The 56,576-nt window shown below is 64.9% G+C and carries 54 protein-coding genes and 1 tRNA gene (2 of these 55 cut by a window edge); 25 read left to right on the forward strand and 30 right to left on the reverse strand.

Annotated features, from left to right (window positions below; all coding sequences use genetic code 11):
• The 6 genes in view from IP68_RS14215 to IP68_RS14240 are tightly spaced (at most 22 nt apart) and all read right to left on the reverse strand, a layout consistent with a single transcriptional unit that may run on beyond the window.
• On the reverse strand, positions 1 to 144 hold the beginning of the coding sequence (locus IP68_RS14215) for a FliI/YscN family ATPase (RefSeq protein WP_054135653.1). It extends 1,188 nt beyond the left edge of the window; 144 of the gene's 1,332 nt are visible here — the first part of the coding sequence; its start codon is at positions 142 to 144; its stop codon lies off the left edge, out of view.
• On the reverse strand, positions 141 to 821 hold the full coding sequence (locus tag IP68_RS14220; RefSeq protein WP_156318161.1) for a hypothetical protein: 681 nt from the start codon (positions 819 to 821) through the stop codon (positions 141 to 143). Before IP68_RS14220 ends, IP68_RS14215 begins: the two co-directional genes overlap by 4 nt.
• A complete protein-coding gene (fliG, locus tag IP68_RS14225) occupies positions 814 to 1,860 on the reverse strand; it encodes a flagellar motor switch protein FliG (RefSeq protein ID WP_082382378.1) in 1,047 nt (348 codons plus the stop codon). The genes IP68_RS14220 and fliG overlap by 8 nt, the downstream gene beginning before the upstream one ends.
• Positions 1,853 to 3,631, reverse strand: coding sequence for a flagellar basal-body MS-ring/collar protein FliF (gene fliF, locus IP68_RS14230; RefSeq protein WP_054135655.1), 1,779 nt, complete (start codon positions 3,629 to 3,631; stop codon positions 1,853 to 1,855). The genes fliG and fliF overlap by 8 nt, the downstream gene beginning before the upstream one ends.
• Positions 3,632 to 3,634: 3 nt before the next feature.
• On the reverse strand, positions 3,635 to 3,976 hold the full coding sequence (gene fliE / locus IP68_RS14235) for a flagellar hook-basal body complex protein FliE (protein ID WP_054135656.1): 342 nt from the start codon (positions 3,974 to 3,976) through the stop codon (positions 3,635 to 3,637).
• 22 nt (positions 3,977 to 3,998) lie between these two features.
• Positions 3,999 to 5,297 (reverse strand): sigma-54-dependent Fis family transcriptional regulator, encoded by a 1,299-nt coding sequence (locus tag IP68_RS14240; RefSeq protein ID WP_054135657.1) that lies wholly within the window; start codon positions 5,295 to 5,297, stop codon positions 3,999 to 4,001.
• Positions 5,298 to 5,667: 370 nt separating this feature from the next.
• Here IP68_RS14240 and IP68_RS14245 point away from each other — a divergent pair, with 370 nt between their 5' ends.
• Entirely contained in the window at positions 5,668 to 6,483 is an 816-nt protein-coding gene (locus IP68_RS14245) for a flagellin (protein WP_054135658.1), read from the forward strand.
• 301 nt (positions 6,484 to 6,784) lie between these two features.
• Here the strand turns inward: IP68_RS14245 and IP68_RS14250 are convergent, their stop codons facing one another.
• The 8 genes from IP68_RS14250 to IP68_RS14285 all read right to left on the reverse strand — a co-directional run bounded on the left by IP68_RS14250 (position 6,785) and on the right by IP68_RS14285 (position 13,313).
• A complete protein-coding gene (locus IP68_RS14250) occupies positions 6,785 to 7,510 on the reverse strand; it encodes a sigma-70 family RNA polymerase sigma factor (RefSeq protein ID WP_054135659.1) in 726 nt (241 codons plus the stop codon).
• Between the two features lie 46 nt (positions 7,511 to 7,556).
• The gene (flhA, locus tag IP68_RS14255; protein ID WP_054135660.1) at positions 7,557 to 9,680 is read right to left on the reverse strand and encodes a flagellar biosynthesis protein FlhA; all 2,124 of its coding nucleotides are present in this window, start codon (positions 9,678 to 9,680) and stop codon (positions 7,557 to 7,559) included.
• 5 nt (positions 9,681 to 9,685) lie between these two features.
• Positions 9,686 to 10,483 (reverse strand): flagellar biosynthesis protein FlgJ, encoded by a 798-nt coding sequence (locus tag IP68_RS14260; RefSeq protein ID WP_054135661.1) that lies wholly within the window; start codon positions 10,481 to 10,483, stop codon positions 9,686 to 9,688.
• 308 nt (positions 10,484 to 10,791) lie between these two features.
• Positions 10,792 to 11,100, reverse strand: a complete 309-nt coding sequence (locus tag IP68_RS14265) for a hypothetical protein (RefSeq protein ID WP_054135662.1) — start codon at positions 11,098 to 11,100, stop codon at positions 10,792 to 10,794.
• On the reverse strand, positions 11,100 to 11,387 hold the full coding sequence (gene flgM, locus IP68_RS14270) for a flagellar biosynthesis anti-sigma factor FlgM (protein ID WP_054135663.1): 288 nt from the start codon (positions 11,385 to 11,387) through the stop codon (positions 11,100 to 11,102). Before flgM ends, IP68_RS14265 begins: the two co-directional genes overlap by 1 nt.
• A 115-nt stretch (positions 11,388 to 11,502) precedes the next feature.
• A complete protein-coding gene (locus IP68_RS14275) occupies positions 11,503 to 12,060 on the reverse strand; it encodes a hypothetical protein (protein ID WP_054135664.1) in 558 nt (185 codons plus the stop codon).
• Between the two features lie 57 nt (positions 12,061 to 12,117).
• A complete protein-coding gene (locus IP68_RS14280; protein WP_054135665.1) occupies positions 12,118 to 12,615 on the reverse strand; it encodes a hypothetical protein in 498 nt (165 codons plus the stop codon).
• Positions 12,612 to 13,313: a MotA/TolQ/ExbB proton channel family protein gene (locus IP68_RS14285; RefSeq protein ID WP_054135666.1), complete on the reverse strand. Its 702-nt coding sequence runs from the start codon at positions 13,311 to 13,313 to the stop codon at positions 12,612 to 12,614. Before IP68_RS14285 ends, IP68_RS14280 begins: the two co-directional genes overlap by 4 nt.
• Positions 13,314 to 13,581: 268 nt before the next feature.
• Between IP68_RS14285 and IP68_RS14290 the strand changes: the two genes are divergently transcribed.
• The 13 genes from IP68_RS14290 (at position 13,582) to IP68_RS14350 (ending at position 23,972) form a co-directional block, all read left to right on the forward strand.
• Positions 13,582 to 13,908 (forward strand): flagellar basal body protein, encoded by a 327-nt coding sequence (locus IP68_RS14290; protein ID WP_231684021.1) that lies wholly within the window; start codon positions 13,582 to 13,584, stop codon positions 13,906 to 13,908.
• Positions 13,909 to 13,911: 3 nt separating this feature from the next.
• Positions 13,912 to 14,316, forward strand: a complete 405-nt coding sequence (gene flgC, locus IP68_RS14295; protein ID WP_054135668.1) for a flagellar basal body rod protein FlgC — start codon at positions 13,912 to 13,914, stop codon at positions 14,314 to 14,316.
• On the forward strand, positions 14,313 to 14,966 hold the full coding sequence (locus tag IP68_RS14300; RefSeq protein ID WP_054135669.1) for a flagellar hook assembly protein FlgD: 654 nt from the start codon (positions 14,313 to 14,315) through the stop codon (positions 14,964 to 14,966). The genes flgC and IP68_RS14300 overlap by 4 nt, the downstream gene beginning before the upstream one ends.
• Before the next feature lie 54 nt (positions 14,967 to 15,020).
• Complete coding sequence (locus IP68_RS14305) at positions 15,021 to 15,851, forward strand: flagellar hook-basal body complex protein (RefSeq protein WP_054135670.1); 831 nt, start codon at positions 15,021 to 15,023, stop codon at positions 15,849 to 15,851.
• A gap of 48 nt (positions 15,852 to 15,899) precedes the next feature.
• Complete coding sequence (locus tag IP68_RS14310; protein ID WP_054135671.1) at positions 15,900 to 16,643, forward strand: flagellar basal body rod protein FlgF; 744 nt, start codon at positions 15,900 to 15,902, stop codon at positions 16,641 to 16,643.
• A gap of 21 nt (positions 16,644 to 16,664) precedes the next feature.
• A complete protein-coding gene (gene flgG, locus IP68_RS14315) occupies positions 16,665 to 17,456 on the forward strand; it encodes a flagellar basal-body rod protein FlgG (protein ID WP_054135672.1) in 792 nt (263 codons plus the stop codon).
• Between the two features lie 153 nt (positions 17,457 to 17,609).
• On the forward strand, positions 17,610 to 18,302 hold the full coding sequence (locus IP68_RS14320) for a flagellar basal body L-ring protein FlgH (protein ID WP_054135673.1): 693 nt from the start codon (positions 17,610 to 17,612) through the stop codon (positions 18,300 to 18,302).
• Positions 18,303 to 18,313: 11 nt separating this feature from the next.
• Positions 18,314 to 19,432 (forward strand): flagellar basal body P-ring protein FlgI, encoded by a 1,119-nt coding sequence (locus IP68_RS14325; protein WP_054135674.1) that lies wholly within the window; start codon positions 18,314 to 18,316, stop codon positions 19,430 to 19,432.
• A gap of 5 nt (positions 19,433 to 19,437) precedes the next feature.
• A complete protein-coding gene (locus IP68_RS14330) occupies positions 19,438 to 19,794 on the forward strand; it encodes a rod-binding protein (protein ID WP_117353348.1) in 357 nt (118 codons plus the stop codon).
• Complete coding sequence (gene flgK, locus IP68_RS14335; protein ID WP_054135675.1) at positions 19,791 to 21,122, forward strand: flagellar hook-associated protein FlgK; 1,332 nt, start codon at positions 19,791 to 19,793, stop codon at positions 21,120 to 21,122. Before IP68_RS14330 ends, flgK begins: the two co-directional genes overlap by 4 nt.
• A 17-nt stretch (positions 21,123 to 21,139) precedes the next feature.
• Positions 21,140 to 21,991: a flagellin gene (locus IP68_RS14340; RefSeq protein ID WP_054135676.1), complete on the forward strand. Its 852-nt coding sequence runs from the start codon at positions 21,140 to 21,142 to the stop codon at positions 21,989 to 21,991.
• 136 nt (positions 21,992 to 22,127) lie between these two features.
• The gene (gene motA, locus IP68_RS14345) at positions 22,128 to 22,991 is read left to right on the forward strand and encodes a flagellar motor stator protein MotA (RefSeq protein ID WP_054135677.1); all 864 of its coding nucleotides are present in this window, start codon (positions 22,128 to 22,130) and stop codon (positions 22,989 to 22,991) included.
• Between the two features lie 3 nt (positions 22,992 to 22,994).
• Positions 22,995 to 23,972 carry a flagellar motor protein MotB gene (locus IP68_RS14350; protein WP_054135678.1) on the forward strand — a complete coding sequence of 326 codons (978 nt, stop codon included), beginning with the start codon at positions 22,995 to 22,997 and terminating at the stop codon, positions 23,970 to 23,972.
• A 13-nt stretch (positions 23,973 to 23,985) separates the two neighbouring features.
• Here the strand turns inward: IP68_RS14350 and IP68_RS14355 are convergent, their stop codons facing one another.
• Positions 23,986 to 24,819 carry a DUF815 domain-containing protein gene (locus tag IP68_RS14355; protein ID WP_054135679.1) on the reverse strand — a complete coding sequence of 278 codons (834 nt, stop codon included), beginning with the start codon at positions 24,817 to 24,819 and terminating at the stop codon, positions 23,986 to 23,988.
• 128 nt (positions 24,820 to 24,947) lie between these two features.
• A complete protein-coding gene (locus tag IP68_RS14360) occupies positions 24,948 to 26,684 on the reverse strand; it encodes an acyl-CoA dehydrogenase (RefSeq protein ID WP_054135680.1) in 1,737 nt (578 codons plus the stop codon).
• A gap of 48 nt (positions 26,685 to 26,732) precedes the next feature.
• Here IP68_RS14360 and IP68_RS14365 point away from each other — a divergent pair, with 48 nt between their 5' ends.
• The 5 genes from IP68_RS14365 (at position 26,733) to IP68_RS14385 (ending at position 34,337) form a co-directional block, all read left to right on the forward strand.
• Positions 26,733 to 27,698, forward strand: coding sequence for an L-threonylcarbamoyladenylate synthase (locus IP68_RS14365; RefSeq protein ID WP_054135681.1), 966 nt, complete (start codon positions 26,733 to 26,735; stop codon positions 27,696 to 27,698).
• An 80-nt stretch (positions 27,699 to 27,778) separates the two neighbouring features.
• Positions 27,779 to 30,412: an aminopeptidase N gene (pepN, locus tag IP68_RS14370; protein ID WP_054135682.1), complete on the forward strand. Its 2,634-nt coding sequence runs from the start codon at positions 27,779 to 27,781 to the stop codon at positions 30,410 to 30,412.
• 200 nt (positions 30,413 to 30,612) lie between these two features.
• On the forward strand, positions 30,613 to 31,386 hold the full coding sequence (pgeF, locus tag IP68_RS14375; RefSeq protein WP_054135683.1) for a peptidoglycan editing factor PgeF: 774 nt from the start codon (positions 30,613 to 30,615) through the stop codon (positions 31,384 to 31,386).
• Positions 31,387 to 31,537: 151 nt separating this feature from the next.
• Positions 31,538 to 32,941: a DASS family sodium-coupled anion symporter gene (locus IP68_RS14380; protein ID WP_054135684.1), complete on the forward strand. Its 1,404-nt coding sequence runs from the start codon at positions 31,538 to 31,540 to the stop codon at positions 32,939 to 32,941.
• 70 nt (positions 32,942 to 33,011) lie between these two features.
• Positions 33,012 to 34,337: a cystathionine gamma-synthase family protein gene (locus tag IP68_RS14385; protein WP_054135685.1), complete on the forward strand. Its 1,326-nt coding sequence runs from the start codon at positions 33,012 to 33,014 to the stop codon at positions 34,335 to 34,337.
• Between the two features lie 56 nt (positions 34,338 to 34,393).
• Here IP68_RS14385 and IP68_RS14390 read toward each other — a convergent pair whose 3' ends face one another.
• From IP68_RS14390 to IP68_RS14445, 12 genes are all read right to left on the reverse strand, one after another.
• On the reverse strand, positions 34,394 to 35,575 hold the full coding sequence (locus IP68_RS14390) for a glycosyltransferase family 1 protein (RefSeq protein ID WP_054135686.1): 1,182 nt from the start codon (positions 35,573 to 35,575) through the stop codon (positions 34,394 to 34,396).
• Positions 35,576 to 35,631: 56 nt separating this feature from the next.
• On the reverse strand, positions 35,632 to 36,561 hold the full coding sequence (locus IP68_RS14395) for a hemolysin family protein (RefSeq protein WP_054135687.1): 930 nt from the start codon (positions 36,559 to 36,561) through the stop codon (positions 35,632 to 35,634).
• Positions 36,562 to 36,624: 63 nt separating this feature from the next.
• Complete coding sequence (gene ybeY / locus IP68_RS14400; protein WP_054135688.1) at positions 36,625 to 37,119, reverse strand: rRNA maturation RNase YbeY; 495 nt, start codon at positions 37,117 to 37,119, stop codon at positions 36,625 to 36,627.
• A gap of 76 nt (positions 37,120 to 37,195) precedes the next feature.
• Complete coding sequence (locus tag IP68_RS14405; RefSeq protein ID WP_231684023.1) at positions 37,196 to 38,305, reverse strand: PhoH family protein; 1,110 nt, start codon at positions 38,303 to 38,305, stop codon at positions 37,196 to 37,198.
• Entirely contained in the window at positions 38,305 to 39,690 is a 1,386-nt protein-coding gene (gene miaB, locus IP68_RS14410) for a tRNA (N6-isopentenyl adenosine(37)-C2)-methylthiotransferase MiaB (protein WP_054135689.1), read from the reverse strand. The genes IP68_RS14405 and miaB overlap by 1 nt, the downstream gene beginning before the upstream one ends.
• 11 nt (positions 39,691 to 39,701) lie before the next feature.
• Positions 39,702 to 40,541 carry a 1-acyl-sn-glycerol-3-phosphate acyltransferase gene (locus IP68_RS14415; protein ID WP_054135690.1) on the reverse strand — a complete coding sequence of 280 codons (840 nt, stop codon included), beginning with the start codon at positions 40,539 to 40,541 and terminating at the stop codon, positions 39,702 to 39,704.
• Positions 40,542 to 40,547: 6 nt separating this feature from the next.
• Positions 40,548 to 40,970: a Fur family transcriptional regulator gene (locus IP68_RS14420; protein WP_054135691.1), complete on the reverse strand. Its 423-nt coding sequence runs from the start codon at positions 40,968 to 40,970 to the stop codon at positions 40,548 to 40,550.
• Between the two features lie 157 nt (positions 40,971 to 41,127).
• Entirely contained in the window at positions 41,128 to 41,556 is a 429-nt protein-coding gene (locus IP68_RS14425; protein ID WP_054135692.1) for a MucR family transcriptional regulator, read from the reverse strand.
• A gap of 170 nt (positions 41,557 to 41,726) precedes the next feature.
• Positions 41,727 to 42,248: a GNAT family N-acetyltransferase gene (locus IP68_RS14430; RefSeq protein WP_231684025.1), complete on the reverse strand. Its 522-nt coding sequence runs from the start codon at positions 42,246 to 42,248 to the stop codon at positions 41,727 to 41,729.
• A 5-nt stretch (positions 42,249 to 42,253) separates the two neighbouring features.
• Positions 42,254 to 42,916: a tRNA (adenosine(37)-N6)-threonylcarbamoyltransferase complex dimerization subunit type 1 TsaB gene (tsaB, locus tag IP68_RS14435; protein WP_054135693.1), complete on the reverse strand. Its 663-nt coding sequence runs from the start codon at positions 42,914 to 42,916 to the stop codon at positions 42,254 to 42,256.
• Between the two features lie 12 nt (positions 42,917 to 42,928).
• Positions 42,929 to 43,528 carry a malonic semialdehyde reductase gene (locus IP68_RS14440; protein ID WP_054135694.1) on the reverse strand — a complete coding sequence of 200 codons (600 nt, stop codon included), beginning with the start codon at positions 43,526 to 43,528 and terminating at the stop codon, positions 42,929 to 42,931.
• Positions 43,529 to 43,582: 54 nt separating this feature from the next.
• On the reverse strand, positions 43,583 to 44,158 hold the full coding sequence (locus IP68_RS14445; protein ID WP_054135695.1) for a NifU family protein: 576 nt from the start codon (positions 44,156 to 44,158) through the stop codon (positions 43,583 to 43,585).
• Between the two features lie 149 nt (positions 44,159 to 44,307).
• Here IP68_RS14445 and IP68_RS14450 point away from each other — a divergent pair, with 149 nt between their 5' ends.
• Positions 44,308 to 47,238, forward strand: a complete 2,931-nt coding sequence (locus IP68_RS14450; protein ID WP_054135696.1) for a pitrilysin family protein — start codon at positions 44,308 to 44,310, stop codon at positions 47,236 to 47,238.
• Positions 47,239 to 47,339: 101 nt separating this feature from the next.
• On the opposite strand, the gene IP68_RS14455 is transcribed toward IP68_RS14450, so the two are convergent.
• Positions 47,340 to 47,531, reverse strand: coding sequence for a hypothetical protein (locus tag IP68_RS14455; RefSeq protein ID WP_054135697.1), 192 nt, complete (start codon positions 47,529 to 47,531; stop codon positions 47,340 to 47,342).
• Positions 47,532 to 47,677: 146 nt separating this feature from the next.
• On the opposite strand from IP68_RS14455, the gene IP68_RS14460 reads away from it, so the two are divergent.
• The 5 genes from IP68_RS14460 (at position 47,678) to IP68_RS14480 (ending at position 55,550) form a co-directional block, all read left to right on the forward strand.
• A tRNA-Leu gene (locus IP68_RS14460) sits at positions 47,678 to 47,762 on the forward strand.
• 67 nt (positions 47,763 to 47,829) lie between these two features.
• Entirely contained in the window at positions 47,830 to 49,428 is a 1,599-nt protein-coding gene (gene tig, locus IP68_RS14465; RefSeq protein ID WP_054135698.1) for a trigger factor, read from the forward strand.
• A gap of 292 nt (positions 49,429 to 49,720) precedes the next feature.
• On the forward strand, positions 49,721 to 50,347 hold the full coding sequence (gene clpP, locus IP68_RS14470) for an ATP-dependent Clp endopeptidase proteolytic subunit ClpP (protein WP_054135699.1): 627 nt from the start codon (positions 49,721 to 49,723) through the stop codon (positions 50,345 to 50,347).
• A 165-nt stretch (positions 50,348 to 50,512) separates the two neighbouring features.
• Positions 50,513 to 51,787, forward strand: a complete 1,275-nt coding sequence (clpX, locus tag IP68_RS14475) for an ATP-dependent Clp protease ATP-binding subunit ClpX (RefSeq protein WP_017671687.1) — start codon at positions 50,513 to 50,515, stop codon at positions 51,785 to 51,787.
• A gap of 460 nt (positions 51,788 to 52,247) precedes the next feature.
• A complete protein-coding gene (locus IP68_RS14480; RefSeq protein ID WP_054135700.1) occupies positions 52,248 to 55,550 on the forward strand; it encodes a TonB-dependent receptor in 3,303 nt (1,100 codons plus the stop codon).
• Between the two features lie 153 nt (positions 55,551 to 55,703).
• Here the strand turns inward: IP68_RS14480 and thrS are convergent, their stop codons facing one another.
• A protein-coding gene (gene thrS, locus IP68_RS14485) for a threonine--tRNA ligase (protein WP_054135701.1) crosses the window boundary here: on the reverse strand, positions 55,704 to 56,576 show its 3' end. Its footprint extends 1,125 nt past the window's final position; only the last 873 of its 1,998 coding nucleotides appear in the window; the start codon falls outside the window, past its right edge — the gene reads right to left on this strand; the stop codon is at positions 55,704 to 55,706.

Raw genomic sequence — 56,576 nt, forward strand, 5'->3', positions numbered from 1 at the left:
ATAGCCGATCGGATAATCGAAGCCGGTTACTTCCAGCATCCCGCCTTCATGCGCGACCAGCCGGCCGACGCGGCGCGGGCCCGCGCCAAGCGCGGCGACCTTGTCGGTGAACTGGCGAACCGCCTCTTCCTGTGCAGCGATCATTGGTCCCCCTCCAGATCGTCGATCAGCCCTTGCAGAGCGTCGAGCATCGGCTGGGTTCCTTGCTCAATCCATCCATCAGCATGGTTAAGTGAAACTGTCCCGCGCCGGATCGTCGGATCGGGTGTCAGCACCAGGCCGCATTCGGCATCGCCCAGCAGTTTCATGTCCTCGGGGTGCAGGTGGAGCGCGCTGCCGCGCATGTCGCGGGTAACTAAGGTGGCGAGCGACTGGCAGTGCTTTTCCAGCACCGCTGCATCAGGCTCGGCAAAACCGCTCGAACGTTCAAGCATCTGCTTCATCGCGTGCAGCAGCATCGCGCACAGCCCCTGCGAGAGCTGGGGACGCAGCGCGGTGATCGCGGAGGACAGCGCCTGGGTGGCCGCATCGCTCGCCTGCTGTTCGGCTATCGCCTGGGCGATGCCATCGGCAACCCCCTGGTCATAGGCCTGCACCAGCAGCTCCTCGGGCGAAGGCCCCTGGTCGATCTCGGGTTCGTCGGCGAGGTCGTCTTCCTCGTCGAAATCGATCACCGGCGGCTGCGCATCAGCGCTGGCAAAGCCCGCCATCGCAGCAAAGATCGCGGAGGGACGGAACACCGCAGGCGGCGCCTGCATGTCCCACACCGGCAGAAACTCCGCGCTGCCATCGGGACCGATGGTCATCGGACGATCAGACATATTCGTCGCCGCCTCCGCCGATCACGATTTCGCCCGCATCGGCCATGCGCTTGGCGGCCTGGACGATCGCCTTCTGCGCCTCGACCACTTCGGACAGCGGCATCGGGCCACGATCGGCGATATCGTCGGCGATCGACTGTGCGGCACGGCTGGACATGCAGCCGAACATCTTGTCGCGCAATTTGTCTTCGGCGCCCTTGAGTGCGGGAACCAGGATTTCGGCGTCGATCGACCGCACCAGCGCTCCCAGATCCTTGGGATCGAGCCGGATGAGATCGGCAAAGACGAACATCTCGTCCTCGATCTTGCGCGCGATCTCCTTGTCGCGCTTGGTGACCGCACGGATGATCCGCGCGCTTTCGCGCTTGTTGATGATGTTCATGATCGCTGCTGCGTCCGACGTGCCGCCCGACGAGCTCGATCCGCCGCTGCGCTGGCCGGCACCCTGGCTGGCGAGCAGCGCATCGATGGTCTCGAGCGCCTCGGCGCTGACCGGACCCAGCGTCGCCAGACGGAAGACCACGTCTTCCTGCACGTCTGTGGGCAGCAGCTGCAGCACATTGGCGGCAACCTCTGGCTTGAGATACGACAGCACGACGGCGGCGATCTGCGGGTGCTCATGCTCGACCAGCAGCGCGATCTCGACCGCGTCCATCCATTTGAGCGCCTCGAGGCCGTTGCCGGACTTCTTGGGCGCGACGCGGGTGATCATGGTTTCGGCGCGGCGATCGCCCAAGGCGCGCTTGAGCATGCCCTCGATCTGCTCGTCGGCCTTGTAGCCCAAAGTCGTGCGGTTGCGCGCCTTGTCGATGAACAGGTCGAGCACCTCGTTGATCTCCTCGGCACCGACATCGGCGACCAAATACATGATCTCGCTGAGCTGGCGCACCTCGTCGGGCTCCAGCCGGGTCAGGATCTCGGCTGCCTGCTCTTCGGCGAACAGCAGCATCAGGATCGCGGCGGCATGATCCGAGGGGATCGGGCGACGGCCTGCGGGCGCGACGCCATCTTCGACCACGGCATCCAGGGCATCAGGCATCGACCGGCTCCTTGGCGGCATCGGCATTGCCCTTCAGCAGATCACGGACCACCAAGGTGGCGTGATCGGGGTTCTGCCTCACGAAATTCTGGATCAGCAGCGCACGCTCCTGATAGCTCGACGCGGCGTTGATCATGTCCAGCGTCACCGGCTCGTTGTCGTTGACGGTGCGTCCTGCGGCGCGCGGATCGGTTCCGTCACGGGCCAGCGCCTGGGCGAGCAGCCCGCTGGGGCCCTCCCCTGCGGCGGCAGCGGCGGCTTCCTTGTCCTCTGCCTTCTGCTTGGTGTAGCGCTTGAGCAGCGGGCGACCGATGCCGAAGATCAGCGCGAGCGCGACCAGCAGCGCCGAGACGTTGCGCACCAGCATGTTGAACCAGCTGGTTTCGTAGAACGGCTCTTCCACCGCGGTTACCGGCTCGAAGTTGCGCGACGAGATGGCGACCTGGTCACCGCGCGCGACATCAAAGCCGATCGCACCCTTGACCAGTGCCTCGATCGCGGCGATTTCGGCGGCGCTGCGCTCCTTGCCACCGGCCAGGTTCTTGACCGCGACGGCGACCGAGATGCGCGTGACCTTGCCCGAAGGCTCGCGGGTCACGGCAACCTGACGGCCGAGTTCGAAGTTGCGGTTGACCTGTTCGTTGCGGGTCGTGGTCTGGCCGGGGGCTGCACCCTCGGCGCCTGCCAGCTCCGCACCCGGTTCGGTGGCGACAGTCGGATCGGCGGGCGGCTGGTTGGCCAGCGCACCGGGCACACCGCCTGCGGGGGCAGGCTGGGCTTCGGTCGACGTGACCGTCTGTTCGCTGCGCACCCGTGCTTCATCGGCGGGGAAGGTTTCGGTCGTCGCCTGACGCTCGGCAAAGTTCACCTCGGTCGAGACTTCGGCAACGAAGTTGCCTGCACCCAGCATCGGGGTCAGCAGCGCGGTCAGCTGACGGCGATAGCGTTCCTCGATGGTTTCCTTGACCTCGATCTGGCGTTCGGCCTCGTCCATCGAGCTGCTCTTGGAGTTGCTCGAAAGCAGGCGACCGTTCTGGTCGACCAGCGAGATGTTCTCTGCCGACAGCCCGGGGACCGAGCTTGCCACCAGATGGATGATCGCCTGGACCTGCGATTCGGGCAGGCGGCCGGCATCGGCGAGCTGGAGCACCACCGATGCGGCCGGCTCGTTGCGATCACGGATGAAGATGCTCGGCGGCTCGACGGCGAGATGGACCCGCGCCGATACGACCGAGTCCATCGCTTCGATGCTGCGGGCAAGATCGAGTTCGCGCGCGGCGCGGAGCTTCTCGTTCTCCACCGCGCGGCTGGCACCCATCGGCATGGACGAGATAAGATCGTCGCCGCTGGGCGAGCTTTTGGGCAGGCCCTGCGCTGCGAGCGCAATCTTCGCCTTATGATAATCATCTTCGGACACCATGATCGTGCCCGAGCTTTCCTCGAAGCTGTAGGGAATGGTCGAGCTGTCGAGCGCGGAGATGACTGCAGCCTTGTCGCTGTCGGGCAGGCCGCGGAACAGATCGCGCTGCGGCGGCTCGCGAAGCGCCGCCCAGGCCAGGATCGCCAGCATGACGATGCCCAGAAAGCCGATCAGCGGCATTGCCTTGGCGACTGCCGGCTGGCTCACGAAGTTGCGGACCTGCGCCGGGATGGCTGTGCCACCCAGAATGCGCCCGGACGCGCCCGAACCTCCGGTACCGGCGACCAGCGCAGGCGTGGGGTTGTACGCGCCACCGTCGGATGGATTGGGGCTGATGGTAATCTCTGACATGGATTATACCGGCATGTTCATGATGTCCTGATACGCGGACAGCAATTTGTTACGGACCTGAAGGGTCGCTTCGAAACCGATCGACGCCTTCTGCTTGGCCATCATCACCGCGGCAATGTCGGTGGTCTGACCCATTTCGTACGATGTCGCCGCGTTCGATGACGCGTGCTGCACCTGGTTGACCTGATCGAGCGCGGTCTTGAGCGTCCCGGCAAAGCCGTCGGGCTTGGTCTCGGTCGCCTCGGTGCCCAGCATCGGGGATTTCTTGGACAGCTGCTGCAGCGCGCTGTTCTGCTGGAGGATCGCATTGCGCGCCGCCATAATGGTGCTGCTGATGTTGCTCATGGCCTAGCTCCTCTCGCCCCGGTCACGCGGCAGCTGCCAGCTCGCGCATATTGGCGAGACGGTAGCGCAGGGTGCGTTCGGAGATGCCCAGCATGCGGGCGGTTTCGCGGCGGTTGCCGCCGTTTTCGTCCAGAGCCTGCTGGATCGCATCATGTTCGACAGCGCGCGACAGGCTGTGCAGATCGCCGGCGCGCATCAGCTTGACCGTGCCTGCGGCGGGCACCGGATCGGCGCGCGGGCCGAAGGCTGCGGGCGCAGGTGCAGCGGCAGGCGCGGTGAACAGGCGCATCGGGGCAAGCCCCAGATCTTCGGCTTCGATCGCATCGCCATCGCGCAGCACCAGAGCGCGCTGCAGCACATTGCCCAGCTCGCGGGCGTTGCCCGGCCAGCTGTGCGCCTGCAGCGTTTCCAGCGCTTCGGCGCTCAGCCAGGCGAAATCGCTGGCATCGTTCTGCATGCGGATGAGCATGGCGGCGGCAATGGCGCGGACATCCTGACGGCGATCGGCAAGGCGGGGGAGTGCGATCGGCATCACGTTGAGGCGCCAGTAAAGGTCTTCGCGGAATTCGCCCGCGGCCACCAGCTCGGCGGCATCGCGGTTGGCGGCGGTGACGATGCGGACATCGACCTTGACCGAACGGGTCTCGCCGACGGGCAGGACTTCACCTTCCTGCAGCGCGCGCAGCAGCTTGGCCTGCAGCGCCAGCGGGAGCTCGGTGATCTCGTCGAGGAACAAGGTGCCGCCATCGGCAGCGCGGAACAGGCCCTCGCCATCGGCCGATGCGCCGGTAAACGCACCCTTCTTGTGGCCGAACAGGATGGCTTCCACCATGGTTTCAGGCAGCGCGGCGCAGTTGACCGCGATGAACGGGCCCTTGGCGCGGGGGCTCTGGTCATGCACCAGACGGGCCATGCCTTCCTTGCCAGTGCCGGTTTCACCCTGGATCAGCACCGCAGCCTCGCTGCGGGCGATGCGCGCGGCATAGCCCATCAGCTTGGCCATTGCAGGCTCGCCCACGGCGGGACCGCGTCCGGCGCGCAGAAGTTCGGCGATCAGCGCGAGGCCGAGCGGCATGTCGTCAAAGCCGAAGGCGATGCGGGCGGGAAGACCGTTGGCGGCGCGCACCAGCTGCGGTGCGCCGTCCGTGAGATCGACAAGAATGTCACGATGGCTGGCCGAGGCGATTTCCTGCGCCATCAGAACCTTGACCGCACCGGCGGTCGTGGCGACCGCAACCGGGTTGATCCAGGCTGATTTGAGCCAGCTTTCGAGCATGGGCAGGTTCGTACGAACGGCCTCGCTCAGTGTGCATTCGATCATATTTCAGTCCCCCGACTTAATGGATCGCGGAGACTGCCGTTAAAGAGAGGCCCCGCAGAGACTATTCTAGCAAGGCCTGTGCCAATTGCGGGGAATGGCCGGAAAGCGCGGCTCTGGGGCGCCTGTATATAAGGCATCACCCGCCCGCGTCATTTTATTGACGCGAGCAGTCAAGGAACCGGTGACGGATTTTTGACACCTGCACGGGGAAGGTGTCGGCGGATTGACGCCCCTTGCCTTCCCTTTCGCACCGGCCCGAACGGACGCGTCGATTTTTTTTCTTAATGCCCCCTGCCCTGCACCGTTAACGCTTTCGAGGCCGCTTTGGTGGGACCGAGCCGCCCCGTTCAAGAACTGAAAGGAACAACAGATGACTGTTATCGGAACCAACGTCGCGGCAATGCGTGCATCCTATGCCTCGACCACTGCACAGAACAGCCTGTCCAAGGCAATCGACCGCCTGTCGACCGGCAAGCGCATCAACTCGGCAGCCGACGACGCCGCCGGCAACGCCATCGCCACCCGCATGACCTCGCAGATCCGCGGCCTCAACCAGGCTGTCCGTAATGCGAACGACGGCATCTCGCTGGCGCAGACCGCAGAAGGCGGCATGAACGAAATCGTCAACATGCTGCAGCGTATGCGTGAACTGTCGGTTCAGTCGGCTTCGGGCACGCTGCAGGACACCGACCGTGTCAACCTGCAGGCTGAAGTTGCCGAACTGATCCTCCAGATCGACGACGTCGCATCGCGCACCGACTTCAACGGCGTTGCCCTGCTCGACGGCACCAACGCAACCGTCGACGTCCAGACCGGATCGTCCTCGGGTGAAACCGTCGCCATCACGCTGACCGACGTCACTGCCGCTACCCTGGCCGTCGACGCGATCGACATCGGCACCGCTGCCGGTGGTGACGGCGCCCTGACCGTGCTCGACACCGCGCTCGACACGATCACGACCGCTCAGGCAACTCTGGGTGCCGCGCAGAACCGTCTGCAGGCAACCGTCTCCAGCCTGGTGAACCGCGTCACCAACCTGTCGGAATCGCGTTCGCGCATTCAGGACGCCAACTTCTCGGAAGAATCGACCCAGCTCGCCAAGGCGCAGATCCTGAGCCAGGCATCGACCGCGATGCTCGCCCAGGCGAACCAGAGCCAGCAGGGCGTTCTGAGCCTGATCCGTTAATCGGTCGGGAACAACAGACGACTTCAACCGTATAGGCTCCGCAACGGCCATTTTACGACAACTCACTGGCCTGAGCCTTTCGAATTCCGATCAACCCCCTTCCCCGTCCAACGGGAAGGGGGTTTTTCGTTGTTGGGGGTTGGGGCTTTAGACCCTCTCCCCTTGAGGGGAGAGGGTTGGGAGAGGGGAATGCGCTGGACGTTCAGCCCCTCTCAGCTGCGACTACGCAGCAAGCTGCCAAGTCTCGCTTCTCTCCCCCGGGCCGCAGGCGAGCGAAGCTCAACGGGAGAGAGCTATATCATTACCGCGTGCTTGCCAGCCGCTTGCGCAGCTTTTCCAGCGCGGCCTTCTTGATCTGGCAGACGCGCGCGGCGGTGATGCCGAGGATCAGGCCGATCTCGTCGAGGTTCATTTCCTCGATATAGTGCAGCTGCAGGATCAGCTTCTCGCGATCCTTGAGCGTTTCGATGCTGGCATTGAGCAATTGCTTGAGGTTGTCCGCCTCCATCCGGGTTTCGGCCGAATCCTCGTGATCGGCAAACCACATCGAATGTTCGGAATAGACCTCGTCCATCGATTCAAAGCGCACGTCCTGCGCGGCATCGGAGCGCATGCGGTATTCCGCCGCATCCATGCCCAGCGCCGCGGCCACTTCCGCCTCGGTCGGGTTGCGGCCCAGCTGGCGGACCAATTGCTCCTGCGCCCGGCGCAATTTCTTGCGGAAATCCATCGCCGATCGGCACATGTTGCTCGACGAGCGCAGATGATCGATCAGTGCGCCGCGAATGCGCATGCTGGCATAGGTCGCAAAGCCGTGGCCGCGATCCTCGTAATGGTTCGCCGCCTCGACCAGAGCGACCATGCCGATCTGGATCAGGTCCTCGATCTCGATCACGCCCGGCGCCATGCCGCGGACGTGCCAGGCCAGCTTGCGGACCAGGGGCAGATGCGCCTCGATCAGCTTGCCCGGCGCAATCGCGGCGGGTTTGCGGCCATAAGTGATCGTCTCGATGGGTATGTGCTGCATATTATGTGTCCAGCTTCATGAGAATGTCGGGCTGCGGCTCTGGCTTTCAGCCGCGCGAGAAGGAATGTTCGGCCTGGGGCGCGCGGTATTGCGTCTGCCCGCCAACCGTTGCGACCACCTCGACCGGCTTGTCGTCGGGCAGCTCGCGGAACGAGAGCACCGGCGTATCGGGGAAACGCGGGCGCAGCAGATCGGCGAGCGGCTTGCGCGCCAGCGGCGAGGTGACCAGCGCGTAGTTGCGCTGCTCCAGCATCAGCGGGCGCGCGGCCTGCTCGATCGCTCCCAGGATGCGCTGGGCAAGTCCAGGCTCGATCGGGAAGGCAGCATCGCCTGCGACGCGCAGCGACTGGGCGAGCAGCGTTTCGAGCTCGGCATCCAGCGTCACCACGGGCAAAGGCAGGTTCACAGGCACCAGCGACTGGATGATGATCGAGCCGATCCGCTGGCGGACGCCCTCGACGATCTGTGGAACGGTGGTGCCTTCGCCCGCCGCCTCGACCATTGCCGAACAGATCCGGCGGAAGTCGCGCAGCGGCACGCCCTCGCGCAGCAGCTCGCGGCACACGGCGGAGATGGTGAACAGCGAGAGCGGCTGCGGGGTGAGCCCGTCGACCAGCTCGGGCGAGCTTTCCTTGAGCGTTTCGAGCAGCTTCTTGGTCTCGTCCATGCCGAACAATTGCGCGGCGTTGAGGCGGACCATCTGGTTGAGATGCGTCGCCATCACGGTAGCGGCATCGACCACGGTATAGCCGGCGACGATCGCCTCGGCACGCATGTCGGAAGAAATCCACACCGCATCCATGCCGAAGGTGGGGTCCTTGCACGGACGGCCTTCGATCGGGGTGTCGATATCGCCGCTGTCGAGCGCGAGCAGATCGTCGGGCCAGATCTCGTCCTCGGCAACGATGGTACCGCCGATGGTGATGCGATAATGGTTGGCGGGCAGGCTCATGTCGTCCTTGATCCGCACCAGCGGGATGACGAAGCCGAGTTCCTTGGAGATCTGCTTGCGGATGCCGGTTACGCGGCGCATCAGCGGCGCATCGCGGCGTTCGTCGACCAGAGGCACCAGGCCATAGCCGACATCGATCCCCAGCATCGCGCCATCCGAGACGTCCTGCCAGTCGATGGCATTGGGATTTTCGGGCGCAGCGGGGGCAGCGTCCTCGATCACCGGCGGCTTGGGCCGCGACAGCTTCCACGCGATGAACCCGGCAACCGCAGCGGCCGGCAGGATGATCAGATGCGGCATCCCGGGCAGCAGGCCCATGATGCCCAGGATCGCGGCCACCGGCACCCAGGCCTTGGCGATGCCGAACTGGCCCGAGATCTGGCCGGGAAGATCGAACGGCGAATTGACGCGGGTGACGATCGAAGCGGCGGCGATCGACAGCAGCAGCGCGGGCACCTGCGCCACCAGCGCATCGCCGATGGCGAGCATGGTGTAGTTGGATGCGGCCTCGCTGATCGACAGGCCATGGCTGACCATGCCCAGGATGATGCCGCCGACGATGTTGACCACCAGGATCAGCACGCCTGCAACCGCATCGCCCTTCACGAACTTGGACGCACCATCCATCGAACCGTAGAAATCGGCTTCGGTGGCGACCTCGACCCGGCGGGCCTTGGCTTCCTCGGGCGTCATCAGTCCGGCGTTGAGATCGGCGTCGATCGCCATCTGCTTGCCGGGCATCGCATCCAGGGTGAAACGCGCCGAGACTTCGGACACGCGGCCTGCGCCCTTGGTGATCACGACGAGGTTGATGATCATCAGGATCGCGAACACGAAGATGCCGACGATATAGTCGCCGCCGATCAGCAGGCTGCCGAACGCCTCGATGACATGGCCCGCCGCCGCGCCGCCTTCATGCCCGTTGACCAGCACGACGCGGGTCGAGGCGACGTTGAGGCCGAGGCGCAGCAAGGTCGCGAACAGCAGCACCGTGGGGAAGCTGGAAAAGTCGAGCGGCTTGGTGACGTTCAGCGCCACCATCAGCACCGCAAGGCTGATCATGATGTTGAAGATGAACCCGATGTCGAGCACCAGGGCAGGCACCGGCAAAATCAGGAACACCACCAGCAGCAGGGTCGTGAGCGGCAGGATCGCGCCGCGCGACATGGCAAGGATGCCACCGAGTTTGCTGACGGAAGTGTTGGGCGCAGGTGTCATGAAATTCAGGCTCCCATCGCGGCGAGCAGCATGTAAGCCAGCCGCGCATTGTCATTGCCGCCAAGGCTGGCGGTCATTTCGGGTCGGGCAGCGCGCGCATTGGCGAGCCGGACGTAATCTGCAGGTTGCACCTGCGGCAGGTCATTGCCTTCGCGCGGCAAGCGGCTGCCGCCGCCATTTGCCGCTCCGCCCAATTTGTCGGCAAAGCGGCCGCGGATCTCGGCAAAGCTGCGCGGGTTGCCCGAGCGGTCGTAGAAGATGTTGCGGTTGGCCTGGGCTGCGCGGCCGAACTGGGGCGCGGCTGCTGCATCGGGGTTGGCATCATGCGCGGCGAGGAACTGGCGGGCGCCTTCGGGGCCCAGGAAATGCGCGAGATACAGATCGACCGGCGCGGCCTGACGGCCCAGGCTGCCTTCTAGATACTGGCGGTTGTCGGAGGCAAATTCCCCCGCCATCAGCGCGGCAACCTCGGGATTCTTGCGCAGGGCAAGGATCGCCTGGCGGGTTTCGGGGTCGGCCACGCGGTAACGGCCCTTGCCGTCGCGCTGGATGGCGTTTGCCGCCCAGTCCAGCCCGTGCTTGGCGCCATGCTTGTCGACGACGCCCAGCCAGCTCTGGTCGATGAACTGATACAGGCCGGTGGCGGACGAGGTCGAGGCCTTGGCGTCCGGATTCATGCCGCTTTCGATGCGTGCCTGACCCATCAGATAGGTGAAATCCACGCCGGTGCGGCGCGCAGACGTGGCGATCGCGCGGGTTACGCGATCTCCATTGCTGCCGACACTGCCAAGATACGAGGACAAAACGAGTCTCCAGAGGTTCTGGAGATGTATCAGCAAGACCTGTGCCAATTTGTGGGGTGTGAGGGGCAGTCGGGCCAGGGGGGAGATCGCAGAACAACTGTCTCCCCTACCGCTTGCGGGAGGGGCAGGTCCGGCTTGCCGGACCGGGGTGGGTTGGGAGCACGGCCCTCGGAAGGATTCACATATTCTCAGCCCCACCCCGGCCTGCGGCCACCCCTCCCGCAAGCGGTAGGGGAGAGGGAAACAACACGAAAAAGCCCTCCATCCGGTACCGGATGAAGGGCCAAAAGCAGCGTTATATCAGAAAGTTACGCTCGGCGAACCGGCGCGCTGTAGGTGCTGTAGGCTTCCTCGCCCTGGATCTCCGCGACGCGGCGTTCGACATGGTCGCGCAGGAAGCGCAGCCGCTGGGCGGCGGCGGTGTTGAACTTCAGCAGGCTGTCGAGCTGGCTGCGGGTGCTGGTGTCTGCGCGCAGCACGCCCTGATTGCGCAGCGCGTCGGTGATGCCGCCCAGATCGCGGGTGTGCGCGATCATCGCGGCGGTATCGCCTGCATCCAGGGCTGCGATCAGCGCGCTTTGCGTGTCGGCGAAGCGCTCAAGCAGATCGCCCTGCATCAGTTGGCGACTACGCCGAGGTCGAGTTCGATCATCTTGGCCGCAAGCTTTTCGGCATCGATGACATAGCTGCCATTGGCGAGCGCATCGCGGATCGCGGCAACGCGGCCCTCATCGATCGGCGCGGACGATGCCGCGACCTGCGCGAAGCTGGTGGTGGTGGGCGCGTTGCGCACGGTGTTGTCCGTGGGCGCAGCAACGGCTGCGGCCTCTACGGACTTCTCGGTCGCACCGCTCTTGCGGGTCGCGCCGAGCGCCGGACTGCCATAGGCTGTAATGCGGGACATGGAATAAAGACCTCGTTCTAGCATGACTTACGTCCTTTAACGGCCTTGGCCTGAATTGCTTAAGGCGAATTTTTGACAAAAGGTTAACGCGGTCTGGCCCGCATTGGTGAACGGTTTAGTTACCAAGAATGGTGGCGCGGCCCGGTTCGATGATCCGCACGAAGATCGGCTTGCCCCTGGGCTCGTCGCGCACGGGGATGACTTCGCCCACGCGGCCGTCCTTGTCGGCGATCATCACCCGCGACAGCGAGAAGCTGGGGCGCTCGACGGTGAGCAGGATCGGCTCGCCGCGCTTGATGCCTTCCTGGCCCAGTCCTGCGGCCCCACGCTGCAGCGGCGCGCGCGAGGCGCTCGCCTGAGCAGGTTCGGCGGCAAGATCGAGCGGAACGCGGATGCGCCAGCCCAGCGTCGGGCAGCGTACTGCAGCAGCGCCCATGTCGGGGCCGGTGATCTCCAGCGCCACCGGGCAGGCCTTGAGCTTGAGGCGGCGGTCGACCAGCGCGCGTGCGCCGCCCGGCTGTCCGACCTCTGCGCCCATGGTGGCGGCGACGAGAATGTCGATCTCGCCCAGATTCTGCATCCCCGGTGTCTGGGGCTGCGCCGTGGCCGACGCGGATATGGCGAGGGCCGGGATCAGGGCCAGCGCGGCCATTGCGGATTTGGGAGCGAACATAAGCGGTCCTTTGATGACTGTCGGAACAATCACAGCAAGGTCCGTGCCAGAATTCCGCTATTGCCGGGGCGCAGTTGCGCGCAGCGTGAGCGTGACATCGCGCTCGCTGTCGGCAGAGCCGGTGCCGGGGCGGGCCAGATCGGGGACCATCGCGCTGTCGGCGACGCCCTGGTCCGCGAGCACGCGCATGATCGCTGCGGTACGCGCGGCCGCCAGCTCCCACCTGTCGAGCCTCGAGGCGCCCTTTTCGGCCACCACCGGCACGATGATGCCGATCTCGACAGTTTTGCTTTCGGCAGGGCGGGCCCTGGCCCCCAAGGCAGTGATATCCGCCACGCCCTGATCGGTCAGCCGTGCCTCCTGCGGCTCGAACAGCCTGGCGAGCTTGAGCGTGACGCGCTCGGCCGATGCCGGTGCGCTGCTGCCGAAGCTGTCGGCCAGCGCTTCTGCCACCGCCGGGTGCCGATCGCCCACGCTGGCGATCATCGCCATCACCCCGGTCATGATCAGGGCGAGGTCGAGAAACGAGACGGTGGTGCGCTGCGCGGGGGTCATGACGACACGGCGGGCGTCCGCACCGTGCGCGGCTCTTCGGTCGCGACGCACAGCCCGCTGGCGGTGATGTCGGGATATTCGCGACGGCCGATCTCGATCAGCCGGCGCGCGGCGTCCTCTTCCCAGCCGATCTGCTCGCTGGCGATCCGCGCCAGCCGCTGCGCGATCGGCCCTGCGATCAGGTTGGAGAGCACCAGCCCATATAAAGTGGTAAGCAGCGCCACCGCCATCGCGCGGCCGATCGAGGCGGCGTCCGAGACATTGCCGAACAGCAGGATCAGCCCGACGACGGTGCCCAGCATCCCCATGGCCGGCGCGCAATCGGCGACATTTTCCCAGAAGCGGACCATCGCGGTCAGCCGCGCGCGGCGATGCGCGCCCAGCCGCAGCATGGCTGCCTGAAAGCCGTCGAGCGAGCGGTTGTTGGCCATGGCATCGGCGGCGGCGGAGACGAACGCGCCGCCTGCCTTGACTCGGTCTGCGCAGCTGATGCCGCGGCTTTCGACCGTGTGCTCGATCCGCAGCACCGCGCGGTGACCCTCATCGGCCTGGTCCTGGACCTTGATCCACAATTCGCGGCGCAGCGCCGAAAAGCCGCTGAGCGCAGCCCCCGTGCCGTTCTGCACCCAGGCGACGGCAAAGCTGCCGCCTGCAACGCAGCCCAGCGCCAACGGATCGAGAAAGGCGGCAATCGTCATGATCTGTCCTGTTCAACCCCCGATTGCGCAACCCGGCCAGAGCGGCAAAAACCTGCCGCCCGACCGGCAAAAACCTGCCGCATGGCCCTGGGCGCGCCCGGCTGGCCCGCCTGCGCACCCCATGAAATCCACGGAAAACCAAGCTTTCCGCAAAATGGCACGGCCATTGCTTACCCATTGGGCGACGCATTCTGTCCATCGCTTATGACGGCAGATGCAGCCATTGGTTAAGAGGATTGGTCCCATGGGGGCAGACAGGCTTTTTGGAATGCACGGCACGGCGCTGCAGCTGCGATCGCAGCGGCTGTCGATGCTGGCATCGAACATCGCCAATGCCGCGACGCCCGGATACAAGGCGCGCGACCTGGACTTCGACAAGGCGATGCAGCGCGTGCAGGGTGGCGACAGCCTGGACGCGGCGCTGGGCGAAAATGCGGGCTACCGCGTTCCGCTGCAGCCTTCGATGGACGGCAACACGGTGGAGCTTTCCACCGAGCAGACCTTGTTTGCCGAAAACGCCATCGGCTATTCGACCACCCTGTCGTTCCTTGAGGGCCGCGTCGCGACGCTGACCCGCGCGATCAAGGGAGAATAAGCCATGCCAGGCCCCATGAACATCTTCGACATTTCCGGACGGGCGATGTCGGCGCAGCTGTCGCGGCTCAACACCACCGCGTCGAACCTCGCCAATGCGCGCACCACCTATTCGAGCGAGGCTGAGGCCTATCGCGCGATCAAGCCGGTGTTCAAGACCATCGAGGAAAGCCCCGGCGTCGCCACAGTGCAGGTCGACAAGGTGATCCAGTCGGACATCAAGCCGGTCAAGCGGCACGACCCGACCAACCCGCTGGCGGACGAGGAAGGCTATGTCTGGGATGCCGGGGTCGACGAGACCGCCGAGCTGATCGATATGCTCGAGACCGCCCGGCAGTACCAGAACAACGTGCAGGTGATGCAGACCGCCAAGTCGCTGATCCTCGATACCGTAAGGATGGGCAAATGACGACGATTGCAGGCGATTTTGCCACCACCCAGACCAAGACGCAGACGGTTGCCGCCAAGAACAGTCAGGAATCGCTCGGCCAGGCCGCGTTCCTGAAGCTGATGACCGCGCAGCTCAAGTTCCAGGATCCGTTCGATCCGGTCGACAACCAGGCGATGGTGGGCCAGATGGCGCAGTTCAGCCAGGTTGCCGGCATTTCCGAAATGAACGCCTCGCTCAAGGCCATCGCGGGCGGCTTCGGCACCTCGCGGCTGTCGGAGGCCGCAAGCTTCATCGGCCGGTCGGTGCTGCAGGATGGCGACACCGCGCATGCCGATGCCGAGGGCCGCTATCGCGGCGAATTCACCGTCAATGCGCCTGCACAGAATGTCGCAGTCGAATGGCTGAATGCCGCAGGCGAAGTGGTTCACACCCAGCAGCTGGGCAACGTCAATGCGGGCAAGGTGCCGTTCGAGCTGATCAGCCAGGACGACGCCGGAAACCCGGTCGATGTCGGCGCGCTCAAGGTCCGCGTCACCGGCGCAGCGCCCGCCACGATGTCGGTCTGGCTGCCTGTGACGGCGGTCGAATCCAGCAGCAACGGTGCAGAAGCCATGCTGGTGACCCCGGCAGGCAACATCTCCGCCGCCAGCGCCAGACGCATCGGCTGACAAGATTTCCTTCCCCTTATCCACGATCCAGATTTCACTGAGGAGTAAGCCCAAATGTCCTTCGTCACCTCGCTGAGCGGCCTGAAAGCGGCCCAGACCGATCTTTCGGTCGTTTCCAACAACATCGCCAACGGCAACTCGATCGGCTTCAAGAAGAGCCGTGCCGCCTTTGGCGATCTTTTCGCATCCGCGCCCACGCAGAGCACCAAGTCGGTCGCCGGCCAGGGCGTGCGCCTCAACGGCATCGTCCAGCAGTTCACGCAGGGCTCGCTCAACTCGACCGATCGCACGCTCGATCTGGCGGTCGCCGGCGACGGCTTCTTCGTCGTCAAGGGCCAGCCCCCGCGCGAGGCGCAGAGCTATACCCGCAACGGCTCGTTCTCGGTCAATGTCGACCGCGAAGTCGTCGACAACACCGGCAACAAGGTGCAGCTGCTGCCGGTCAACGCTGCAGGCCAGGTCACCTCGACCGCCAATGCCGACATGTTCGATTTCGTGCTGCCCCAGACCGATCCCAACGATCCGTCCGCCGTGCTCTCCAACATCACCGTCGCCGATGACGGCGCGGTCACCGCGACCTTCTCCAACGGCAGCCAGACCCGGCTGGGCGCGATTGCCATGGCAAGCTTCGCCGCGGTCGAGGGCCTTCGCCCGATCGGCGATTCGCACTGGCAGGCAACCGGCGATTCGGGCGTCGCGCTGCTCAACCAGGCCGGCAACGGCCCGCTGGGCACCGTCCGTTCGGGCACGCTGGAAGCGGCGAACATCGACCTGACCGAAGAGCTCGTCGCGCTGATCGCGGCGCAGCGCAACTTCCAGGCGAACGCCCAGGCGATCGAAACCGCCAACAACATGACCCAGACGATCGTCAACCTCCAGGTCTGATGACGGCTGAGTGACTGACCTTTCCACCTCAAGACACGGTGCCCTGACATGGACAAGATGATCCACACCAACCTCAAGGCCATGCAGGGCATCATGAACCGGCAGACGGCCATCGCCAACAACATGGCAAATGCCGATACCACCGGTTTTCGTGCCGAGATCGTCAACGCCCGCGCGCTATATATCCAGGGCGAGGGTCTCGACAGCCGCGTCTCCACCAGCGAGGCGGTGATCGGCGCGGACATGAACGGTGGTACGATCGAGAACACCGGCGGGGTGCTGGACATCGCGCTCAACGGCGATGCGCTGCTGGGGGTCCAGGCCGCCGACGGCGCCGAAGCCTATACAAGGCGCGGCGATCTGGTGGTCAACGAGACCGGATTGCTCACCACCGGCGACGGCCACCCGGTGCTCGGCCAGAACGGTCCGATCACCCTGCCCTCTGCCGACAGGATCACCATCGCCTCGAACGGGGCGATCTCGATCGTTCCGGTCGGCGGCGATCCGGCCCAGCCGATCGAGGCGGGCCGACTGAAGCTGGTCAGCCCGCAGGGCAGCGAGATCAAGAAGGGCCGCGACAACCTGTTTCGCGTGCCCGGCGATGGCGTGCTGCCCGATGACCCCGATGCCAGCGTCACCACCGGCGCGCTGGAAGGATCGAACGTCAACATGACCCAGTCGCTGGTCGACATGATCGAGGCCAGCCGCGCCTGGGAGACCCAGGTCAAGATGCTGACCACCGCGCAGGAAATGGACGATAGCGGCGCGCGCATCATGCAGATGCCCGCTTGACCCCCAACGGAGTGAATTGAGATGAGCAACGGAGCCCTTCAGGTCGCCCGCACCGGGCTGGACGCGCAGAACACCAAGATGCGCGTCATCGCCAACAACCTGGCCAACGTGAACACCACCGGTTTCAAGCGCGACCGCGCCAACTTCGAGACTTTGGCCTATCAGCAGCAGATCGCGCCCGGTGCGCGCGCCGATGCGCAGAACCGCTATGCCACCGGGCTTTCGGTCGGCACCGGGGTGAAGGTCGCCGGCACCAGCCGCATCGACACCCAGGGCTCGGCGCAGATTACCAACAACGCGCTCGATCTGATGATCGAGGGCAATGGCTATTTTCAGGTCCAGCTTCCCGATGGCAGCTTCGCCTTCACCCGCGCGGGCAATTTCAACCAGACCGCCGAAGGCCTGCTGGTCACGCCCGAAGGCCTGCCGGTCGTCCCCAACATCCAGATCCCGCCCGGCGTCACCGGAATCACCATCGGCGCCGACGGCATGGTCTCGGCCACGCTGGCCGGACAGGCCGAACCCAGCGAGCTCGGCCAGATCGAGATCGCCAGCTTCGTCAATCCGGCGGGCCTGCAGTCGCTGGGCGACAACCTGCTCGCGCAGACCGCAGCCAGCGGCCCCGCCGTCACCGGCGCTGCCGGGCTGGAGGGCCGCGGCAAGGTGCGCCAGGGCGCGCTCGAGGGATCGAACGTCAACATCGTCGAGGAGCTGGTCGACATGATCGAGACCCAGCGCGCCTATGAGGTCAACTCCAAGATGATCCAGGCGACGGACGAAATGCTCCAGTTCGCCAACCAGCAGATGGGTTGAGGATATTAAATGACGCGCAGCAACAATAACCACGGCATCGTGCCCCCTCTCTCCTCCCGCTTGCGGGAGGGGTGCTCGCAGGGCGCGTCGCAGGGGGACGCCCGCGCTTTTGCTGCGCCGGCCCTGCCCCTCCCGCAAGCGGGAGTGGAGAAAATGCGTTCGCCAGCTCGCGCCGGTATGGTCGCAGCCATCGCGCTTTCGCTCGTCATGTCCGCCTCCCCCGCCTACGCCAAGAAGAAGAAGCAGCCGATCCAGCCCGATCCGGAGTACGCACCGACCCTGTCGATGCCGCGTCCGGCGCCGGCTGTGCCCAATGGCGCGATCTTCCAGGCGAGCAACGGTTATTCGGCGCTGACCAACGGCGCGCGCGCCGGGATGGTGGGCGATGTGCTGACCATCGCTCTGGTCGAGCGCACCCAGGCGGCCAAGTCGAACGGCGCCAACACCGATCGCAACGGCAGCATCGGCATCACGCCACCTGCCACCGGCCCGCTGAGCTTCTTCAACCCCAGCGATATCGGCATGGGCGGCAACACCACCTTCCAGGGCGCCGGCACCGCGCAGCAGTCGAATTCGCTCCAGGGCCAGGTCACCGTCACCATCGCCGAGGTCTATCCCAACGGCACCATGCTGGTGCGCGGTGAGAAGCTGATCAGCCTCAATAGGGGTTCGGAGCATATCCGTTTCAGCGGCATCGTCCGCGCGGTCGATATCGGTCCGGAAAACATCATCCCGTCCTCGCGCGTCGCCAATGCCCAGATCATCTATGGCGGCAGCGGCGAAATCGCCCGCGCCAGCCAGAAGGGCTGGCTGCAGCGCTTCTTCGAAATCATCAGTCCGTTTTGAAGGCCACTGACATGACCCTTTCCTTCCCCCAAATGGTTCGCGCGCTGACCGCGCTGGCGCTGGCGCTGCTGGCGGCCGTGCAGCCTGCTCATGCCGAGCGGATCAAGGATCTGGGCGGATTCCAGGGCCTTCGTGCCAACCAGCTGACCGGCTATGGCATCGTCGTGGGGCTTCCGGGCACCGGCGACGACAATCTGCAATATGCGACGCTGGCGATGCGCGGCGTGACCAACCGCTTCGGCCTGTCGCTGCCGCCGGGGCTCAACCCCGCCACCCGCAACGCCGCTGCCGTGATGGTGACGGCAGAGCTGCCGCCGATGGCCAAGCCCGGCCAGCGGCTGGATGTCACCGTGTCCGCGATCGGCCAGGCCAAGTCGCTGCGCGGCGGCACGCTGATCATGATGCCGCTGCTCGGTGCCGACGGCCAGATCTATGCCATGGCGCAGGGCAACCTCGCCGTGGGCGGGCTGGGCGTGACCGGCGCGGACGGCTCCAACACCGTCGTCAACATTCCCTCGGTGGGCCGCATCGCTGCGGGCGCCACGGTCGAACGCGTGGTCGAGACCGGCTTCGAGCAGACCCCCTATCTGCTGTTCAACCTGACCGATGCCGACCTCACCACCGCGATGCGCGTGGCCGACGCGATCAACAGCCAGTTCGGCTATGCGCTCGCGGTCGCCAATGACGCGGTCTCGGTGCGCATCGCAGCGCCCGTCACCGCGCAGGAGCGCGTGCTGATGATGTCCCGGATCGAGAATATCGCGGTCACCCCGGCAGAGGCCGCAGCGAAAGTAATTGTTAATGCCCGCACCGGCACGGTCGTTATCAATGGCGCAGTGCGGATTAGCCCTGCCGCAGTCAGCCATGGCAAGCTGACCGTGAAAGTGCAGGAAGCCCCGACTGTCGTTCAGCCCGCGCCCTTCAGCGATGGCCAGACCGCCGTGGAACAGCGCAGCCAGATCGAAATCGAAGAACAGACCAACCCGGCGTTCGAGATCACAAAAGGTGCAAACTTGTCGGAGATTGTCGAGACCATCAATGCCATCGGTGCATCGCCCAGTGATCTGGCCGCGATCCTGGAAGCATTGAAGCAGGCCGGCGCTCTGAAGGCGGAGCTGGTGATACTGTGACCGTGATGCCCGCCTCTGCCGCGTTCCCGCTGGCCCGCACCAGCGCTGCGCTGCCGCTCGGCAAGCCCGCCGCGTCCGCTGCCGGTGCCGCATCCGCGACCGCGTCTGCTGCAGCCGGTGCGACCGGCGATGCCAGGACGCAGGAACTGCGCAAGGCTGCCGAATCGTTCGAGGCGGTGTTCCTGCGCCAGATGATCGGCGCGATGCGCAGCGCCACCAAGGGCGACACGCTGCTGGGGTCCGACGCCGGCAACCAGTTCCGCGACCTCATGGATTCGCGGCTTGCCGACGACATGGCCGGCAAGCAGAGCTTCGGTATTGCCGAGATGGTGCTCAAGCAGTTCGGGGTGGATGACAAATGAGCGACCTGCTGGGCATCGGCCGTTCGGGCCTGCGAGCCTATGCGCGCTCGATGGAAACCGTGTCGCACAACATCGCGAACGCGGAGAACCCCGATTATGTCCGCCGCACCACGCTGCTTGCCGACGCAACCGTGTCGGGCAAGCTCAACCCGCTTTACAGCGCGCAGACCGGGCTCAACGGCGTGCGGATCGACAGCGTCTCACGCTCGTCGGACGAGTTTCTCGAGGCGCAGGTCCGCCAGTCGGGCGCCTCGCGCATCCGCACCGAGACCCAGGCCAGCTGGATGGAGCGGATCGAGACCAATCTCGACAATGCCGGGTCCAATGTCGGTACCCGGCTCAACAGCTTTTTCGGTCGCGGCGAAGAACTGGCCGCAGCCCCGTTCGACAGCGCGCTGAGGCTGACCTTCCTGAGCGAGATGGAATCGGTGGTCGATTCGTTCCGCCGCACGTCGCGGAGCCTCGAGCTGACCCGCGACCAGGTGAGCCAGACCGCGGATCTCGAAGCGCTGACGCTCAATTCGGCGCTCGAGAACCTCAACGAGATTAACCTCAACATCACCCGCACCCCGGTGGGCACCGATGCGCATGCCGGACTGCTCGACGCGCGCGATTCGATGCTCGCGGTGATCAGCGAGAAGCTGGACGCCACCGTCGCGCTTTCGGGCAACGGCACCGCGACCGTGACCTATGACGGCCAGACGCTGGCCGGGGTCAACATCGCCTCCACCGTCACGGTCGCCACCAATGCCGATGGCAGCCTGGGCATCCTGATCGACGGCAACGCCGCCCGCTCGCCCAGCAACGGATCGCTCGCAGGGCTCAGCCGCGCGGGCGCGACCGCGCAGACCCGGCTGACCGAACTGGAGGCGCTTGCCCGCCAGTATGTCGACGACGTCAACGCCTGGCAGGCCAATGGCCGCACCGATGCGGGCGCCGCAGGCGGTCCGCTGCTCGCGATGACCGGCGGCGTTTCGACGCTGGCGGTGACCACCACCGCGATCGCCGATCTGGCGCTGGCCAGCGCCGATGGCGCGCCCAACGGCAATCTGCTGAACATGCCGGCACTGCGCACGGCGGACGGCGTGGAGACGCGCTGGAATAATTTCATGGCAGGCCACGCCACCGCGCTCGCCTCGATCCGCAGCGAGGCCGCCGCCGCCACCGCGCTCGACAGCAGCGCGCGCAGGCAGCGCGACAGCGTGTCGCGGGTCGAGCTCGACCGCGAAGCTGCCGACCTGATCCGGCTGCAACAGGCCTATGAAGCGTCGGCCCGCGTGATCCAGATCGCGCGCGAAACGCTCCAGTCCATTCTGTCGATTTTTTGAGGCCGGGATAAGATAACATGGTCCAGTCAGTGAACCGCTACCGTGCTCCCGAGGCTGTCGCCCAGCAGATCCAGCTGAGCCAGCTGATCGCCAAGCAGCAGGCGCTGGTGGGCGGCGAAAGCCGGGTCGCCCGGCCGTCCGACGACCCCAAGGCATGGCTCGAAGTCGCCAACATCTCGCAGTTCCAGACCAACGAAGCGGCGTGGACCAACAACCTGGGCCGCGCCGAAACCCGCGCGAGCCAGGCCGAGGCCAGTCTCAACACCATCGTCAGCGGCCTGATCCGCACGCGCGAGCTGCTGCTCCAGGCCAATTCAGGCACGATCTCTCCCACCGATCCGGAATCGCTGGCGCTGGAAGTGGACGGGCTTGCCTCGGACTTCGGTGATGCGCTCAACCAGCGCGACAATTATGGCGGCCAGCTGTTCGGCAGCGGTCCGCCGATCCGTGTGCCGATCAGCGACGGGCGCACCACGGTGGCGTCCCCCAACTTGGATACGGTGCGCGAGGGAATTCCCGTGGGCGGCGGGGCGACAGCCTCGCTCGACGAGATCATGGCCGCGACCGCGGATTCGATCCGCAACGGCGATGGCGCGGATCGCGCCGCGCAGCTCAATGCGCTCGATGGCGCGCTCAACCGCATGACCCAGCTGCTCACTCAGCAGGGCGTAGTCCGCACCACGCTGGAATCGACCCGCGACCAGCTCGAACAGAGCAAGCTGTCGCTTGCCGGGCGCCGATCGGAGCTTTCGGATGCCAATGTCACCGAGGCGCTGACCCGGCTGCAGTCGCTGATGACCAATCTGCAGGCAACCCAGGCGGTTTACGGCCAGATATCGCAACAGAACCTGTTCGATTATCTCCGTTAACGAAAAATCGTTATTTATTAACCCTGTTTTGCCCTTAACCACGACTGGCGAAAGCCGTTCTACGATCTGAACGGGCCGATTTGCGGCCCAATTGCGCCACCTTTGTGGTGCGATTTATCGGATCGAGGGAACCGCCATGTTCGCTGCTATTGGCTTTGTCGTCCTGATTGTCATGGTGTTCGGCGGTTTCATCATCGCCGGGGGCAGCATGGGCGTCATCCTGCACGCCTTGCCGCTGGAAATGATGATCATCGGCGGCGCAGCTGCGGGCTCCATGCTGATCGGCAACTCCGGATCGCACCTGAAGGCCATCGGCGGCGGCGTCATGACGGCGTTCAAGGGCTCCAAATACAAGAAGCAGGATTTTCTCGACTGCATCTTCCTGGTGTCCAAGCTGATGAAGATGCTGCGCACGGAAGGCCCGGTGGCACTGGAACCGCATATCGAGGATCCGGCCAGCTCGCCGGTGTTTTCCGAATATCCCACGCTGCTCAAGGATTCGACGCTGGTCCACCTGATCTGCGATTCGCTGCGTCTGGTCGTCGTCTCGTCGGGCCAGCTCGATCCGCACGCGGTGGAGGACGTCGTCGATCAGGCGATCAAGACCCACCATCATGAAGCCATCGCACCCGCCGACGGCCTGCAGAACCTCGCCGATGCGCTGCCCGCACTGGGCATCGTCGCGGCGGTTCTCGGCATCGTCAAGACGATGGGTTCGATCGACAAGCCGCCCGCCATTCTGGGCGAGATGATCGGTTCGGCACTGGTGGGAACGTTCTTGGGGATTTTCCTGGCCTATGGCCTGGTCGGTCCGCTTGCCAACCGCTGCCGCCAGGTGATCGAGGCCGATGGCGCGATGTACCACGTCGCCAAGCAGATCATCATCGCATCCCTGCACGGCCACCCGCAGCCGCTGGTTATCGAGGCCGCGCGCTCGAGCCTGGGCCATGCCAACCAGCCAACGTTCGCCGACGTGTTCGACGGCATGCGGGGTCGTTAAGCCATGGCCGCCAAGCGCAAGCCCGATCCGGTCGAGAATGTTCGCCCGATCATCGTCAAGAAGATCATCGAGGAAGGCCATGGCGGCCATCACGGCGGTGCATGGAAGGTGGCCTATGCCGACTTCGTGACCGCAATGATGGCGTTCTTCCTGCTGATGTGGCTGCTTGGCGCCACCGAGGAAAAGGACCGCAAGGCGATTGCGGACTATTTCGCGCCCACGATGGTGCAGCTGAAGAACGGTAGCGCCGGCACCAACGGCCTGTTCGGCGGCGAATCGATCGTCGACCGCGACAGCTATGCCAAGCGCGCGTCACAGACCGGCACCCGAGCGATCACCATTCCGCAGGATGCAACCGGCACCAATGACGACAAGGGCAAGGCGGCACGCAGCGCGCAGCAGGCGCAGTTCGAGCAGCTGAAGAAGGAAATCGAGCAGCGGCTAGAAGCGCGCAAGGACCTACAGAAGCTGATGAAGAACGTCCGCTTCACCGACACGCGCGAGGGTCTGCGGATCGATCTGGTCGACGAGGCGGACTTCAGCATGTTCGCATTGTCCACCGACGCACTGGTGCCCAAGGCCGCCGAACTGCTGCGCGAGGTGGCGCAGGTCATCAACGGCATGCCCAATCCGGTGATCATCCGTGGGCACACCGATGCGCTGCCTTATGCCTCGGGCAAGACGATGAACAACTGGATGCTCTCGACCGCGCGCGCCGAGGCGACCCGCAAGGCGCTGGTCGTGGGCGGGATCGACCCCGGCCAGGTCGCGCGCATCGAGGGCGTGGCCGACAAGGAGCCGTTCAACCCGCAGGACCGCAACGATCCCGCCAACCGCCGCATGTCGATCACGCTTGCCTTTACGGGCAGCGCAGCCGGCGCGGCTGGTGCATCGGGAGCACCTCTGCCCGGAAGCTCGGGCGGATCGACCGCGCCTGCCCTGCCCTCAAGGCCGGTACCGGCACCGGTGCCGAAGAAGTAGCGAAGGGGTTGCGCTAAACGACCTTGCCCGCGCGCCCGGCCAGTTCGACGACATAGTGCCAGGCGATGCGGCCCGAGCGGGCACCGCGCTGTTTTGACCAGCGCAGTGCGTCTTCGGTGTCGAAATGCAGACCATACGCCTGCGCATAGCCAGCGATCATCGCGAGGTATGTGTCCTGATCGCAGGCATGGAAGCCGAGGCTCAGCCCGAACCGGTCGGCGAGCGCCATCCGGTCGTCGACCGCATCGCGCGGGTTGAGCGGATCGTCCTGTTCGCTCATATGCCGCTCGACGATCGCGCGGCGATTGGAGGTGACGGCAAGACGGACATTGCCGGGGCGTGCCATTGCGCCGCCCTCCAGCAGCGAGCGGAGCGACCGCGCCGCGCTGCTCGCCTCGGGCCCATCGAAGCCGATATCGTCGATGAACACGACAAAGCGCCGGTCGATGGTGCCGAGCTGGTCGAACAAAGCGGGGAGCGTGGCGAGCGCATCGGGACCGCCGCCTGCCTGTACCAGCGCGATGGGTGCGTCTTTCGCCTGCAGCGCGGCGACCGCCGCCTTGACCAAGGCCGACTTTCCCATGCCGCGCGCGCCCCAGAGCAGCGCGTCGTGCGCAGGAAGCCCGGCCGCATGACGCCGGATGTTTTCGGCAAGGCTCGTCTTCTGCGCATCGATACCGACCAGCCGGTTGAGGGAGACGGCCTGCAGGTCGCGCACCGCAAGCACGGTGGCCCCGCTCCAGACATAGGCAGGCGCGGCGTTCCAGTCTGTCGGCGGCAGCGGCGGCGGCGCCATGCGCTCGAGCGCAGCGGCGATGCGGGCGAGGGGGTCGGTGGGGTCAGTCATGTCCTAGTCCCCATTTTCGTCACCGCCGCGGAGGCGGGGGCCCCGCTTTCTTCTCGGCACAAAGCGCAGAAGCGGGATTCCCGCGTTCGCGGGAATGACGGAAAAAGGCGTTTGGAGACAGAAACCCCTCACCCCGCCAGGGCTTCGGCATCGAGCGCGTAAAGCAGCTCCGCGCCAGCCATCGCCGCGGCCTTCAGCCCGCTTGCCTCGGGCACCATGCGATCCAGATAAAAACGCGTCGTGACCAGCTTGGCGCTGAGGAAGTCGGCATTGCCCTCGCCTGCGTCCAGCATCGCCTCGGCGGCGCGTTGCTGCTTGAGCATCAGCCAGCCGCTCGTCATCACCGCCATCATCGTGCAATAGGGATAGCTTCCCGCGAGCCGGTCATCGACTCTCGCGCCCACCATGTATTCGGTGACCTCGGCGCAATCGCCCGCCAGCGCCGAGAGCGCAGGATGGTTGCCGCAATCGGCCTGCACACTGGCGATCAGCGAGCGCACGACATCGCCGCCGCCCATGCCCAGCTTGCGCCCGACAAGGTCCGCCGCCTGGATGCCGTTGGTGCCCTCGTAAATCTGCGCGATCCGGATATCGCGGTAATATTGCGCCGCGCCGGTCTCCTCAACATAGCCCATGCCGCCATGCACCTGCACGCCCAATGAGGCGATCTCACTGCCCATGTCGGTGCCATAGGTCTTGGCGAGCGGGGTCAGCAGATCGACCATGTCGCGCGCGCCGTCGACGCCCAGGTTCGCGCGGTCGACATAGCCCGATGCGAAATAGAGCAATGCACGGATCGCCTCGGTGCCCGCCTTCATCCGCAGCAGCATGCGCCGCACATCGGGATGCTCGATGATCGCGACGGGATCGCGGCCGCCACCGGCGCGCGCCGACTGCACGCGCTCGCGCGCGAACCACATCGCCTTCTGCGTCGCGCCCTCGGCAATCTGCACGCCCTGCAGCCCCACATTGAGCCGGGCATTGTTCATCATCGTGAACATCGCGCGCATTCCGCCGAATTCGGGGCCGATCAGCTCGCCGATGCTTTCCCCTTCCTCGCCGAACTGCAGCACGCAGGTGGGCGAGGCGTTGATCCCCATCTTGTGCTCGATCGACACGGTCTTGACGCCGTTCGCCTCGCCGGGATTGCCGTCTGCATCGAGCCGGTACTTGGGGACGAGGAACAGCGAGATGCCCTTGGTGCCCGCAGGCGCATCGGGGGTGCGCGCCAGCACCAGATGGATGATGTTGTCGGCCATGTCATGGTCGCCGAACGAGATGTATATCTTCTGCCCCTTGATCGCATAGGTGCCGTCGCCGCGCGGGGTGGCGGTGGCGCGCAAGGCCCCCACATCGCTGCCCGCCTGCGGTTCGGTGAGGTTCATCGTGCCGGTCCACTCGCCGGTCGCGAGCCTGGGGAGATACAGAGCCTGCTGCTCTGCGCTGCCATGATGGTGCAGCGCCTCGATCGCGCCGACGGTGAGGATCGGGCAGAGCGCGAACGCCATGTTGGCCGCGCCCAGCGAATCCAGCGCGACGGTGGCGAGCGAAAACGGCAGGCCTTGGCCGCCATGATCGGCAGGAGCGCTCAGCGCGCTCCATCCGGCCTCGACATAATGCTGATACGCGTCGCGAAAGCCTTCGGGCATCTTCACCGCGCCATCGATCAGCCTTGCGCCCACGGTGTCGCCGATGCGGTACAGCGGCGCGAACTCGCCCGCCGCAAACTCGCCCACGCCCTCGACGATCGCCTCGACCAGATCGGGGGTCGCCTCGGCAAAGCGTTCGAACGACGCCAGCTCCTCGATGCCGGTGATGGTCTTGAGCACGAACAGCTGTTCGGTGGTCGGTGCGCTGAATGTCATGTCTTTTCCCTGCTGTGCCTTGCGTCCTCGCGCTGTATAGGCACCAACATGCCCGCTTCCAAGCCTTCAGACACGCAGATCATGCCCGCCGACGACGCCGCGATCGGCCGCGCGGTGGCGATCCTGAGCGAAGGCCGTCCGGTCGCGCTGCCCACCGAAACGGTCTATGGCCTCGCCGCGGATGCCGCGCGCGCCGATGCCGTAGCGGCGATCTATCGCACCAAGGGCAGGCCCGATTTCAACCCACTGATCGTGCACGTGCCGGATATGGACGCCGCGCGGCGCCTCGCCTTTTTCGACGAGCGTGCAGAAAAACTTGGCCAAGCCTTCTGGCCGGGTCCGCTGACATTGGTCCTGCCGCTGGCGGACGACGCACCGATTGCGCCTGCGGTGACCGCCGGCCTGCCGACCATCGCGCTGCGCTGCCCGGCGCACCCGGTGATGCGCGGCGTGCTGACCGCTGGCGGCATGTTGCTCGCCGCGCCCTCGGCCAACCGAAGCGGGGGGATAAGCCCAACCACCGCGGCGCATGTCGCAGCCAGCCTGGGCGACGCCGTTCCTCTGATCCTGGATGGCGGACCGTGCACCGCAGGGCTGGAATCGACGATAGTTGCGCTGCGCAACTTTGCGGGCGCCGCGGCAGGCTGGCAGCTGCTGCGCCCGGGCCCGATCGACCCCGCTGAAATCGCTGCGCTGCTGGGCGAGGCCCCGCTGCCGCTGACCGATCACGCGATCGAGGCGCCCGGACAGCTCGCCAGCCATTATGCGCCGAGCAAGCCCGTGCGATTGGGCGCGGCGCAGGCCGGGCCGGACGAATGGCTGATCGGCTTTGGCGAGGTTCAGGGCGACGACACGCTGTCTGCAGCCGGCGATCTCGCCGAGGCGGCGGCGAACCTCTATGCCGCGCTGCATCGCGCCGATGCTTCGCCCCGGCTGCGCATCGCGGTGGCGCCGGTGCCGGGCGACGGCATGGGCGCTGCGATCAACGACCGGTTGCGCCGCGCGGCCGCCTAGGTCCTGCGCCTGCCGGGGCAAACACCGCGCCCCCCGAAAACGGCGTGACGCGGCCTGCGCCGGGCATTAGGGTTGCGGCCATGGCAGACATCCAACCCGCAACCGCCACTCCGGCATCGCTTCAGGCCCCGGCCGAACCCGCGGTCATCCGCCGCGCCGATTACCAGCCGCCCGACTGGTGGGTGAAGACGGTCGCGCTCGAATTCGACCTCGATCTGTCCGCCACCCAGGTGTCCGCAACGCTGCAGATCGAGCGCAATGGCGATCACGAGCGGCCGCTGCGGCTGGACTGCGACGGCGCGCTGCCCGGCTCGATCAGCGTGGATGGCGTGGCAGCCAACTGGCGGCACGAGGGCGACGGGATCGCGGTCGATGTCTCCGCCCCCCGCGCCACCGTGCAGCTCAGCACCACGATCGCGCCCGATACCAACACCCAGCTGATGGGGCTGTTCGCGTCGAACGGCATGCTGTGCACCCAGTGCGAGGCCGAGGGCTTCCGCCGGATCATCCCGTTCGTCGACCGGCCCGACAACATGGCGGTGTATGAGGTGCTGCTGCGCGCCGACAAGGCCCGCTTCCCGGTGCTGCTCGCCAACGGGGCGCTGGTAGATGCCGGCGATCTGGAGGGCGGGCGCCACTACGCCCGCTGGCACGATCCGCACCCCAAGCCGAGCTATCTGTTCGCATTGGTCGCGGGCGATCTGGTGGCAACCCGCGACCATTTCACCACCATGAGCGGTGCGCCGGTCGAGCTTGCGATCTATGTCCGCGAGGGCGACGAGGGCCGCACCGCGCATGCGATGCAGGCGCTCAAGGCCTCGATGGAATGGGACGAGCGCGTCTATGGCCTGGAATACGACCTGCCGGTGTTCAACATCGTTGCGGTCAGCGATTTCAATATGGGGGCGATGGAGAACAAGGGCCTCAACATCTTCAACTCGCGCTACATCCTGGCCGATCCCGATACCGCGACCGATTATGATTACGACGCCATCGAGGGCGTGGTGGCGCACGAATATTTCCACAATTGGTCGGGCAACCGAGTCACCTGCCGCGACTGGTTCCAGCTGAGCCTGAAAGAGGGCTTCACGGTGTATCGTGACCAGTGTTTCTCCGCGGATATGGGATCGGAAGCGGTCAAGCGGATCGAGGATGTGCGGATGCTGCGCGCGACGCAGTTTCCCGAAGATGCAGGGCCGCTCGCGCACCCGATCCGACCCGACAGCTACATGGAGATCAGCAACTTCTATACTTCGACGATCTACAACAAGGGCGCCGAGGTCATCCGCATGATGGCGACGATGGCGGGGCCTGAGCGCTTCCGTGCGGGCTGCGACCTGTATTTCGCGCGCCACGATGGCGAGGCTGCGACCTGCGAACAGTTCGTCCGGGCCATGGAAGATGGTGCGGGGCTCGATCTTGGCCAGTTCCGCCGCTGGTACGAACAGGCGGGCACCCCGCAGGTGCAGGCGCGGCTCGAACATGATGCCGACAGCGCCACCGCAACGCTGCATCTGCGCCAGCAATTCTCGCCCACCCCAGGCCAGCAGGACAAGCCGCTGATGCCGATCCCGCTGCGCACCGCGCTCATCGATCGCGACATGAAGGCGCATCGCGGCGAGCAGCTGGTGATGCTTACCCAGAGCGAGCAGAGCGTGACCTTTACCGGCTTTGCCCACCCGCCGGTGCTGTCGATCAACCGTGGCTTTTCCGCGCCAGTGACGATGGATGTCGCGCGGCGCAGCGGCGACCTGTTGTTCCTGGTGCGCCACGATGATGATCCGTTCGCCCGCTATGAGGCGCTGCAGCAATTGGTCATCGACCGTCTGATCGCGGATATCGGCGAAGAGGGCGCCGCAGCCGAGCGCGCCGCGGCGCTTGAGGACATATTGTCGGTGTTCGGCGATCTGGTCAGCGACCAGAGGCTCGACGATTCGATGCGCACCGAGATCCTCAGCCTGCCGACCGAGGCGTTCCTGGGCGAGCAGATGCTGATCGTACGCCCCGAGGCGATCCATGATGCGCGCCGCGCCCTGCGCAAGGCGATCGGCACGCGGCTGATCGACCAGTGGCGGATCGTGCACGAACGCGCCTCGGCTGTGCCCTATTCGCTCAGCCGCGAGGCGCGCGGCGCGCGCAAGATCAAGTCGCTGGCCTTGGGCTATATCGCCTCGGCCGAAGCCGCCGATGCCGCGACCATCGCCTTTGGCCAGTTCGCGCAGGCCGACAACATGACCGACCGGCAGGGCGCGACGATGGTGCTGGCGAGCATGGCCTGCGACGAACGCGAGACCGCGCTCGACAGCTTCTACAACCGCTATCAGGGCAATGCGCTGGTCATCGACAAATGGTTCTCGCTGCAGACCGGCTCGTCGCACGCCAAGGTGTACGAGCAGACTCTCGAGCTTATCCGGCACAAGGATTTCACGCTGACCAACCCCAACCGGGTGCGCGCGCTCTACTGGCCGTTCGTCTCAAACCAGGCGGCGTTCCATCATGCCAGCGGACGCGGCTATGAGCTGCTGACGGACCTCATCCTGCGGCTGGACCCGATCAACCCGCAGACCACCGCGCGCTTCATCGCACCTTTGGGTCGCTGGCGGCGGTTCGACGAGGATCGGGCGGCAAAGATGCGCGGGTGCCTCGAGCGAATCCTCGCGCAGCCAGGGCTTTCGAAGGACACGACGGAACAGGTGGTGAAGAGCCTTGAATAGGTCCTTCTCCCGGTGGGAGAAGGATACGAAGCCTTGCAGATCCTGAGCTTGTCGAAGGAGATGCTAGGCGCAGTTGGATGAGGGTGACGGGCGGTTGCTCTATAGCCGCCCTGCCCTCACCCAGCTTCGACTAATTCGCTGCGCTCATAAGTCTGCGCAGCCCTCTCCCTCCACGGGAGAGGGGTAACGGGAAACGCATCTTGACCAATACTGACCTCCCCCTCCTCACCTCGCCTGCCCTCGGTGCAATAGCGCACGGCTTTACCGGACGGCGCGGCGGCGTTTCGACCGGGCTGGTCGCGGGACTGAACGTCGGCTTGGGGTCGGACGATGATCCGGCAGCGGTGGCGCAGAACCGCAGGCTGGCGACAGAGGCGATCTTGCCCGGTGGGGCTTTGGTGACGCTGCATCAGGTGCACAGCGCCGATGTCATCCGCGTCAACGCAGCGATCCCCATCGATGACCGCCCCAAAGCCGACGCGATGATCACCGACCGGCCCGGGTTGCTGCTGGGCGTGCTGGGTGCGGATTGCCCGCCGATCCTGTTCGCGGACGAGGCGGCGCAGATCATCGGCGCGGCGCATTCGGGCTGGAAGGGGGCGTTTGCCGGGGTCGGCGAGGCGACGGTCGCCGCGATGGAAAAGCTCGGCGCGGACCGGACGCGGATCGTCGCGGCGATCGGCCCATGCATCCAGCAGAAAAGCTATGAGGTCGATAGCGGCTTCTACGTCCGTTTCTGCGAGGCCGATCCCGAAAACGAGCGCTTCTTCCGCGAAGGCAGGCCCGATCACTACCAGTTCGATCTCGAGGGCTTTATCGCTGCAAGGCTCGCCGGGTGCGGCATCGGCACGGTGCATGTGAGCGGGGTGGACACCTATTCGGACGCGGACAGCTATTACAGCTTCCGCCGCGCGACACATCGTGGCGAGCCGGACTATGGCCGGCAGATGGGGGCGATCGGGTTGCGATCCTGACTCTCCCCTCCCGCTCGCGGGAGGGGTGGCAGAGCCGAAGGCGAAGCCGGGGTGGGGCTGCAGTCTTGCCTTTTCAGGCCCACCCCGGTTCTGCAAGCTGAACCTGCCCCTCCCGCAAGCGGGAGGGAAGACAAGAGGGAACACGTTCGCATTGACCAACATCTGGGGCCTCATCATCGGCATCGCGGGTTTCGCGCTGACCCTTGTCACGCCGGCGCCGGGCGGGATGGAACCGCAGGCGTGGAGCACCGCGGGGCTGGTGTGGTGGATGGCAGCATGGTGGATGACGCAGGTCGTGCCCCTGACCGTCACCGCACTGCTGCCGTTCGTGGTGCTGCCGCTGACCGGGGTGATGAGCGCCAACGACATCGCGGCGGAATATTACTCGCCGATCCTGTTCCTGATCCTGGGTGGCGCGTTTCTGGCGCTGGCGATTGAGCGGGTGGGGCTGCACAAGAGGCTCGCGCTCGCGATCGTCAACCGATCGGGGCACACCTCGGCGCAACTGCTGTTCGCGTTCATGATCGCGACCGCGACGCTTTCGCTGCTGATCTCGAACACCTCGACCACCCTGATCATGGTGCCGATCGCCAGCGCGGTGCTGCTCGCGGGCAATGTGCCTGAGGGCGAGACCGAGGGGCTTCCCGGCGCGCTGATGATGGGCATCGCCTTTGCCGCGTCGATCGGTGGCCTTGGCACCTTGGTCGGATCGCCGACCAATGCGATTGCCGCAGGTCTGCTCGAGAAGACCACCGGCCTGCAGATCGGCTTTGCCGAATGGGCGGCGTACGGCATGCCGATCGTGATCCTTTCGGTGCCGATCGCAGCCTATATCCTTGCCCGTGTGCAGAAGCTCAGCCGCCACCCCTTCGATGTCGATGCCGCGCGCAGCGCGATCGCACGGCAGGACCAGTGGAGCGTTTCCGAGCGGCGGCTGGTGCCGGTGATCGTCTTGGTGGTGGTCGCGTGGATCCTGCAGCCCTGGTTCAGCGACATGCTGCCTGCAGGCGCGCTCACCGACGGAACGATCGCGGTGATTGCAGGGATTGCTTTGTTCATCCTGCCCGATGGCACCGGTCGCCCGATGCTGGTGTGGAAGGAGGCCAATCGCGCGCCGTGGGACGTGATCATGATGTTCGGCGGCGGGCTGGCGCTCGCGGCGGGGATCGGCGCGTCGGGGCTGGACAGCTGGATCGGCACCGCGCTCGAGCCGCTGGCGGGCGTGCCGCTGATCGTCATTGCACTCGCGCTGACCGCTTTGGTCGTGCTGGTCACCGAGTTTGCCAGCAATGTCGCCACCGCGAGCGGGGTGATGCCGGTGGTCGCGGCGCTGATCGTGACCCTGGGGGTCGATCCGGTGCTGCTCGCGATGCCGGTGGCGATGGCGGCGAGCTGGGGCTTCATGCTGCCCTCGGGCACCGGCCCCAACGCGATCGCCTGGGCCAGCGGCAATATCTCGCTGCCGCGCCAGCTGAAGGCCGGGCTGATGCTCGATATCGCAGGCGTTCCCCTCATGGTCGGCACGATCTGGGTGGTTTCCTTTGTAATCAGTTGAGCGCTCGGGCATAGATGGCAGCATAACAAGGGACGGGCCAAAGCCCCGCCCAGACCGCAGGAACCCAATCATGACCGACACTCCGATCAAGCCGATCACCACCCCCACCCCGCGCCGCAAGCCCAAGCCCAAGGTGGCCACTCTGGGTGGTCGCAAACTCAAGCCTGCCACCTTGATGATGGGCCATGGCTTCGACCCGGTGCTCTCCGAAGGATCGCTGAAAGCCCCTATCTTCCTCACCTCGACTTTCGCGTTCGAGAACGCAGCAGCGGGCAAGCGCCATTTCGAAGGGCTGACCGGCAAGCGTCCCGGCGGCGCCGAGGGCCTCGTCTATTCGCGCTTCAACGGCCCCAATCAGGAGATCCTCGAAGATCGGCTGAGCATCTGGGACGATGCCGAAGATTCGCTGGTCTTCTCCAGCGGCATGTCGGCCATCGCGACGCTGCTGCTCGCTTATTGCAGCAACAACGATGTCATCGTCCATTCGGGTCCGCTTTATGCCGCGACCGAGACGATGATCGCGCGCATCCTGTCGCGCTTCGGCATCACCTATCTCGACTTCCCCGCAGGCGCGACCCGCGAGGAAATCGACATGGTGATGGAACAGGCGAAGGACATGGCGACCAGGCAGGGCGGCCGCGTCGCGATGATCTATCTGGAAAGCCCCGCCAACCCGACCAATGCGCTGGTCGATATCGAGGCGGTGGCAGCCTCGCGCGACGCGGTGCTGGGCGGCGAGACCCCGACCCCGATCGCGATCGACAACACCTTCCTGGGTCCGCTGTGGCAGCAGCCTTTGCACCATGGCGCGGACATCGTCGTCTACAGCCTCACCAAATATGTCGGTGGGCACAGCGATCTGGTCGCAGGCGGACTTTCGGGCCCCAAGAAGTGGATGGACCCGGTGCGCGCGCTGCGCAACACCATCGGCACGATCTGCGATCCCAACACCGCCTGGATGCTGATGCGGTCGCTCGAAACGGTCGAGCTCCGCATGAACCGCGCGGGCGAGAACGCGGCAAAGGTCTGCGAATTCCTCGCGCAGCACCCCAAGGTCGATGGCCTAGGCTATCTGGGCATGATCCACGATGCGCGCCAGCAGGACATCTTCGACCGGCATTGCTCGGGCGCGGGATCGACCTTCTCGCTGTTCATCAAGGGCGGTGAGGCCGAGAGCTTCCGCTTCCTCGATTCGATGGTGATCGCCAAGCTGGCGGTCAGCCTGGGCGGCACCGAGACGCTCGCCAGCCACCCTGCGGCGATGACCCATCTGTCGGTGCCCGATGCGCGCAAGGCGGCGCTGGGGATCACCGACAATCTGGTGCGCATCTCGATCGGCGTGGAAGACCCCGACGACCTGATCGCCGATTTCGAACAGGCGCTCGAAGCGGTGTGATCTTGTGTCCGGCCCTCGGCGTGTCCGGGGGCCGGGCAGCTTTCAGCGGCTCATTTCTAGCGGATGGCGCGGTAGGGAACGCCGCCGCTTCCCGCCTGGCGTTGGCGGATCAGGCGGATATAGGTCGCGGCCAGTCCGCCGTTGATCCGGTCCCAGCTGTATTTCTCGCTGCGCCGAACACCGGCCATGCCGCGCGCGTGGCGCAGTTCGGGATTGCCGCAATAGGCCTGCAGCGCATCGGCGAATTCCACTGTCGCACCTGGGCGCACCAACTGGCCGGTCACGCCATGCTCGACCAGGCTTTCGCTGCCGGTCGCGCGCGCGGCGACCACGGGCAATCCGCACGCCATGGCCTCAAGCGTCACGTTGCCGAAGGTCTCGGTGATCGAGGGGTTGAAGAACAGATCCATGCTGGCGACCGCACGGCCCAGATCCGCCCCGCCCTGAAAGCCTGCGAACACCGCGCCGGGAAGCCGCGATTCGAACCAGCCGCGCGCTGGCCCCTCGCCCACCACCAGCACCTGATGCGGCACGTTGCGGCGGATCAGCCGGTCGATGGTGTCTGAGAACACATCGAGGCCCTTTTCCATCACCAGCCGGCCGAGAAAGCCGATCACCGGGACATCGTCCTTCAGCCCCAGGCTGCGGCGCCAGTCCATGTCGCGCACTTGCGGGTTGAAGATGTGCTTGTCGACGCCGCGCGACCAGATGCCGACATCATAGCTCATCCGCTGTTCGCGCAGCACCTGCGCCATCGAATCGGACGGCGCGACGATGGCGTCGCACTTGCGGTACAGGCGGCGCAGGATCGCCTCGAGCACCGGCTCCAGAAACGCCATGTTGTAATAGCGCGGATAGGTCTCGAACCGGGTGTGCACCGACCCCAGCACCGGCAGGTTGTGCTTCTGCGCCCAGCGCACCGCGCTGTGCCCGGCGCTGTCCGGGCTGGAGACATGCACGATGTTGGGCGCGAACCGGTTGAGGTCCTTCTTGATCGACGGCGGCAGCAATGTGGTGACGCGATATTCGCTGCGCCCCGGGATCGGCAGCGAGGGCAGGCTCACCAGATCGCCCGCAGGCTCGAACGCCGGGGTCTTGGTGGTGGGCGAATAGACACGCACCGCCGCGCCATGGTCGAGCAGCCAGCCCACCAGCCGGTTGAGCGCCTGGTTGGCGCCATCGCGCACGTAATTGTAGTTGCCGCTGAACAGCGCGATGCGAAGATCGGAAATATCCATGATCGCCCCGCCTTAGGCGCGCGCCGACCGAAAAGCCAGAGCGCGTGGGCCGCCGCTCACGCCTCTGCCACGGCCTGTTCGACCGGTGGCAGCAGGCGAATGCGCGTGACCCGGCGTTCGTCGCCATCGACGATCTCCAGCCGCCAGCCGCTTTCGTGGTCCAGAATGCGTCCGGGCGCGGGCACCTCGCCCGCCAGGATGAAAGCCAGCCCGCCCAGCGTGTCGACATCCTCGTCGATCTCGCCCAGCGCGGAATCGATCAGCTTGGCGACATCGTCGAGCTCGGCGCGGGCATCCGCGTCCCAGCTGCCGTCCTCGCTGCGGGTCACCAAGGTCTCGGGCTCGTCGTCGTGCTCATCCTCGATGTCGCCGACGATTTCCTCGACCAGATCCTCGATCGTCACCAGCCCCTCGGTGCCCGAATATTCGTCGATGACGATAGCAAGGTGCGTACGCGTCTGGCGCATTTCGGCAAGCAGATCGAGCACGCCCATGGTTTCAGGAACGAAGCGTGGCTGGCGGATCAGATTGTCCCAGGTCTCGGGCCGCTGGCCATCGGTCGCGATGATCGGGAAGACGTCCTTGATATGGACCATGCCGACGATGTGATCGAGCGAACCTTCGTACACCGGCACGCGGCTGTGACCGTGTTCGGCGAAGATCTGGACCAGCGCATCGAAGCTGGCATGCTTGTCGATGGCGATGATGTCGCTGCGCGGCACCGCGACATCATCGACGTCGTGCTCGCTGAAGTGCAGCAGGTTACGCAGCATCTCGCGCTCGACGCGGGACAGGTCTCCCTTGGCGGAAGCTCCGTCGCCATCGTCATCATCCTCATGCTCGTCGATGGCCTCTTCGAGCTGGGCGCGCAACGACTGGTCGTGGCTTTCTCCGAACAGCAGGGCCTTCAGACCCCGCCAAATTCGCCCCGTGCCCTCGTCGTTCGCAGCGGATTTACCGCCGCCATTACTGTCTCCGTCTGCCATGACTGGCTGTATCTTAACCCCGCTCTTGGTTGTTTTGGGAAAGCGCCACGCAATTACGCTGCGTCAATATGGATTGTCCAACCCCAGATTGGCAAGGGCTTTCACTTCCAGCTCCTCCATATGCACCGCATCGGCTTCCTCGATATGGTCATAGCCCACCAGATGCAGCGCGCCGTGCGCGATCAGATGGGTGGCGTGTGCCGCGACCGTGATGCCCTTCTCCGCAGCCTCGCTGGCGCAGGTCTGGAAGGCGAGCATGATGTCGCCGAGCAGCACCTCGCCATCGTCGGTGTTGGCCAGCGCCCCCAGCATATCTGGTTCCAGCATCGGGAAGGACAGCACGTTGGTCGGCTTGTCCTTGCCGCGATAGTCGCGGTTGAGCGCATGGACCTCATCATCGGTTCCGAAATGCACGCTCACCGAGACGGTGAGCCGCGCATCGGCGAGGCTGCCATAGGGGCTGACCGCGAGGGCTGCGGCTACGGCGCGGGTAGCCAGCGCCTCCCAGTCAGTGTCCGACGGCCACAGCGGATCGGTGGAGGTTTCGGTTTCTATCATGGAATCAAGCCCGTCCCGTCATTCCCGCAAACGCGGGGGTGACGGGCTAGATGATGGGGACCGCGTGATGCGAGCCTCACGCATCCTTACCCTCATAGGCCTCCACGATTCGGCCGACGATCGGGTGACGGACCACGTCGGCGGCGGTGAAGCGCACCGTGCCGATGCCCTGCACGCCCTCGAGCCGGCTCACCGCATCGGCAAGGCCAGACGCGCCGACGCCGCCGGGAAGATCGACCTGCTTGGGGTCGCCGCAGATCACCATCCGGCTGTTCATGCCGAAACGGGTCAGGAACATCTTCATCTGCGCAGGGGTGGTGTTCTGCGCCTCGTCAAGGATGATGAAGCTGTCAGCCAGCGTGCGGCCGCGCATGAACGCCAGCGGGGCGATCTCGATCTCGCCGCTGGCGATCCGCCGCTCGACCTGTTCGGCAGGCAGCGTGTCGTAGAGCGCATCGTAGAGCGGGCGAAGGTACGGATCGACCTTCTCCTTCATGTCGCCGGGCAGGAAGCCCAGCCGCTCGCCCGCCTCGACCGCGGGGCGCGACAGGATCAGCCGGTTGACGCTGCCGGTGATCAGCTGGCTGACCGCCTGCGCCACCGCCAGATAGGTCTTGCCGGTGCCCGCCGGGCCCAATGCGAAGATGATGTCGTCGCGGACCAGAGATTTCATGTACTCGGTCTGCGTCGCCGAACGCGGCACGATGGTCTTCTTGCGCGTGCGGATCATGATGCCGGGCGGTTCTGCGACCTCGGAGCGCACGATGCCTTCGAGCGTCGGCTCAGCCGACATGCTGATCAGCGCCTCGACCGCGCCTTCATCGATATCCAAACCTTGCTCGATCCTTTTGTGCAGACCCACCAGCACGTCGCGCGCGCGGGCCGCGCTTTCGGCCTCGCCTTCGATCTGGATGCGGTTGCCGCGTGCAGCGATATAGACGCCAAGCCTGTTCTCGATCGCGACGAGGTTCTTGTCGAACTGGCCGAACAGCGGGCCGAGCAATGTCGGCTCGTCGAACTCCACCCCGATCCGCGCCTTGTTGGCGGGTTCGGGTCGGTTGAACGGGAAATCGGTGCCATAGACCGGGGAGAGCCTGGCGCTCTGCGGTTCGGGCTTGCCGCGAAACTTGCCGCCATCGCCGCCGCGCCGGTCGCCGCCGCTGCTGCCGCCCTGCTTGCGCGCCATCAGGCGGTCACCAGCGCAAGGGCCTGGCCCTCGAGGCTGTTGGGCCCGGCGGAGACAAGTTCGACATCGATCAGATCGCCGATCCCGGCGCCGGGCGCCACGACATGCACCGATTGCAGCCAGGGCGACTTGCCGACCAGCTGACCCGGCTTGCGGCCCTCGCGTTCGAGCAGCACGCGCGTGCGCTGGCCGACGGTGGTCTGGTTGAAGGCCTGTTGCTGCTCGCCCAGCAATGACTGCAGGCGCTGCAACCGCTCGTCCATGATCTCGGGGCTGATCTGATCCTCCATGTCGGCAGCGGGCGTGCCGGGGCGCGATGAATATTTGAAGCTGTAGGCCTGCGCGTAATTGGCGGCGCGCACGATATCGAGCGTCGCCTGGAAGTCCGCCTCGGTCTCGCCGGGGAAGCCGACGATAAAGTCACCCGAAAGCGCGATATCGGGCCGTGCGGCCCGCACCTTGTCGATGATCGCGAGATAGCTCGCCGCATTGTGGCTGCGGTTCATCGCCTTGAGGATGCGATCCGAGCCCGACTGCACCGGCAGATGCAGATAGGGCATCAGCTTGTCGATATCGCGGTGCGCGGCGATCAGGCCCTCGGTCATGTCGTTGGGGTGGCTGGTGGTGTAGCGGATCCGCTCCAGCCCGGGCATCGCGGCCAGCACCTCGATCAGCCCTTCGAGCCCCTGGCTGCGGCCGCTGGCATCATCGCCCGTCCAGGCGTTGACGTTCTGGCCGAGCAGGGTGATTTCCTTCACCCCGCCATCGACCAGCGCCTTGGCCTCCTCGACCAGATCAGCGAACGGGCGGCTGATTTCGGCACCGCGGGTATAGGGCACCACGCAATAGGTGCAGAACTTGTCGCAGCCTTCCTGCACGGTGAGGAAGGCGGAAGGGCGCGGCTGGCGGGCGCGTCCGGGCAGCGCACCGAATTTGGTGACCGCAGGCATGTCGGTGTCGACCGCCGTTTTCCGGGTGCTGCGCGCCTGCTCGATCAATTGCGGCAGGCGGTGATAGGCCTGCGGCCCCACGACGATGTCGACGGTCGGTGCGCGCCGGGCGATTTCCTCGCCCTCGGCCTGCGCGACGCAGCCTGCGACCGCGATCATCGGTTTGGAACCGTCCTCGCGCTTCAACCGACCGATATCCGAATAGACCCGCGCCACTGCCTTCTCGCGGATGTGGCAAGTGTTGAGAATCACCAGATCGGCATCCTCGCGCTGGTCTGCGGCCTGCATCCCCTGCGCGCTCAGCATCTCGCCCATCCGCTCGCCGTCATAGACGTTCATCTGGCAGCCGAACGAGGTGACGAAATAGCGGCGGGGTCCGCCTTCCGCATCAGGCACGGAAGACGGGGGCACAAGTGTATCGGTGGATTGGCTCATGGATACAGCCGCTATACAGCCGGAATGCGGCCCAAGGAAGCAGAAAGCGCCGACTCGATGCGCACCCGCGCCTCGGCTGCGATCGCCTTGCGCCCGGGGAAATCGGCGGGGCTGAACGGCTCCAGGAAATGCAGCGTGACCTCGAAGCTGCCCTTGCGGGTGAACAGTCGCAGCGCGTTGTTGGGCGCGGTCTCTTCCCCCACCCAGGCGATGTCATGCGCCGACGCGCCGTAATCGAGGTACATCGGCTGAACCATCACGCCCGGCGGCGGCGGATCGAGCACCTGCAGCAGCGGCGACTTGAACGGCAGCAGGCTGCTGCCATCGGTGGTGGTGCCTTCGGGGAAGATCGTGATCGCCCAGGTCTCGCTGAGCGCATCGCGCAGTTCGTTGATCTGCCCGGCAATCCCCATGCGGTTGCTGCGCGAGACAAACACGGTGTCGTTGAGCTTGCACAGCCAGCCGACCACCGGCCAGCTCTTGATGCCGTCCTGCGCCACGAAAGCGCTGCCGTTGCGTCCGGCGATGACCGGGATGTCGAGCCAGCTCAGATGGTTGGCGATGTAGAACACATCGCGCTTGAGCGGTGTCCCGACGATCTTCACCCGCGCGCCGCAGGCACGGCCGACGGTGCGCAGGAACAATTTGGGCCAGGGATTGGAGAGCCTCAGCGTGCGCCAGATGTAATAGAGCGGAACCATCACCACCAGCGCCACCACGATCAGCCCTGCCCTCAGCGCCAGCCGCACCCGGCCGATCGGCCCGGGATCACGCCAGTGCAGATGCGCCATGTCGGGCGTATCGGGATACAGCGGCGGCGGAGGCGCGGGGGCCGCAAGAGCCTCGCTCATACGCGGTCAGTCTTTGCGGTCGATCGAGACGCCGTACAGTTCCATCCGGTGATCGACCAGCCGATAGCCCAGCTTTTCGGCGATCAGTTTCTGCAGCGCTTCAAGCTCCGGATCGACGAATTCGATCACCTTGCCGGTCTCGACATCGATCAGATGGTCGTGATGCGCCTCGGGCGCGGCTTCGTAACGCGCACGGCCGTCGCCGAAATCGTGGCGGTCGAGGATGCCCGCCTCTTCGAACAGCCGCACCGTGCGATAGACGGTGGCGATCGAGATGCGCGGGTCGATGGCGGAGGCGCGTTCGTGCAACCGCTCGACATCGGGATGATCATCGGCTTCGGACAGGACGCGGGCGATCACGCGCCGCTGATCCGTGATCCGCAGGCCGCGATCGGCGCACAGCGCCTCCAGGTCGATTTTCTGGCGCATGCTGCCCCTTTGACTGCCGTTGATGGTCCAAACCAGACCTGCTGCGCACAAAGGCAGCACCGTGACTGGCCGACGCGGACGATACCGCGCCTGCCAGCCAATTTATCGTGCATCGCAGCAATTGCAACCGCCAGCGGTGGCGGCGCGGCGCGAGCGGTTATTTTACCGGACGCTTGCCCGGCTTGCGGCCCAGACCAATCTTCTTGGCCAGTTCGCGGCGGGTGGCGGCGTAATTCGGCGCGACCATCGGGTAATCGGCGGGCAGGTTCCAGCGCGCGCGATATTCGTCCGGGGTCATGTTGTAATGGGTCATCAGATGGCGCTTGAGCATCTTGAGCTTTTTGCCGTCTTCCAGGCACACGATATAGTCGGGCTTGATCGAGGCGCGCACCGATACCGCAGGTTCGGGACGCTCGACTTCGGCCACCACTTCAGACGGCGACAGGCCATTGAGCGCACGGTGGACGTTTTCGATAAGGGTAGGAATGTCTGACACGGCAACGCTGTTGTTGCTGACATGTGCAGCCACAATGTCTGCTGTAAGCGTGATCAGCGTTTCGTGCATTTCAAATTCGGTGTCCGCCATAATGAATGATCCCGTTTCTATATTTTGATTAACGACCCTTAATCCGACACTATGTCCGGACGGGCGCGGTATGCAAGAACAGACTGCTGGCGTCAATGTCATTGTTGCCAGTCAGCGCCACTCGATTGGCAAATGTAACATGATAAGGAACCGATAATTTGCGCAACTACTTATAGTGTCAGGGCAAGTGTCAGTGCATCATAAAGCTTAGAATCGGCGCCCTTATAGTAATTCTTGCGCAGACCGACCTGAGTGAAACCAAATTTATGGTAAAGATGACTGGCAGGATTGTTGCTTCGCATCTCGAGAAAAATCCGGCCAACGCCTGCATCTTTCGCATTTTCAATCACTTGGGTGAGAAGCGAAGAACCAGCCCCAAATTGACGCCATTCTGGCATCACCGCAATCAGCAAAAGTTCTTCCTCGTCCCCGATGCGACGCGACATCGAAAAACCGATCGGCTCACCGGGCTGCGCTTCGGGCGGACGCGGAAGAATTTCGGCGACGATCGCGTGCGTCAGCGGCATCGCCAGCATCGAGCGGGTCTGGCTGTGGTTCCATGCCTCGCCGTAGACCGGATCGAACGCCGCCTGCATGACCTGCATGATCGGCCCGACCGCATCCTCGGCCGCGAGGCCGGAAATCAGCTGATACGGCGGCGGATCAGCATCTGGGCTGCGGGCCCCGGTCATCACGCTCAAACCGGTGCGACTGCGGGGGCAGGCGGCTGGACCGCCATCGGCTTGGCGTCCGCGCCGCGTCCATAGACCGGATCGGCCGCCAGCGTGCGCGCGTCGGGCGCGAGCAGCAGCGCGGACCCTGCATCGGGCAGCATCGGCTGCGCCGTGCCGAAACCGCGCGCGGCGACCAGCGCCTGCGCCATCGATCCTGCGACATGCATGCGGGTGCAGGCAGCCGCCGCAGCGTCCGGCGTCAGCGAGGCCAGCGCGCCGGTCGCGACACCCCGGGCATCGAAGCCCTGGACGAAATATTCCCCATGCCCGCCGGTCATCGCCACATCGACCCCTGCGCCATCGGCGGCTTCTGCCAGCGCCATCGCGGCGACCAGAGACATCGTGGAATAGCCGCTGACCGGCACGTTCCACGCGAGGCCCAACGCGCGCGCGGCGGCGAGCCCGACCCTTACACCGGTAAAGCTGCCCGGCCCGCAGTTGACCAGAACCGCTGCGGCGCGGCCCTTGCCAGGCAGCCGCGCGATCATCGGCACCAGCCTTTCGGCATGGCCGCGGCCCATCACCGCATGGTCGGAGGCGATCAGCGCTCCGCGGTCGAACAGCGCGACCGAGCATGCCTCGGTGGCTGTGTCGATGACGAGAAGGGTATCGGGTTCGGGTGCCATACCCGATCCGCGCTAGCCGATTGTGTTGAAGCGGTCAAAACCGGGGCGCGGGCTGCGGTCGAAAATCGTCGACGGATCGCCATAGCCAAGCGTGGAGATGAAGTTCGACTTCACATTTGGTTGATCGGCAAAGAACGCGGCATCGACTGCGGCATTGTCGAAACCCGACATCGGACCGGTGTCGAGCCCCAGCGCGCGCGCCGCCATGATGAAATAGGCACCCTGCAGCGACGAGTTGCGCAGCGCGGAGTCGCGGCGGAACTGCTCCTTGCCCTCGCCGATGAACCAGCTGCGCGCATCGGTGTGCGGGAAAAGCTCGGGCAGCAATTCGTAAAATTCGAGGTCCATGCCGATGATCACTGAGACCGGCGCTGCCAGGATCTTGGTGGCGTTCGCCTCCATGCAGCATGCCGCGAGCTTGCGCTTGGCCTCGTCCGACACGCACCACACCAGCCGCGAAGGCAGCATGTTGGCCGATGTCGGCCCCATCTTCATCAGGTCCCAGATGGCATGCAGTTGCTCGGTCGAAACGCTCTGGTCGGTATAGCCGTTATAGGTCCGCGCGGTGCGGAAAAGCTGGTCGAGCGCGCTGTCGTCGAGCGGTGCAGTCATGAAATCCGGGATCCTTGTTGCAGGCGTTGGGGGAGGATGATCGGCAGATGCGCGTCAGGCGGCGCGGACCTCGATCACCTCGGGCACATAATGCTTGAGCAGCGATTCGATGCCGTGCTTGAGCGTCGCGCTGGACGACGGGCAGCCCGAACAGGCGCCCTGCATCTGCAGATAGACCACGCCCTTGTCGAACCCGCGATAAAGGATGTCGCCGCCATCATTGGCGACCGCGGGGCGGACGCGCGTCTCGATCAGTTCCTTGATCTGCGCGACGATATCCTCGTCCTCGGGGTTGCTCGGCCAGTCGGCATCTTCTGCCGGAACCGCGATCCCGGCTGCGGTCGCTGCGCGGAACAGCGGCATGTCGGCGGAGAAATGGTCGAGCAGCACCGAAAGCACATCGCCCTTGAGCGCGGACCAGTCGGTCCCCGGCCCTGCGGTGACTGAAATGAAGTTGTGGCCGAAGAACACGCCGGACACATCGCCGAGGCCAAACAGCGCCTCTGCCAATGGCGAGGCCACGGCCTCTTCGGGCGAAGCGAAATCGCGGGTTCCCATGTCCATGACCTTGCGGCCCGGAAGGAACTTGAGCGTGGCGGGGTTCGGGGTGGTTTCGGTTTCTATCAGCATGCCACGGTATCTGGGGCAGCGGCCCGCGCTTCGCAAGGCAGTTTTTCTTTCAGCCGCCCAGCCCCGGCGCCGCATTCGGCCCGGATTGCGAAGACCTTCTGCCGCATATTCACTGGCCAGTCAGAATTGCGCTGCCTATACATTGCCGCATGACCTTTCCCCTGATGCGCCCTGCGCGCGTGGCCGCTGCGCTGGCGGCGCTTTCCCTGGTTCTTTCCGCGCCTTTAGTGGCCCAGCTGCCGGGCGAGCCCGTGGCCAGCGGCACCGACGAAAATGGCAAGCCGCTGCGGCCGCCCAATCTGGAACCGGGTGAAAAGACGCCCTGGCTTTACCGTGGCAGCAACGTGCCGGTCGACAAGGAATGGACCTTTGGCGAGCTGAGCAACGGCGTGCGCTACGCGGTCAGGCGCAACGGGGTTCCGCCGGGCCAGGTTTCCATCCGCGTCCGGATCGATGCCGGATCGATGATGGAGACCGATGCCGAGCAGGGCTTTGCCCATCTGCTCGAGCATCTGACCTTCCGCGGGTCCAAATATGTTCCTGATGGCGAGGCGATTCGCATCTGGCAGCGGCTGGGCGCAAGCTTCGGCAGCGACAGCAACGCCGAGACCACGCCCACCCACACCGTCTACAAGCTCGACCTGCCCGCCGCGACGCCCGCCGGGCTGGACGAGAGCATGAAGATCCTGTCGGGCATGATCCGCGAGCCAGGGCTGACCGCAGAGGCAGTGACCGCCGAGGTGCCGGTGGTGATGGCCGAGCTGCGTGAGCGTTCGGGCGCGCAGGTGCGCGTCGGCGATGCCACGCGCCAATTGTTCTTTGCCGGGCAGAAGCTTGCCGAACGCTCGCCGATCGGCAAGCCCGAGACACTGAACGCGGCGACATCGCCAGCGGTGCGCGCCTTCCACGAACGCTGGTACCGGCCCGAGAACACGGTCATCGTGATCGCAGGCGATGTCGAGCCCGCAACGCTCGAGGCGCTGATCAAGACGCATTATGGCGACTGGAAGGTCAAGGGCAAGCAGGCCCCCTATCCCGGCTTCGGCGCGCCGGACCCGGCAAAGCCGGTGGCGCGCGCGATGGTCGAGCCGGGCTTTCCCTATCTGGTCAGCATGGGAATCCTGCGGCCGTGGAAGCCGGTCAACGACACCATCGCCTATAACCAGCAACTGCTGATCGACTTGGTCGCGACCCAGTTGATCAACCGGCGGCTCGAAGGCCGCGCGCGGGGCGGCGGCAGCTTCCTGCAGGCGCAGGTGAACGCCGAGGACGTCAGCCGCTCGGTCGACGGCACGTTCGTCTCGATCGTACCGATCGGCGATGACTGGCAGGCTGCGCTTGCCGATGTGCGCGGCGTGCTGGCCGACGCCACCACCACCGCCCCCACGCCCGAAGAGATCGCCCGCGAAATGGCCGAGTTCGACGCCGCGCTCGCGGTGCGCGTCGAAAGCGCAGAGACCGAGGCCGGATCCAAGCAGGCCGACGACATCATTGGCGCGGTCGATATCCGCGAGACCATCGCCGCACCGCAGACCGCGCTCGACGTGTTCCGCGGGATGACTGCGATGTACACCCCCGAGCGGCTGCTCGAGGCGACCCAGCGGCTGTTCAGCGGAGTTACCACGCGTGCGATCCTGATCTCGCCCCAGGCCGTGCCCGAAGCCGAAAAGCTGCTCAACACCGCGCTCACCCGCGACGTGACCGCCGATGCCAGCGCCAGGCTGGCGGCCGCAGCGGTGACCTTCGATGATCTGCCCGACCTCGGCGCGCCGGGGAAGGTGACTCAAGTCACCGATCTGAGGATGCTGGGCATCGAGATGGTCGAGCTGTCGAATGGCGTGAAGGCCATACTCTATCCCAATGACGCCGAAGTCTCCAAGATCATGGTCAAGGTGCGCTTCGGCAACGGCTATCAGGCCTTCCCCGCCGACAAGCCTTCGCTCGCCTGGGCGGGCCAGGCCGCGCTGGTCGCCAGCGGCGTCGGCGAGATCGGGCAGGAAGGGCTCGACCGGCTGACCAACGGCCGCCGCATCGGCTTCGGCTTCGAGATCGAGAACGACGCGTTCGCCTTCTCCGCCGACACCCGCCGCAGCGATCTGGCCGACCAGCTCAAGCTGCTCGCTGCCAAGCTTGCCGCGCCGCGCTGGGACCCCAACCCGGTGCGCCGCGCCAAGGCGGGGACCGAGCTGGCCTATCGCAGCTTCTCGATGTCGCCGCAGACGGTGCTCGAGCGCGATCTGAGCTATCTCACCCGCAACCGCGATCCGCGCTGGAAGGTGCCGAGCCCGCAGGATGCCGCCGCGCTCACCCCCGAGGCGTTCCGCGCCACCTGGGAACCCCTGCTCGCGCAGGGACCGATCGAGGTGCTGCTGTTCGGCGATTTCGAAAAGGCCGAGGCACTCGCCGCGCTCGAGAAGACCTTTGGCGCTCTGCCCCCGCGCGCAGCGGTTCCGGTGGTGAGCGGTGCCGATTCGCTTACCTTCCCCGCCCCCACCGCAGAGCCCGTCGTGGTGCGGCATGAAGGTGCGCCCGATCAGGCGGCGGCGTTCCTCGGCTGGCCGACCGGCGGCGGCATCATCGATGTCCAGGAAAGCCGCCAGCTCGAGATCCTGACCGCGATCTTCAACAGCCGCCTGTTCGATCAGCTGCGCGCGCAGGCAGGGGCAAGCTACGCTCCGCAGGTGCTCAACAACTGGCCGATCGCATTCGACAAGGGCGGTTATGTCGGCGTGATCGGACAGCTTGCGCCCGAAAATGTCGGCAAGTTCTTCGACATCGCCAACTCGATCGCAGCAGACCTTGCCGCCACGCCGGTGAGCGCCGACGAGCTGTCCCGGGCGACCGAACCGCTGCGGCAGCTGGTGTCGCGGGCCAGCACCGGCAACAATTTCTGGCTCAACCAGCTGCAAGGCGCGACCCGCGATCCGCGCCGGATCTCTGCGCTGCGCACGATCCTGCCGGACTACACCGTGACCACGCCCGAAAGGATGCAGGCGCTGGCCGCGAAATATCTGGTCAAGGACAAGGCATGGTCGTTCGTGGTCCTGCCCGAGGAGGCGCCCGCACCCACGGGTCGCTGAGGTCAGACCGAAACCAGACGTCCAGACGCAAGAACGCCCCGGCGGGATGATCCCGCCGGGGCGTTTTGGTGTTCAGGCCCGTGTTGCGGGCGGATTGTCGATCAGGACAGCTGACCGGGCATTTCGTCGGGGCCGCGGCCCGGCTCGATCACATCGGGCTGGACGGGGTCCATCTCGGGCGGCTCGCGAACCGGATCTTCCATCGGCGGGTCGTTGACGGGCAACTCGCTGGGGGTTTGCGGATCGATACGGTCAGGCGGGGGAATTGCAGGATCTTCGGGACGTGTAGCCATGATGAGGTTCCTTTCGGTGTCATATCTACGCCTGCCCGGTCACCCGGTTGCGCCATCGTGGCACCAGTCGCCATGAAAACCCCAGATTTGCCCCCCTTGCCCTTTGTGGCAACCTTCTTTAGACGCACGCGCTTGATTACCGCGACGCGGGCGTGGCGAAACTGGTAGACGCGCCAGATTTAGGTTCTGGTATCGAAAGATGTGGGGGTTCAAGTCCCTTCGCCCGCACCATCGTCCTGATGGCCGGGAAAGGGAGCAATCACCCTTTCAAAACATGGAAAGACAAGAGTTTAAGCCGATGCAGATTGTCGAGACGCTGAACGAAGGCCTCAAGCGGGCCTATACCATCACCATCGCTGCCAAGGATCTGGAAGCACGGGTGGATGCAGAAGTGAAAAAGATTGCCCCGCAGGTGCGGATGCCCGGCTTCCGCCCGGGCAAGGTGCCTGCGAATCTGATTCGCAAGATGCATGGCGAGTCGATTCATGCCGATGCGCTGAACTCGACCATCCAGGAAAGCGTCGACAAGGCGATTCGCGAGAACAACCTGCGTCCCGCCATCCAGCCTTCGGTCGATCTGGCCGAGGATTATGCCGCAGGCAAGGACGCCGAAATCAAGCTGTCGCTTGAAGTCTTGCCGCAGGTGCCTGCACCCTCGATCGATTCGATCACGCTCGAGCGGCTGACCGTCGAGCCCGGCGATGCCGCGGTGACCGAAGCGCTGCAGCGCATCGCCGATGGCCAGAAGAGCTACGAGACCGCCGCCAAGAGCTACAAGGCCAAGGACGGCGACCAGGTGATCATCGACTTTGAAGGCAAGGTCGATGGCGTTCCGTTCGAAGGCGGCAAGGGCGAAGGCATGGCCGTCGTCATCGGTTCGGGCCAGCTCATCCCCGGCTTCGAAGACCAGCTCGTCGGCCTCAAGGCCAATGACGAAGCCGTCATCAACGTGACCTTCCCCGCCGAATACGGCGCCAAGGATCTGGCCGGCAAGGCCGCGACCTTCGACATTGTCGTGGGCGAAGTGAAGAAGCCCGGCGACACCAAGCTGGACGACGATTTCGCCAAGTCGCTTGGTCTCGAGAGCCTCGAGCAGCTCACCGGCCTGATCAAGGGCCAGCTGGAGCAGGAACTGGGCGGCCTGACCCGCACCCACATGAAGCGTCGCCTGCTCGACCAGCTCGCCGAAACCCATGATTTCGAAGTCCCGCCCTCGATGGTGGAAGCCGAGTTCGAGCAGATCTGGGCGCAGCTGGAGCAGGAAGCATCGCAGGAAGAAGACGTCGAGGCCGCGCGCGCCGAGATGGAAAAGGACCGCGAGGAGTATCGCTCGATCGCGGTGCGCCGCGTGCGTCTGGGCCTGCTGCTCTCCGAGATCGGCCAGGCCAATGGCGTGGAAGTCTCGCAGCAGGAAATGAGCATGCTGGTGGCACAGGCCGCGCAGCAGTATCGCCAGGAAGACCGCCAGCGCTTTGCCGAATACATCCAGCAGACGCCGATGGCCGCAGCCCAGCTGCGCGCTCCGCTGTATGAAGACAAGGTCGTCGACTTCCTGTTCGACAAGGCGACGATCACCGAGCGCAAGGTGACTCGCGAGGAACTGGAAGCCGCGATCGAAGCCGAGGAAGACGGCGGTCACGTCCATGGGCCCGATTGCGGTCACGACCATGGCCATGACGAAAAGCCCAAGGCCAAGAAGGCTGCTCCGAAGAAGGCGGCCAAGAAGGACGCCGAACCCGCTGCACAGCCCGAAGCCGAAGCTGCTGAAAAGCCCGCGAAAAAGGCGCCTGCCAAAAAGGCTGCTGCAAAGGCTGAAGAGCCTGCCGCAGAAGTTGCAGACGCCAAGCCTGCTGCAAAGAAGGCCGCTCCGAAAAAGGCTGCCGCCAAAAAGGCCTGACCATCACGCATTGCCTGACCCTCTCCCTTGATGGGAGAGGGTTGCGCAGACTTGGCAGCTCGCTGCCTAGTCGAAGCTGGGTGAGGGTGTCAGCGACGCTGGCGCTTCCCATCACCCTCATCCAACTGCGCCTAGCCGCGCTTCGCTCGGCAAGGCTTCGTATCCTTCTCCCATCAAGGGAGAAGGCAGGCCTGCTGTCAAATCAGCGCGGCGCCGCCATCGGGGCTTGAACTCTTGGGCAAACAGGCCGATTTAGACGGCTGATATACAAGAGCAGAAAGAAGGCCCGTTTATGTACGATACCGTCCGCGATGCTTTGGTTCCGATTGTCATCGAGCAGTCGAACCGCGGAGAGCGCAGCTTTGACATTTTCTCGCGGCTGCTGCGTGAGCGTATCGTGTTCGTCACCGGCGAGGTCGAGGACAACATGGCCTCGCTGATCGTGGCGCAGCTGCTGTTCCTCGAATCGGAGAATCCCAAGAAGGATATCTCGATGTACATCAACTCGCCCGGTGGCGTAGTCACCGCCGGCATGGCGATCTATGACACCATGCAGTACATCCGCCCTCGCGTGGCGACCGTGTGCATCGGCCAGGCCGCATCAATGGGCAGCTTCCTGCTCGCTGCAGGCGAACCCGGCATGCGCACCGCGCTGTCGAACGCCCGGATCATGGTGCACCAGCCTTCGGGCGGCGCGCGCGGCATGGCATCGGACATCGAGATCCAGGCGCGCGAGATCCTGCGCATTCGCAAGCGCATGAACGACCTTTACGTGCAGTTCACCGGCAAGGACCTTGCGACCATCGAAAAGGCGATGGATCGCGACACCTTCCTGGAAGCGCACGAGGCCAAGGAATTCGGCCTGGTCGATCATGTGATGGAAAAGCGCCCTTCGCCCTCTGAAGATTCAGGGAATTAACAGGTTTTGCATCCTATATCAGGATGCCCCGTTGCCTGTGCTGCTGCAGGTTCAGGCGCGACACCGGTCGGCATGATCGGTGTTGCGTGTTGAATTCTGCGTTTTTGGCATTAGGCTGAAACGTCACGTTCCGGGCACCCAAGCGCCGGAACAGAAGGAAGAGCTATGACCAAGCTGAGCGGTTCCGATTCGAAGAGCACCCTGTACTGCTCTTTCTGCGGAAAATCGCAGCATGAAGTGCGCAAGCTGATTGCCGGGCCCACCGTGTTCATCTGCGATGAGTGCGTCGAGCTGTGCAACGACATCATCCGCGAGGAATCCAAGGCTGGCCTGGCTGGCAAGAAGGATGGCGGCGTACCTACCCCGCAGGAAATCTGCGACGTGCTGAACGATTACGTCATCGGCCAGAACCGCGCCAAGCGGGTGCTGTCGGTCGCGGTGCACAACCACTACAAAAGGCTCAACCACTCGGGCAAGGGCTCGGGCGAGGTTGAACTCGCCAAGTCGAACATCCTGCTCGTCGGCCCCACCGGCTGCGGCAAGACGCTGCTCGCGCAGACGCTGGCCAAGACCTTCGACGTGCCCTTCACCATGGCCGATGCTACCACGCTGACCGAGGCGGGTTATGTCGGCGAGGATGTCGAGAACATCATCCTCAAGCTGCTCCAGGCCTCTGACTACAACGTCGAGAAGGCGCAGCGCGGGATCGTCTATATCGACGAGATCGACAAGATCAGCCGCAAGGCCGAAAACCCCTCGATCACCCGCGATGTCTCGGGCGAAGGTGTGCAGCAGGCTTTGCTCAAGCTGATGGAAGGCACCACCGCCAGCGTTCCGCCGCAGGGCGGGCGCAAGCATCCGCAGCAGGAGTTCCTGCAGGTCGACACCACCAACATCCTGTTCATCTGCGGCGGGGCGTTTGCGGGTCTGGAAAAGATCATCGGTGATCGTCTGCAGGGCAAGTCGATCGGGTTCGGCGCGCATGTCGCCTCGCCCGAGGAACGCAAGACCGGAGAGATGCTCACCAAGACCGAGCCTGAGGATCTGCTCAAGTTCGGCCTGATCCCCGAATTCGTCGGTCGCCTGCCGGTCATCGCGACCCTGGAAGACCTGGATATCACCGCTTTGGTGCAGATCCTGAAGGAGCCCAAGAACGCGCTGATCAAGCAGTATCAGAAGCTGTTCGAGCTCGAGGACGTGGAGCTGAGCTTCACCGAGGACGCGCTCGAGGCGATCGCCAAGAAGGCGATCGAACGCAAGACCGGCGCACGCGGCCTGCGCTCGATCGTCGAGGCGATGCTGCTCGATACCATGTTCGAGCTTCCCGGCATGAAGGGCGTTGCCGAGATCGTGGTCGACAAGGATGTGGTCGAGGGCCGCAAGGACCCGATCCAGGTATTTGCCGCCAAGGACAAGATCGAGGCGGGCGACGCCGCCTGATCGATCGATCGCTGCTTGCCGCGGCGGTTCCGGACTGATTGAAAAGGGCGCGGGGGCTGACCTCCGCGCCCTTTTTGCATGGCCGAGCGCGAGTCGAACCGTTCGCAGGTGCAGCATGCGCGGCCATGTCGCAAACATCGCCATTTTGCCGCGCAGAGGCGTGTCATTTATGCCGCAGTTGCGAACAAAACGTCCTGAAGCGTCAACAAGGGTCCCAAGCCCGATTGGCCTGCAGGGTGCCTGATGTTGATTCAACTCACTGAGTTATAACGATATATTGTCAAGGAAAAGCGAGCGTCGAGCCACTGTCATATCGTGACTTAAAACTGTCACATATCCTTCACATTGTTTTCGCTTTTATGTCCTTAGCGCCGACTAGTGCGCCGCTCATCTCTTGATTGTGAGAGCGCTTTCATAGCCGCCAGTGTCCACCGGGCGGCAAGAAACGGGGAAAAGACACATGCAAATTCGCTATTATCTCGCAGCGAGCGCTGCGGCGCTCTCGCTGGCCACCGTCATGGCGGCCCCTGCGCATGCTCAGGAAACGACTTCGTCTATCCGTGGTTCCGTCACCGGCGACGGTCAGCCGCTGGTCGGCGCTGAAGTCCGCGTCATCCACACACCTTCGGGCACCGTGGCTTCGACCGTCACCGATTCGTCGGGCACGTTCAGCGCATCCGGCCTGCGTCTCGGCGGTCCCTTCACCATCGAAGTGAACGCACCGGGCTTTGAACAGTCGTCGGTCACCGACATCTTCCTGCAGGCAGGCCAGCCCTTCCGTCTGCCGATCGAACTGCAGTCGCAGGCCGTCATCGTCGTGACCGCATCGTCGATCGCCGCTTCGACCTCGCTGGAATCGGGCGCAGGCACCGTGCTGACCGCGCGTGACATCGCAGGCGTCTCGAACGTCAACCGCGACATCCGCAACCTGGCCGCACGCGATCCGCGCGTGAACCTCGATCCCACCAACGGCGGCGCGATCTCGATCGCGGGACAGAACAACCGCTTCAACCGCTTCACCGTCGACGGCGTCGCGTTCGGCGATCCTTTCGGTCTGGAAGCCGGCGGCCTGGTGTCGACCCGCGGTCCGGTTCCGCTCGATGCGATCGGCGAATTCTCGGTCGAAGTCGCGCCTGTCGACATCCAGCAGGGCTTCTTCCAGGGCGGCGCGATCAACGCGCAGCTCAAGTCGGGTTCGAACCGCTTTACGGGCCTTGCCGGCTTCTATTATGCCGATGACAGCCTGCGCGGCGACACCGCCCGCGGCCTGCGTCGCGCTGGTGCCTATGAATCGAAGATCTACACCGCGCAGCTCACCGGCCCGCTCATCAAGGACAAGCTGTTCTTCTCGCTGACCTATGAGCGGCTGCGTGACGTGGTGCCCGCACCCCTCGAACCGGCAGCTCTGGGCATTACCGATGCGCAGATCAGCAACATCTCGTCGATCGCGCAGAGCGTCTACAATTTCGACACTCAGGGCGTCGCCGGAAACATTCCGGAAAAGGACGACAAGTTCGTCGCCAAGGTGGACTGGAACATCGCCGACGGTCACCGCGCGACCTTCACCTACATCTACAACAAGGGCAACGTGACCGCTGGCCAGACCGGCATCGGTGCACTGGCGGCGACCAACCCGAACTTCGCCTTGCTCTCGAACAACTACAACCAGGGCGCCACCAACCACTTCGGCATCGTCCAGTTCAACGACCAGTGGACCGACAACTTCTCGACCCAGCTGCGTGCGTCCTACGCCGACTATGTCCGTCTGCAGCAGCCCTTCGGCGCCAATGCATTCGGTGAGTTCCGCACCTGCCTTGACCCGGTCTCGCCTGCTCCGATCACCGGTCAGACCGCTGCCCAGGCAGCCCTTGCCTGTTCTGCAGGCCAGCGCCAGCTGACCTTTGGTCCGGACGTCAGCCGCCAGGCCAACGAACTGGATGCTCAGTCGCTGAACATCGAGTTCCAGGCCACGCTGCAGCTCAACAACCACACGCTGAAGCTGATCGCCGAGCGCCGCACGCAGGACATCCGCAACCTGTTTGCACAGCGCGTCTCGGGTGCCTTCTACTTCGACTCGATTGCAGGGCTTCAGAACCGTCGCGCCAGCGAGCTCGACTTTGCCGTTCCGCTGCGCGGCGGCATTGACACCGTCACCGCCGAGTTCGAGAACAACAGCTGGACCTTTGGTCTGCAGGACACCGTTGATGTCACCGACACTCTGGTCGTGACCGCCGGTTTCCGCTGGGACCTGTTCGACTCGCCGGATCGCCCGTTCGTCAACAACGACTTCTTCAACCGCTTCGGCTTCACCAACGCGCAGACCCTCAACGGTCGCCAGCTGTTCCAGCCGCGCTTCGGCCTGAACTGGAAGCCGACCGATCGTCTGACCATCCGTGGTTCGGCCGGCCTGTTCGGTGGCGGCAACCCCAACGTGTGGATTTCGAACAGCTATTCGAACCCCGGTCCGACGCTGGGCCGCGCGCAGGTTCGCCGTGTGCAGGGCCTCAACGGTGCACCTGATACCTTCGCGATCGCAGGCATCACCGGCCTGACCGCCGCGCAGGTGCAGGCCATCGGCGCTGCCACGCTGAACAACGTCTCGGGCGGCACCGGCATCCCGCAGGCACTGATCGATGCGATCCGCACCACCGGCACCGCACAGGCACCGACCAACGCGCTCGACCCGAACTTCAAGGTGCCCTCGCAGTGGCGCGTTTCGGGAACCATCGACTATAACGCCGATCTCGGCTTCCTGGGCGACAACTGGAACTTCGGCGTCGATGTGGTCTATTCGAAGGTGAAGGACGGTCTGGAATGGACCGACCTGCGCTCGGTCGCGACCGGCGTTCTGCCCGATGGCCGTCCGCGCTACAGCGTGCTGCCCGGCCAGGGCGCGACCACCAACACCGACATCCTGATGACCAACCGTGATCAGGGTTACAGCTGGAACATCGTGGCCCGGTTCGACAAGCGCTGGGACAACGGCCTGCGTCTGGGCGGTGCCTATACCTACCAGCGTGCCAAGGATCTCAACCCGGGCACCTCGTCGGTGGCGTTCTCGAACTACACCAACTCGGCGGCAGAAGATCCGAACTTCTCGGCTTATGGCATCTCCAACTACCAGCGTGACGATGCCTTCCGTCTGGTGGCCGGCTATGACGCAAAGCTGTTCGGCGACAACACCACCCGGTTCGAGCTGTTCTTCAACTCGCTCTCGGGCCAGCGCTACAGCTACACCTTTGCCGACCAGGCATCGGGCAACAACCGTTCGGCGGTCTTCGGTACCACCGGCACCAACAACCGCTACACCATGTATGTGCCCAATGTCGCCTCGGCGACGGCCGACCCGCTGGTCAGCTATGCGGCTGGCTTCGACTTTGCCGGCTTCCAGCGCTTCGTCCAGGGTTCCGAGCTGAACAAGTATCAGGGCCGCATCGCACCGAAGAACATCGGCAAGAGCCCCCGCTACAACAAGCTTGACCTGTCGCTGCGTCAGGAAGTTCCGTTCGTGCTTGGTGCCAAGCTCGAGCTGCTGGCGGACGTCGAAAACGTCCTCAATCTGCTCGACTCCGATTGGGGCACCATCCGTCAGGTTGGCTTCCCCTATTACGGCACGCTGGTGAACGTGACCTGCGCAACACCGGCCTGCACTCAGTATGTGTATGCCAACCGCACCGGCACCACGTTCCAGCGTCCGGCCGAAGCGGTGAACTTCAACGGTTCGCTGTGGTCGGTTCGCTTCGGCGCACGCATCACCTTCTGATCTAGCCTATTCCCTTCATGGGAGAGGATCGGGGCGCGGTGGTTTCGACCATCGCGCCCTTTTTCTTAGGCCATGTCTCGAGCGTTACGGACACGAAAAAGCCCCCTGTTCCGCCGTGGAACAGGGGGCTTTTTGATTGGCGAACGGTTGGGCTCAGCCCTTCAGATCGGGCGGAAGCGCTTCGTCCTTGAGCATAGCGACGACCTCGTCGAGGCTGAGGAACTGCTGCTGCTGCTGCCCCAGGCGGCGCAATGCCACGGTGCGCTGTTCGGCCTCCTGCTTACCGACCACCAGGATGTTGGGGACCCGTCCGACCGAATGCTCGCGCACCTTGTAGTTGATCTTCTCGTTGCGCAGATCCTCCTCGACACGGATTCCCGCCGCCTGCAGCGCTGCGACCACCTCCCGCGCGTAATCGTCGGCGTCCGAAACGATCGTCGCGACCACCGCCTGCACCGGCGCGAGCCATAGCGGGAACTTGCCCGCATAATGCTCGATCAGGATGCCGATGAAACGCTCGTAGCTGCCCAGGATCGCCCGGTGCAGCATGATCGGGCGGTGGCGGTTGCCATCCTCGGCGATGTAGCTGGCATCGAGCCGCTCGGGCAGCACGGTATCGGTCTGGATCGTGCCGACCTGCCAGGTACGGCCGATCGCATCGGTGAGGTGAAACTCCAGCTTGGGCGCGTAGAAGGCGCCTTCGCCCGGAAGCTCTTCCCAGCCCCAATCTTCCGTGTTGCGGCCCGTGGCGGCGACCGCATCGCGCATCGACTGCTCCGACCAGTCCCACATTTCGTCGGTGCCGAAGCGCTTTTCGGGGCGCAAGGCGAGCTTGATCGCGTAGTCGCCAAAGCCCAGGTCCTTGTAGACGACATCAAGCAGGTCGCAGAACTGGCTGATCTCCTGGACCAGCTGGTCCTCGCGGCAGAAGATGTGCGCGTCGTCCTGCGTGAACTGGCGCACCCGCATCAGCCCGTGCAGGGCGCCGTGCGGCTCATTGCGGTGGCAGCAGCCCATCTCGGCGAG

This window comes from Blastomonas sp. AAP25 (assembly GCF_001295965.1).
Classification (GTDB): domain Bacteria; phylum Pseudomonadota; class Alphaproteobacteria; order Sphingomonadales; family Sphingomonadaceae; genus Blastomonas; species Blastomonas fulva.

Excerpts from the sequence above, each read along its gene's own strand:
- IP68_RS14265 (WP_054135662.1), bottom strand. The coding sequence starts at position 11,100 with ATGCAGGGCGATCTGCTTGAGCGCTTCGCCGACACGCAAAGCGCGCTG.
- flhA (WP_054135660.1), bottom strand. The coding sequence starts at position 9,680 with ATGACACCTGCGCCCAACACTTCCGTCAGCAAACTCGGTGGCATCCTT.
- clpP (WP_054135699.1), top strand. The coding sequence starts at position 49,721 with ATGTACGATACCGTCCGCGATGCTTTGGTTCCGATTGTCATCGAGCAG.
- IP68_RS14275 (WP_054135664.1), bottom strand. The coding sequence starts at position 12,060 with ATGTTCGCTCCCAAATCCGCAATGGCCGCGCTGGCCCTGATCCCGGCC.
- IP68_RS14285 (WP_054135666.1), bottom strand. The coding sequence starts at position 13,313 with ATGACGATTGCCGCCTTTCTCGATCCGTTGGCGCTGGGCTGCGTTGCA.
- IP68_RS14310 (WP_054135671.1), top strand. The coding sequence starts at position 15,900 with ATGGACAAGATGATCCACACCAACCTCAAGGCCATGCAGGGCATCATG.
- IP68_RS14360 (WP_054135680.1), bottom strand. The coding sequence starts at position 26,684 with ATGACATTCAGCGCACCGACCACCGAACAGCTGTTCGTGCTCAAGACC.
- ybeY (WP_054135688.1), bottom strand. The coding sequence starts at position 37,119 with ATGATAGAAACCGAAACCTCCACCGATCCGCTGTGGCCGTCGGACACT.
- IP68_RS14290 (WP_231684021.1), top strand. The coding sequence starts at position 13,582 with ATGCACGGCACGGCGCTGCAGCTGCGATCGCAGCGGCTGTCGATGCTG.
- clpX (WP_017671687.1), top strand. The coding sequence starts at position 50,513 with ATGACCAAGCTGAGCGGTTCCGATTCGAAGAGCACCCTGTACTGCTCT.
- IP68_RS14240 (WP_054135657.1), bottom strand. The coding sequence starts at position 5,297 with ATGATCGAATGCACACTGAGCGAGGCCGTTCGTACGAACCTGCCCATG.
- IP68_RS14420 (WP_054135691.1), bottom strand. The coding sequence starts at position 40,970 with ATGCGCCAGAAAATCGACCTGGAGGCGCTGTGCGCCGATCGCGGCCTG.
- IP68_RS14355 (WP_054135679.1), bottom strand. The coding sequence starts at position 24,819 with ATGACTGACCCCACCGACCCCCTCGCCCGCATCGCCGCTGCGCTCGAG.
- IP68_RS14430 (WP_231684025.1), bottom strand. The coding sequence starts at position 42,248 with ATGACCGGGGCCCGCAGCCCAGATGCTGATCCGCCGCCGTATCAGCTG.
- IP68_RS14395 (WP_054135687.1), bottom strand. The coding sequence starts at position 36,561 with ATGGCAGACGGAGACAGTAATGGCGGCGGTAAATCCGCTGCGAACGAC.
- IP68_RS14390 (WP_054135686.1), bottom strand. The coding sequence starts at position 35,575 with ATGGATATTTCCGATCTTCGCATCGCGCTGTTCAGCGGCAACTACAAT.
- IP68_RS14325 (WP_054135674.1), top strand. The coding sequence starts at position 18,314 with ATGACCCTTTCCTTCCCCCAAATGGTTCGCGCGCTGACCGCGCTGGCG.
- fliF (WP_054135655.1), bottom strand. The coding sequence starts at position 3,631 with ATGTCAGAGATTACCATCAGCCCCAATCCATCCGACGGTGGCGCGTAC.
- IP68_RS14415 (WP_054135690.1), bottom strand. The coding sequence starts at position 40,541 with ATGAGCGAGGCTCTTGCGGCCCCCGCGCCTCCGCCGCCGCTGTATCCC.
- flgM (WP_054135663.1), bottom strand. The coding sequence starts at position 11,387 with ATGTCCCGCATTACAGCCTATGGCAGTCCGGCGCTCGGCGCGACCCGC.
- IP68_RS14455 (WP_054135697.1), bottom strand. The coding sequence starts at position 47,531 with ATGGCTACACGTCCCGAAGATCCTGCAATTCCCCCGCCTGACCGTATC.
- tsaB (WP_054135693.1), bottom strand. The coding sequence starts at position 42,916 with ATGGCACCCGAACCCGATACCCTTCTCGTCATCGACACAGCCACCGAG.
- IP68_RS14280 (WP_054135665.1), bottom strand. The coding sequence starts at position 12,615 with ATGACCCCCGCGCAGCGCACCACCGTCTCGTTTCTCGACCTCGCCCTG.
- IP68_RS14305 (WP_054135670.1), top strand. The coding sequence starts at position 15,021 with ATGTCCTTCGTCACCTCGCTGAGCGGCCTGAAAGCGGCCCAGACCGAT.
- flgK (WP_054135675.1), top strand. The coding sequence starts at position 19,791 with ATGAGCGACCTGCTGGGCATCGGCCGTTCGGGCCTGCGAGCCTATGCG.
- IP68_RS14245 (WP_054135658.1), top strand. The coding sequence starts at position 5,668 with ATGACTGTTATCGGAACCAACGTCGCGGCAATGCGTGCATCCTATGCC.
- pepN (WP_054135682.1), top strand. The coding sequence starts at position 27,779 with ATGGCAGACATCCAACCCGCAACCGCCACTCCGGCATCGCTTCAGGCC.
- IP68_RS14480 (WP_054135700.1), top strand. The coding sequence starts at position 52,248 with ATGCAAATTCGCTATTATCTCGCAGCGAGCGCTGCGGCGCTCTCGCTG.
- fliE (WP_054135656.1), bottom strand. The coding sequence starts at position 3,976 with ATGAGCAACATCAGCAGCACCATTATGGCGGCGCGCAATGCGATCCTC.
- IP68_RS14250 (WP_054135659.1), bottom strand. The coding sequence starts at position 7,510 with ATGCAGCACATACCCATCGAGACGATCACTTATGGCCGCAAACCCGCC.
- flgC (WP_054135668.1), top strand. The coding sequence starts at position 13,912 with ATGCCAGGCCCCATGAACATCTTCGACATTTCCGGACGGGCGATGTCG.
- IP68_RS14320 (WP_054135673.1), top strand. The coding sequence starts at position 17,610 with ATGCGTTCGCCAGCTCGCGCCGGTATGGTCGCAGCCATCGCGCTTTCG.
- IP68_RS14350 (WP_054135678.1), top strand. The coding sequence starts at position 22,995 with ATGGCCGCCAAGCGCAAGCCCGATCCGGTCGAGAATGTTCGCCCGATC.
- IP68_RS14450 (WP_054135696.1), top strand. The coding sequence starts at position 44,308 with ATGACCTTTCCCCTGATGCGCCCTGCGCGCGTGGCCGCTGCGCTGGCG.
- IP68_RS14365 (WP_054135681.1), top strand. The coding sequence starts at position 26,733 with ATGCCCGCTTCCAAGCCTTCAGACACGCAGATCATGCCCGCCGACGAC.
- miaB (WP_054135689.1), bottom strand. The coding sequence starts at position 39,690 with ATGAGCCAATCCACCGATACACTTGTGCCCCCGTCTTCCGTGCCTGAT.
- IP68_RS14425 (WP_054135692.1), bottom strand. The coding sequence starts at position 41,556 with ATGGCGGACACCGAATTTGAAATGCACGAAACGCTGATCACGCTTACA.
- IP68_RS14440 (WP_054135694.1), bottom strand. The coding sequence starts at position 43,528 with ATGACTGCACCGCTCGACGACAGCGCGCTCGACCAGCTTTTCCGCACC.
- IP68_RS14220 (WP_156318161.1), bottom strand. The coding sequence starts at position 821 with ATGTCTGATCGTCCGATGACCATCGGTCCCGATGGCAGCGCGGAGTTT.
- IP68_RS14330 (WP_117353348.1), top strand. The coding sequence starts at position 19,438 with ATGCCCGCCTCTGCCGCGTTCCCGCTGGCCCGCACCAGCGCTGCGCTG.
- IP68_RS14385 (WP_054135685.1), top strand. The coding sequence starts at position 33,012 with ATGACCGACACTCCGATCAAGCCGATCACCACCCCCACCCCGCGCCGC.
- IP68_RS14445 (WP_054135695.1), bottom strand. The coding sequence starts at position 44,158 with ATGCTGATAGAAACCGAAACCACCCCGAACCCCGCCACGCTCAAGTTC.
- IP68_RS14405 (WP_231684023.1), bottom strand. The coding sequence starts at position 38,305 with ATGGCGCGCAAGCAGGGCGGCAGCAGCGGCGGCGACCGGCGCGGCGGC.
- motA (WP_054135677.1), top strand. The coding sequence starts at position 22,128 with ATGTTCGCTGCTATTGGCTTTGTCGTCCTGATTGTCATGGTGTTCGGC.
- IP68_RS14300 (WP_054135669.1), top strand. The coding sequence starts at position 14,313 with ATGACGACGATTGCAGGCGATTTTGCCACCACCCAGACCAAGACGCAG.
- fliG (WP_082382378.1), bottom strand. The coding sequence starts at position 1,860 with ATGCCTGATGCCCTGGATGCCGTGGTCGAAGATGGCGTCGCGCCCGCA.
- tig (WP_054135698.1), top strand. The coding sequence starts at position 47,830 with ATGCAGATTGTCGAGACGCTGAACGAAGGCCTCAAGCGGGCCTATACC.
- flgG (WP_054135672.1), top strand. The coding sequence starts at position 16,665 with ATGAGCAACGGAGCCCTTCAGGTCGCCCGCACCGGGCTGGACGCGCAG.
- IP68_RS14340 (WP_054135676.1), top strand. The coding sequence starts at position 21,140 with ATGGTCCAGTCAGTGAACCGCTACCGTGCTCCCGAGGCTGTCGCCCAG.